Source organism: Pseudomonas sp. RA_15y_Pfl2_54 (genome assembly GCF_963971015.1).
In the GTDB taxonomy this organism is placed as follows: domain Bacteria; phylum Pseudomonadota; class Gammaproteobacteria; order Pseudomonadales; family Pseudomonadaceae; genus Aquipseudomonas; species Aquipseudomonas baetica_A.
The window spans coordinates 55,029-103,082 of sequence record NZ_CAXAPN010000026.1; the positions used below are offsets into that span (position 1 = coordinate 55,029).

A 48,054-nucleotide genomic window follows, 5' to 3' on the forward strand; every position below is an offset into this window, starting at 1 on the left:
GCGTAATAATTCAGCGTCGTGCCCGATGGCCCCGTCAGCACATCGACAAACGACTCAGCCGAACGGGTATAAACCGTCGTGCCACCCTGCTGGCGCGATTCCAGATACGCGGCGGCATCCACGCCGAAAACCGCTTCATCCTGCCAGCCGAATTGCACGCACTGAGCCACTACTTTCTCCGCCTTGTCCGAAGTCAAAACCTTGTAAGGGGTTTTGGTGCGAGCATCGTTCATCGCGGAGCCCGCGCAACCGGCCAGCAGCGTCGCCGCCAGCGCTACCATCAGAATTCGCATTGCGTTCGCTCATTCAGAAAAAAGCGGACTGTATCATCGCAGCAGCAGAAATCGTTCTGCTTTACTGCATTTATAGCGCGACATGCGCTGTCAGCTACGGCAACCTAAGGTCATCAGCCTCACAAAGGAAAACACATGGCGCCTACCGACCAGCGACATGAACATGCCCTGAAACTATTTCTCGACGCGCGGCCTGATTTGCGCGAAACCCTCGACCACCTCAATCCATTGCTGGCCCAGGCCAAAGGCGAAACCCAAGCGCAGTTTCGCGAAGAACGTCTGCACGAAGCCTATGAAGAGGAGGCAGAAAGCCTTGGCTTGTTCGCTTGGGAACTGACCTTGAAACTGACCGCCGATTCGCCTGAGGAGTATCAGGCGCAGCGTCTGGAAGTGCATCGTGAAGTCGCGGAGATGGCCGGCATGGAATGGCTGGAATACTGCGATCTGTATGGCATAGAACCCTAACCGCCGCTCAAGGACACTTTCGCCGATGCTGCCATCCGCCTCGACTCACCGCGCCAGCCCCGGCCATCTGCACAAGCAAAAATGGCGCGGGCGTGTGGGCCTGGCGCTGGTTGCCAGCCTGTCGGTACTGGCCGGGATGACCGACGCTATCGGCTTCATGGCCAGCGGCGACTTCGTTTCGTTCATGAGCGGCAACACCACCCGACTGGCGGTGGCGATCAGTGATGGCGATATCGGGCTGACCGTGCGCCTGGTGATTCTTGTCGTGACGTTCATTGTCGGTAACGCCTTGGGCGTACTCGTCGCGCGTCTCGGCGGGCGCCGGGCGCTGCCGCTGCTGCTCTGCATCGCCACCCTGCTCTGCGCGTCGGCGGCCTGGCCGTTTGACACGCAACTGCCGGCGCTGCTCGCAGCGATCATTGCGATGGGCATGCTCAACGCGTCCGTCGAAGAAGTGAACGGCCTACCGGTTGGGCTCACCTATGTCACCGGCGCGTTATCGCGGTTTGGACGCGGTCTGGGCCGATGGTTGCTCGGCGAGCGGCGCAGTGGCTGGCGCGTGCAACTCGTGCCGTGGAGCGGGATGTTTGTCGGCGCAATTGTGGGCGCGGTGCTGGAACATCATTTAGGACTCAAGGCAATGTTCGTCAGCGGTGTGCTGGCCGCGATGATCGGGCTGCTCTCTCTGAAAATCCCCAGGCGCTGGCAATTGGGTTACATGCCGCGCTGACGACTCAGCGTTTTTTGCCTGACACTTCGCTATCGCCAGCAGGCAACATCGATTTAGCCGCCTCGCCGATAAAGCTTTATCATGGCCGCAGTTTTGCTGATCGAGTCCGTCATGAAGTTCGCCATTGCGCTGTTTTCCGCCGCCCATGCGCCCTCCTCGCGCCGTGCCCTGCTGTTTGCGCAGGCCGCACTGGCCGCCGGGCATGAGATTGTCCGGCTGTTTTTCTATCAGGACGGCGTCTACAACGCCTGCGACGCGCTGGTCACCCCGCAGGACGAACTGGACGTGCCCAAGCAGTGGCGCGCTTTCATCAGCGAGCAACAACTGGACGGCGTGGTGTGCATCGCCGCGGCCCTGCGCCGAGGGGTGCTGAACGACGACGAAGCCAAGCGCTATCAACGCGACGCCGTCTCCGTCAGTGCGCCGTGGGAACTGTCCGGCCTCGGCCAGTTGCATGACGCGGTGCAAGACGCTGACCGCCTGATCTGTTTCGGAGGTGCGTGAGATGGCCAAATCCTTGTTGATCGTCAGCCGCCAATCACCGTGGTCCGGCCCCGGCGCCCGCGAAGCGCTGGATATCGTGCTGGCGGGCGGTGCTTTCGATCTGCCGATCGGCCTGTTGTTTCTCGATGACGGCGTGCTGCAATTGGCCGCTGGACAAAACGCCAAGGCGCTGCAACAGAAAGACCTGAGCGCCAACCTGCAAGCGTTGCCGATGTTTGGCGTCGAAGAGCTGTTCTACTGCGCCGACAGCGCCAGTTCCCGTGGCCTCGCCGATCTATCGCTGGACGAAGCACAACCGCTCGCTGCCGAGCAAATCACCGCCCTTATTGACCGTTACGACCAGGTGATCACCCTCTGATGTCGACTTTGCATGTGTTGTCTCACTCACCATTCGGCGACGATCGCCTGACCAGTTGCCTGCGCGTGATCGGCAGCGCCGATGCATTGCTGTTGTCAGGGGACGCGGTGTACGCACTACAACCGAACACCGCGCCATTCACTGCACTGCAAAACCGTCAAATCAAGCTTTTCGTCTTGGCCGAAGACGCACAGGCCCGTGCTGTGCAGGTTCCGGACTGGGCGCAAGCGATCGATTATCCGGCCTTCGTCGAACTGTCGATCCAGCACGACAAGGTCAACAGTTGGCTATGAATTCCATGACCCTCGGCGATCGCGCCATCGATCTGGACAAAGACGGCTTTCTGGTTGATCTGAGCGATTGGTCTCACGATGTCGCCGCCGCCCTCGCCGCCGCCGAAGGCATCGAGTTGACGCCTGAACACTGGGAAATCCTCGAACTGCTGCGCAGCTTCTATGCCGAATTCCAGCTCTCGCCGGCCACTCGACCGCTGATCAAATACACCGCGTTAAAACTCGGACCGGACAAAGGCAACAGCCTGTACCTGAACCGATTGTTCAAAGGCACCCCCGCCAAACTCGCCGCGAAACTGGCGGGCCTGCCCAAACCGACGAATTGCTTATGACCGACTTTCCAGCGCTCACTCTCGAAACACCCGCCGAACATCCGTTCGCTCAATTTGTGCGAATTCTGGGCAAGGGTAAGCGCGGCGCCCGCGATCTGACCCGTGAGGAAGCCCGCGAAGCCATGGGCATGGTGCTCGACGACAAGGTCGAAGACACCCAGCTCGGCGCGTTTCTGATGTTGCTGCGGCACAAGGAAGAAAGCGCCGAAGAAATGGCCGGTTTCACCGAGGCCCTGCGTGAGCGATTGCAGGCGCCGGCGCTGAATGTCGACCTGGACTGGCCGACCTACGCGGGCAAGAAACGTCATCTGCCGTGGTATCTGCTGGCGGCCAAGTGCCTGGCGCAGAACGGCATACGCATCTTCATGCACGGCGGCGGCGCGCACACCGCCGGACGCCTGTACAGCGAGCAAGTGCTGGGCGAACTGAATATCCCGCTGTGCCGCAACTGGCAACAGGTCGCCGTCGCACTGGACAACGGCGGGCTGGCGTTCATGCCGCTGGTGGACTGGGCGGCGCCACTGCAACAGATGATCGACCTGCGCAACACGTTGGGGCTGCGCTCACCGATCCACTCGCTGGCGCGGATTCTCAATCCGCTGGGCGCACGTTGTGGGCTGCAAAGCATTTTCCACCCGGGCTATCAGGCGGTGCACCGCGATGCCAGTGGTTTACTCGGTGACACGGCGATTGTGGTCAAGGGTGATGGCGGCGAAATCGAGATCAACCCGGATGCCACCAGTCACCTGTACGGCACCACAGGCGGCGAGAGCTGGGACGAGGAATGGCCGCAAATGTCGGCGCAACGTCATGTCAAACCAGCCTCGCTGGACGTCGATCATTTGAAAGCCGTGTGGCGCGGCGACGTCGTCGACAGCTATCCGCAGATGGCGTTGATCTCGACCATGGCGCTCGCCCTGCGCGGTCTCGGCCAGAGCCGTGAGCAGGCGTTCGAAACCGCCGAGCAATACTGGACTGCGCGGGATAAATCGATTTAACCGATCATTTGCGCCTGATCTTTGCGCTTTTTGTTCGAACTCATGGGAATAGACTCGACGCCAACGATTATTGGTTTCAGGAGCCTTGGACATGGGTTTATTAGTGGATGGCCTTTGGCAGGACAAGTGGTACGAAAGCACCAAGGACGGCGCGTTCCAGCGCGAACAGGCGCAGCGCCGGCACTGGGTCACCCCTGACGGCAAGCCCGGCCCTAGCGGTGAAGGTGGTTTTGCCGCCGAAGCCGGGCGCTATCACCTCTACGTTTCCCTCGCCTGTCCATGGGCGCATCGCACGCTGATTCTGCGCAAACTCAAAGGCCTGGAAAGTCTGATCGACGTCTCGGTAGTCAGTTGGTTGATGCTGGAGAACGGCTGGACCTTCGACACGTCGCTAGGCTCGACCGGTGACAAGCTCGATCACTTCGATTTCATGCACCAGCGCTACACCGCTGACACCGCCGACTACACCGGTCGCGTCACGGTGCCGGTGTTGTGGGACAAGAAACTCAAGCGCATCGTCAGTAACGAGTCAGCGGAGATCATCCGCATGTTCAACAGCGCCTTCGATGGTTTGACCGCCAACGACCTGGACTTCTACCCAGCGCCACTGCGCGGTGAAATCGATGCGCTGAATGAACGGATCTATCCCGCCGTGAACAACGGCGTATATCGCGCCGGGTTTGCCACGTCGCAACAAGCTTATGAAGAAGCGTTCGATGAGGTGTTTGCAGAACTGGATCATCTGGAACGCGTGCTCGGTGCCAATCGCTATCTATCCGGCGAGTACCTGACGGAAGCAGATATCCGTTTGTTCACCACGTTGATTCGCTTTGATGCGGTCTATCACGGGCACTTCAAGTGCAACCTGCGGCGGATTGCCGACTACCCGAACCTGTCGAACTGGCTACGTGAGCTGTATCAGTGGCCGGGGATTGCCGAGACGGTGGATTTTCAGCACATCAAACATCACTACTACGGCAGTCACAAGACCATCAATCCGACGGGGGTTGTGCCGAAGGGGCCAGAGCAGGACTTCACTGAGGCCCATGATCGGGCGCGGTTGGGCGGGAAAGGGGTGTGGCAGAGGGGTTAGTTGATTCGGTGTTTTTGAGGGCCTCTTCGCGAGCAAACTCGCTCCCACACTAGATCTGTGTCGTTCACAAATCCAATGCGGGAGCGAGCTTGCTCGCGAATGAGACGACGCGATCTTCAGACCTGCGCCTGAGCGCCCTCAAACCACGCCAGTTTCTCGCGCAGTTGCACCACTTCACCGACGATCACCAATGTCGGTGCATGCACTTCATGCTCTGCCACCATTCGCGGCAAGTCAGCCAGCGTGCCGGTGAAGACGCGCTGATTGACCGTGGTGCCCTGCTGAATCAGCGCTGCCGGGGTGTCCGCCGAGCGACCGTGCTTGATCAACTGCTCGCAAATCACCGGCAACCCCACCAGGCCCATGTAGAACACCAACGTCTGCGCCGGGGCGACGAGGTCGGCCCACGGCAGATCGGTGGATCCGTCCTTCAAATGCCCGGTGACAAAGCGCACTGACTGCGCGTAATCACGATGGGTCAGTGGAATCCCGGCGTACGCCGCACAACCGCTGGCTGCCGTGATACCGGGTACGACCTGGAATGGAATGCCGTGCGCGGCCAGCTCCTCGATCTCTTCGCCGCCACGGCCGAAGATAAACGGATCACCGCCCTTCAATCGCACGACTCGCTTGCCGGCCTTGGCCAGATCGACCAATTGCTGGTTGATCTGATCCTGCGGCACGGCGTGGTCGGCGCGACGCTTACCGACGTAAACCCGCTCGGCATCGCGACGGCACAGATCAAGAATGGCCGGTGCGACCAAACGGTCATACAGCACGACGTCAGCCTGTTGCATCAGACGCAGCGCACGGAAGGTCAGCAGATCGGGATCACCCGGCCCTGCTCCCACCAGATATACCTCACCCGTGGTGACGTCGGCCTCGCCATCGATCTTCGCTTGCAGCAGCCGCTCGGCCTCGGCGCCCTGCCCGGCCAGTTGCCGGTCGGCAATCGGCCCCTGAAACACGTCTTCCCAGAACCCGCGACGCTGCTGCACATCCGGAAAAAGGCTTTTGACCTGATTACGGAAACGCGCGGCGAGACCGGCCAGTTGTCCGTAGGTCGACGGAATCCAGGTTTCGATCTTGGCGCGGATCAACCGGGCCAACACCGGCGCATCGCCGCCGCTGGAGATCGCAACGATCAGCGGCGAGCGATCGACGATCGCCGGGAAGATCACGCTGCACAAGGCCGGGGCGTCGACCACGTTGACCGGCACGCAACGCCGATGGGCATCGGTGGAGACTTGTGCGTTGAGCGCTTCGTCATCCGTGGCGGCAATGATCAGCACGCAACCGTCCAGATCCGCTTCCGCGTAACCGCGAACCCGGCATTCGCCACCGCTGGCCACGACCAGCTCACGCAGCTGTGTTTCGATTTCAGGTGCAACCACCCGCAGCTGCGCACCGGCATCGGCCAGCAGGCGGGATTTGCGCAAGGCAATTTCCCCCCCGCCGACGACCAACACACGACTGCCGCGCAGGTTGTGAAACAGCGGCAGATATTTCATTTAGCCGATGACCTCAAGGCCACCCATGTAAGGCTTCAGCACGTCCGGCACGCGGATCGAACCGTCGGCCTGCTGATAGTTTTCCAGCACGGCAACCAGCGTGCGGCCAACAGCCAGACCGGAACCGTTGAGGGTGTGTACCAGTTCAGGCTTGCCGGTTTCCGGATTGCGGAACCGCGCTTGCATACGACGGGCCTGGAAATCGCCGCAGTTTGAGCACGACGAGATTTCGCGGTACTTGTCCTGGCTCGGAATCCACACTTCCAGGTCGTAAGTCTTGACGGCGCTGAAGCCCATGTCGCCGGTGCACAACGCCAGGGTGCGATACGGCAGGCCGAGCAATTGCAGGACTTTTTCGGCGTTGGCGGTCAGGCCTTCCAGCGCTTGCATCGAGGTCGACGGCTCAACGATCTGGACCATTTCAACCTTGTCGAACTGGTGCTGACGGATCATGCCGCGGGTGTCACGGCCCGACGCACCGGCTTCGCTACGGAAGCAGGGTGTATGGGCGACGAACTTGATCGGCAACAGTTTCGAATCGACGATTTCGCCGGCGACGATGTTGGTCAGCGACACTTCCGCCGTCGGGATCAGGTACAGATCGGCTTCGCCTTCGCGAGCGATCTTGAACAGGTCTTCTTCGAACTTCGGCAATTGACCGGTACCTTGCAGCGCCGGAGCCTGAACCAGATAAGGCGTGTAAGCCTCTTCATAGCCGTGCTCGTTGACGTGCAGGTTGATCATGAACTGCGCCAGTGCGCGGTGCAGACGGGCGATCGGGCCACGCAGCAGGGCAAAACGTGCGCCGGACAGTTTGGCGGCGGTTTCAAAGTCCAGCCAGCCGAACTTTTCGCCCAAGGCGACGTGGTCCTGAACCGGGAAATCGAACGCGGTCGGAGTGCCCCAGCGGCGCACTTCAACGTTGTCATCTTCGTCTTTGCCGACCGGCACGGATTCGTGCGGCAGGTTCGGGATACCGAGCAGGATCGAGTCCAGTTCGGTCTGAATTGCGTCCAGCTCGACTTTGCCGGCGCTCAGTTCGCCCGCCATGCGCTCGACGTCCGCCATCAGCGGTGCGATGTCTTCGCCACGCTGTTTGGCCTGACCGATGGATTTGGAACGCGCGTTACGCTCAGCCTGCAATGCTTCGGTGCGGGTCTGGACGGTCTTGCGCTGTTCTTCCAGCGCTTCGATGCGCGCGGTATCCAGGGCAAAGCCACGGGAAGCCAGGCGGTCCGCTACGTCCTGAAGGTTGCTACGTAACAGTTTGGAATCGAGCATGTCGGTTTCTCGTTATCAAAGTTTGGTCAAAGACAGGCCAGCCCACGTTGCGAGCAGCCCGCCGAATACGCTGAGCGCCGCATAGCCCAGGGCCAGCGGCACTTGCCCGCTTTCCAGCAGGCGCACCGTATCCAGTGAAAAGGATGAAAAAGTCGTCAGCCCACCCAGGAAGCCAACGATCAACCCGGCACGCAACTCAATCGGCACGTCCGGGCGGATCAAAAACAGGCCGTACAACACGCCAATCAGCAGACAGCCCACGATATTAACGGCCAGCGTCGCGGTATAGAAGTGCCGCGGCCAATTGGCATTGATCCAATTGCCGGTAACAAAGCGCAACAATGTACCGGCGGCCCCGCCGATGGAGACCGCAACTATCAATGGAATCACTATTTTCTCCGCTGTCTTGGGCTTAAACGGTCGAGTTGGGCAAGGTGATTGAGCTTCTCGCCGATCTTCAATTCCAGGCCACGCGGCACCGGCTGATAGAAGGGGATCGGCTCGAGTTCTTCCGGGAAATAGTCTTCGCCGGCCGCATAGGCGTCCGGCTCGTCATGGGCATAACGGTATTCGTCGCCGTAGCCCAGTTGTTTCATCAGCTTGGTCGGTGCGTTGCGCAGATGCAGCGGCACCTCCAGCGAGCCGTTTTCAGCGGCCGCGCGCAAAGCGGTTTTGAAGCCCATGTACACCGCATTGCTTTTCGGTGCGCAGGCCAGATACGTAATGGCCTGAGCCACCGCCAACTCGCCTTCCGGACTGCCGAGGCGTTCTTGCACTTCCCACGCCGCCAGGCAAAGGCTGAGGGCACGCGGGTCGGCATTGCCGATATCTTCGCTGGCCATGCGCACCACGCGCCGGGCCAGGTACAGCGGGTCGCAACCGCCGTCGATCATCCGTGCAAACCAGTACAGCGCGCCATCCGGATTGGAACCACGCACTGATTTGTGCAGCGCGGATATCTGGTCATAGAACGCCTCACCGCCCTTGTCGAAGCGACGACGGGTGTCACCGAGCAGACTTTGCAGGAGTTCGATGCCGATCTCGCTGTCGTCTTCGGCCAGATCCGAAGCGTTCTCCAGGAGATTAAGCAGCCGCCGCCCATCGCCATCGGCGGCGGACAACAGCATCTGGAAGCCTTCATCGCTCAACGTCAGGTTGCGCTTGCCCAAGCCACGCTCTTCGCTGAGCGCGCGGTGTACAAGCTTGCGCAGCGCCGCCTCGTCGAGGCTTTTCAGCACGTAGACGCGAGCCCGCGACAACAAGGCGTTGTTCAGTTCGAACGAAGGGTTTTCGGTGGTGGCGCCGATGAAAATCAGCGTGCCGTCTTCAACGTACGGCAGAAATGCATCCTGCTGGGACTTGTTGAAGCGGTGCACTTCATCGACGAACAAAATCGTGCGCTTGCCGTACTGGCCGGCCTGCTGCTTGGCGATTTCAACAGCCTGACGGATCTCTTTGACCCCGGCGAGAACTGCCGAGACTGTTTCGAAGTGCGCGTCCGAGACTTCGGCGAGCAACCGCGCCAGCGTGGTCTTGCCCACGCCCGGCGGCCCCCAGAAGATCATCGAATGCAGGGCACCCTGCTCCAGCGCCTCACGCAGAGGCTTGCCGCGAGCGAGCACGTGCTCCTGACCGACATACTCATCCAGATTGGTCGCACGTAAACGCGCGGCCAGCGGCTGGGCAATCGGTGCACTGCGAAACAGATCCATCACGTACCGTTGAAACCTCTAGTAGATCTTGAGACCGATGATTGCTCCTGTGGGAGCTTATTCCTGAATGACGTCGGCACCTTTCGGGATGTCGAACTTGAACTTGGACGCCGGCACCGCTTCGTTGGCCTTCACCCCGGTAAACAGGATGTTGGTGCGCTGACCAACGCTGTCGATCAGTTGCATGTCATTGAGCAGACCGTTGCGGAACGACAGACGCAGGCTGTCGAACAGGGTGTCCTTGGTTTTCGGCTTGAGGGTGAAGTCGATCACGCCACCCGCCTCTTTCGCCGAGATGTCGAAGCTCTGGCTGATTTTCGACACGTCACCCGACAGCAGCAGCGCTGGCGTCTGGGTCAGACGTTCGTCGAGCTTCTTGATGGTGGCCTGTTCCAGATCCGGGTCCCACAGGGTGACTTTCTTGCCGTCGGAGACCATGGTCTGCTCGGCCGGCGCATTGGTGTGCCAGTAAAACAGGCCCGGGCGCTGCAGGGTCATGTCACCGGTGGTTTCCTGCAACTGAGTGCCGCTGCCGTCGAGGGTCAGTTGCGAGAAGTTAGCAGTCAGGGTCTTGGAGGTTTCCAGCAATTGGGTCAGACGAGCCACGTCCTTGTCATCGGCGTGGGCCGTGAGTGTGGTCAAAGCCAGTACTGGCAACAGCATGCGGATAAGACGCATGGGAGTCCTCTTGAATACTCGTTGGGAGGGGACGGCGCATCATTGCACCGTCCTTTTGTTAGTCATCAGGGGCGCTGAATCAGTCGCGTACCGGGCCCGGAGCCAGGACTTCACGCGACCCATTGGTGTTCATTGAAGTGACGACACCGGCCATTTCCATAGCCTCGATCATTCGCGCGGCGCGGTTGTAGCCGATTTTCAGCTTGCGCTGCACCGCGGAAATCGATGCGCGGCGGCTTTCGAGGACGAACTGAACCGCTTCGTCATATAGCGCATCGGCTTCCGGATCATCGCCGTCGCCACCACCGCTGCTGCCCTCAAAGCCGCTGCCCGCCTCTTCGACACCGTTGAGGATGTCGTCGTTGTACTCCGGTGCGCCGCGCAGTTTCCACGCTTCAACCACGCGGTGTACTTCATCGTCGGAAACGAACGCGCCGTGAACCCGAATAGGCAGGCTGGTGCCCGGTGGCATGTAGAGCATGTCACCGTGGCCAAGCAGTTGTTCGGCGCCGCCCTGGTCGATGATGGTCCGCGAGTCGATCTTGCTCGACACCTGGAACGCCATACGCGTCGGAATGTTGGCCTTGATCAGACCGGTGATCACGTCCACCGAAGGCCGCTGGGTCGCAAGGATCAAGTGAATACCCGCGGCACGCGCCTTCTGCGCGATCCGGGCAATCAACTCCTCAACCTTCTTGCCGACGATCATCATCATGTCGGCGAATTCATCGACGACCACGACGATGGTCGGCAGCTTGCTCAGCAGCGGCGCTTCGTCATGAATGCTTTCACGCTTGTACAGCGGATCGCTCAACGGCTCTCCGGCATCCTGCGCTTCCTTGACCTTGGCGTTGAAGCCGGACAGGTTACGCACGCCCATCTTCGCCATCAGCTTGTAGCGACGCTCCATCTCCGCGACGCTCCAGCGCAGGGCATTGGCGGCGTCCTTCATGTCGGTGACCACCGGGCAGAGCAAATGCGGAATGCCTTCGTAGATCGACAGCTCAAGCATTTTCGGGTCGATCATGATCAGTTTGGCGTCTTCCGGGCCGGACTTGAACAGGATCGACAGAATCATCGCGTTCACACCCACCGACTTACCGGAACCGGTGGTACCGGCTACCAGCAAGTGCGGCATCTTCGCCAGATCGGTAATGACCGGTTTGCCGCCGATATCGTGACCCAACGCCAACGTGACCGGCGATTTGAAGTTGTCGTACTCAGGCGTCGACAGCACTTCGGAGAAGCGCACGATCTGCCGGTCTTCGTTCGGGATCTCGATACCGACCGTGGTCTTGCCCGGAATGACTTCGACCACACGCACACTGGTCACGGCCAGGGAGCGCGCAAGGTCTTTCGCCAGGTTGGCGATGCGGCTGACCTTGACGCCGGCGGCGGGCTGAATTTCATAACGGGTAATCACCGGGCCCGGGTGAATCGAATCCACGGACACCTCGACACCGAACTCCTTGAGTTTGATCTCCAGAAGGTGGCCGACCGCAGCCAGGGACTCCGGCGAGTAATTGAGTTGTTTCTTTTCCGCCGGGTCGAGGATCGAGATTGGCGGCAAAGTGCCTTCCACGGCGCTGTCAACGAACAACGGCGCCTGCTTCTCTTTCTGCACACGCTTGCTTGGCTCCGGCGCCTTGACCGGGGCTGGCGCGATGACCGGCGGCACCTGTTTCTCGCGCTCGGACATGTGTTTGCTCAGGGCCTGCTCGCGTTCGATCAAGCGCTCTTTGACCTTGGCCTGCTCACGTTTGTCGGTGACAGTCGGAGCAACGACATCATGGACTCGGTCATCGACTTCACGCAGTTGTGCAACCAGTTGCTTGCGTTCGGTGCGCGCCGACCACCAGCGGTTGAGCGCGCCCTGAAACAGCTCGAACAGGTCGAGGGTGATCTTGCCAGTGATGTCCATCACCTTGAACCACGACAAGTCGGTGAAGACGGTCAGGCCGAACAGAAACAGCGCGATGAACAGCAGCGTGCTGCCCTGGATATTCAGCGCATTCTTCGCCAGATCGCCGAGACTCTCGCCCAAGGCACCGCCGGCACCGGCCGGCAGACCGGTCGCGGCGTGAAAATGGATGTGTGCCAGCGCAGCGCCGGACAACACCAGAAACACCAGACCGATCAGCCGCCAGGAGAACAGCCAGCCGCTCCACTGCCACTGCTCGTGGCGCTGACGGAAGATCTGATAGGCCTTGATCGCCAGTAGCAAGGGGAAGATATAGGCAAAATAACCGAGCACCATGAACAGGATATCGGCGCTGTAAGAGCCCGCCGGGCCGCCGAAATTCTGTACGTCGTCGATCTTGCTGTTGTGGCTCCAGCCCGGATCGTCCTTGCCGTAGGTCAGCAAGGCCATCATCAGGAACAGGCACAAAGCGCCGATGGCGATCAATGCACCTTCCTTGAGCCGGTAGTGCAATTGCTGGCGCCAGAGCGGAACGACTGTTTTTGGTGCTTCGGTGGATTTCTTCAAAACGCTTCTTTTCCTGCGCCCAAGGCGCGTCCATCTATTGAATGACGATAAAAAACTGCCCAATCCAGGCAGGTGAAAAGTTGACGGGCACAACTGAGACTACTTTTAACATTGCACTGATGCTTTCATAAACACAGCCATAAGCATCGCACGCAGCGAATATTCTGTAACAGCCCGGCATTGTACGGGTTTGTGCGTCTGATGCCATGCTTCAACGCCCAGGTTTGAGCATAGCCAAGCGTACAGAACCTGCGATTCAATTTGAGCATGCATTGTCTTTTGTGACAAAGGCTTATGAGGTGTATTTGATGAACATAGCGAAGCATTGCCACCCACACCTCGCAACCTGTCACTGACTGCCCGTCAAGCCTGTTGCATGCCCGACCACGCCGCTCGCTTACGACCGCATCAAGCTTGCCAAGTTGCAACACTGCAAACGTCAGGCAGGATCGGCACGACATTCGCGCCATTTAGCGGCACACTTTAGCGCGGGCTAACAGCCCACATCACCCTCCCCTTCTGCAAGCCTGGATGCCATGCTGACTTGGTTACAACGTAATTCCCTGACTTTTCCGCCGCTGGAAAAGGCCATGCGCGACCCCAATGGACTGCTCGCCGCGGGCGGCGATCTGTCCGCCGATCGCCTGATTCAGGCTTATCGTCATGGCTGCTTCCCATGGTTTTCCGAGGGCCAGCCTATTCTTTGGTGGTCACCAGACCCTCGCACCGTGCTATTTCCCGACGAACTGCATGTCTCGCGCAGCCTCGGCAAATTACTGCGCAAAGCACGCTACCAGGTCACCTTCGATCAGGACTTTGAGGCGGTGATCCACGCCTGCGCCGCCCCACGGGACTATGCCGATGGCACCTGGATCACCGAAGCCATGCAGGAGGCCTACATTGAATTGCATCGGCGCGGCTTCGCTCATTCAGTGGAAGTCCGGGATCAGGGCAAACTGGTCGGCGGCCTGTATGGCTTGGCGATGGGACAGCTGTTTTTTGGTGAATCGATGTTCAGCCGCGCGGATAACGCCTCCAAATATGGCTTTGCCACCTTGGTGCAGCACCTGAAGGACTCGGGTTTTGTGCTGATCGACTGCCAGATGCCGACCGATCATCTGCACAGCCTTGGCGCCCGGGCGATTCCCCGCCACGAATTCGCGGAATATCTGGCTCGGCATCTGGATCAGCCCAATGATGCGACCTGGGTTTGCTGAGCGACTTTTGCGCGCGTGGCTTACACTTAATTCACCAGCTTACCCCGAGGGTTGATCATGACCGAGTTGGCGCGTTTGAAGTTCTATGCCACTCAGCCCCACTCTTGCAGTTATCTGCCCGAGGAGCAGGCCACGACCCTGTTTCTCGATCCGAGCCAGCCCATGGATGTGCATGTTTACGCAGATCTGTCGGAAATGGGCTTTCGTCGCAGCGGCGATCATCTGTATCGCCCCCATTGCCAGAATTGCAATGCGTGCGTGCCTGCACGCATTCCGGTGGCGCTGTTCACCCCCAATCGTCAGCAAAAGCGCATTTTCAAGCGCAACGCCGATTTGCAGGTTCATCCGGCCAAACCCAAATTCAGCGAAGAATATTTCGACCTGTACCAGCGCTACATCGAACAGCGTCACGCTGACGGCGACATGTATCCGCCGAGCCGCGATCAATTCTCCACGTTTCTGGTTCGCGACCTGCCCTTCTCGCGCTTTTACGAATTTCGTCTCGACGGACGGTTGCTGGCGGTGGCAGTGACCGATTTGCTACCAAACGGCTTGTCAGCGGTGTACACCTTCTACGAGCCCGCCGAAGAGCGCCGCAGCCTGGGCCGCTTCGCCATCCTGTGGCAAATTGCCGAAAGCCAACGCATGGGGCTTGAGGCGGTTTACCTGGGTTACTGGATCAAGAACTGCAAAAAGATGAACTACAAGACCCAGTATCGCCCCATCGAACTGCTGATTAATCAGCGCTGGGTGATCCTGAACTAAACCCAAACCCTAAACCCCTTGGCGTAAACGCCATTTTTCGGGCACAATGCACGCCGCTTTTGCCTGGCGCAGTTGCACCGGGCCATTCATTGGATACCGAGGGCTTTACTGCATGTCGAAAGAAGACAGCTTCGAAATGGAAGGCACTGTCGTCGACACCCTGCCCAACACCATGTTTCGTGTGGAGTTGGAAAATGGGCACGTCGTAACCGCGCATATTTCCGGCAAGATGCGCAAGAACTACATTCGTATTCTTACCGGTGACAAAGTGCGCGTCGAGCTGACGCCCTATGACTTGAGCAAAGGGCGCATCACTTACCGCGCTCGCTAATCAAGTCAATACAGAACGCCCGGTTTATGCCGGGCGTTTTTGTGTCTGCACTTTAATGGTTTTGTGTGTATATCCGCTGCTGCGGATCCCTTTTTCAAACGCCGGAGTGCCGGCCCAGCAAAAAAACACCAAAAGGCTTTGCCCCTGACGCACGGCACTTCGCTGAGACTCAGTGCTCCCTCGCTACGGTTGAGCAACAGATCAAAAGCCAAAGCCAAAGCAGATCAAAAGATCGCAGCCTTCGGCAGCTCCTACATGGGGACTGGGTGTGTTCAGTGAAAATTCGGTGGCTGGTAAGCCGTCTTCGCCAGCAAGCTCGCCCCCACAGCTGGATTGGGCGCGATTAGTCAGAGATGGTCGGCTCGCAGGCCGCCATCGCTGGCAAGCCAGCGCCCACAAAAAACCAACAGCAAACAGCGCCCGCTTTTCACTGCTCAACAGGATGAGCGTTAGCTCGGCTGCAGTTTTTGATCTGCAAGGCGACGTCGGAAGGCTGAGTGGAGGGATTGATCCGGGGGTGGGAGCGCAGCGACCGTTTGGCGAAGCCAAACACAGCGAGAGGAGGTGCAGCGAAGCAAACCGTAGGCGCTGCGCCCGGATCGATCCCGGAGCGAAGGAACCCCGAGCCCCAGCGAGCGGGCCGAACGTAGGAGCAAGCGTTTTTTGCTTACTTTTTTTGGCGTTTGAAAAAAAGTGAGTCGCCGTAAGGGCGAAACCGTAATAAGCCATCACCGCAGCAACGGATATTCACCCAAAACCCAAAAACCCCACCCCCCCCCCAAAAAACAAAAAAGGCGCCCGAAGGCGCCTTCCCAATCAACACCAAGCCGTCAGGCCATCTCAGCCGTGGTTTCGAAGTCAAACGTCATTTCACCGTCCTTGATGTCGATGTGAACCACACCGCCATGCTCGGCCAGCTCGCCAAACAGAATCTCCTCCGCCAGCGGACGCTTGATCTTGTCCTGGATCAGACGCGCCATCGGACGAGCGCCCATGGCAGAGTCGTAACCACCCGCCGCCAGCCAACTGCGCGCCGCATCGGTAACTTCCAGCAGCACACGCTTGTCTTCCAACTGCGCCTGAAGCTCGGTAAGGAACTTGTCCACCACACTTTTGATGACCTCATGACTGAGGCGACCAAACTGGATAATGGTGTCCAGACGGTTGCGGAATTCCGGCGTGAAGCTCTTCTTGATCACTTCCATCGCATCGGACGAGTGGTCCTGATGGGTGAAACCAATCGAAGCACGAGCTGCCGTTTCGGCACCAGCGTTGGTGGTCATGATCACGATCACGTTGCGGAAGTCCGCTTTGCGCCCGTTGTTGTCAGTGAGCGTACCGTGGTCCATCACCTGCAGCAGCAGGTTGAAGACTTCCGGGTGCGCCTTCTCGATTTCATCGAGCAGCAATACGCAGTGCGGCTGCTTGGTGATCGCCTCGGTCAACAGACCGCCCTGATCGAAGCCGACATAACCTGGAGGGGCACCGATCAGACGCGATACGGTGTGACGTTCCATGTATTCGGACATGTCGAAGCGAACCAGTTCGATCCCCAACGCCTTGGCCAGTTGCCGCGCGGCTTCGGTTTTACCGACACCGGTAGGCCCTGCGAAAAGGAACGACCCCACCGGTTTATCAGGCGACTTGAGGCCGGCACGGGACAGCTTGATCGCAGTGGACAGCGAGTCGATCGCCGCATCCTGACCAAACACCGTCAGCTTGAGGTCACGCTCCAGGTTACGCAGCAGTTCCTTATCGGAACTGGTGACGTGCTTCGGCGGAATACGCGCGATTTTCGCCACGATATCTTCAACCTGCGGCACTTCGATACGCTTGACGCGCTTCTCGACCGGTTGCAAACGCTGGTAGGCACCCGCCTCATCGATCACGTCGATGGCCTTGTCCGGCATGTGTCGATCATTGATGTAACGCGACGCCAGTTCAGCGGCGGCACGCAACGACTCATCGCTGTACTCGATGTTGTGGTGCGCCTCGAAACGACCCTTCAGGCCGCGCAGGATACCGATGGTGTCTTCCACCGACGGCTCGACGACATCGACCTTCTGGAAGCGCCGCGCCAAAGCACGATCCTTCTCGAAGATGCCGCGAAACTCCTGAAACGTGGTCGAGCCGATGCAGCGAATATCGCCAGACGACAGCAGTGGCTTGAGCAGATTCGAAGCGTCCATGACACCACCGGATGCAGCGCCAGCACCAATGATGGTGTGAATCTCGTCGATGAACAGGATCGCCTGAGGACGCTTTTTCAGCTCATTGAGCAACGCCTTGAAGCGCTTCTCGAAATCACCGCGATATTTGGTGCCCGCGAGCAGAGCACCGAGATCGAGCGAGTAAACAACGCTGCTGGCCAACAGATCAGGGACCTGGTTGTCGACAATGCGTTTGGCCAGGCCTTCGGCAATCGCGGTTTTACCCACGCCAGCCTCGCCGACCAACAGCGGATTATTTTTGCGCCGCCGCGCCAGGATCTGCGCGACACGCTCGACTTCCGACTCACGGCCGACCAGCGGATCAATCCGCCCCTGACGCGCGAGTTCGTTGAGGTTGCTGGCATAAGCATCCAGAGGATTGCCTGAAGAAGAAGACTCACCGCCCTCGTCGTCCTGCATGTCTTGCTCACCTTCAGAGTGATCGCCATGCCCCGGCACTTTGGAAATGCCGTGAGCGATGTAGTTGACGACATCGATGCGCGCAACGCTCTGCTGTTTCAGCAGAAACACGGCCTGACTCTCTTGCTCACTGAAGATTGCAACCAGCACATTGGCGCCAGTCACTTCGCGTTTGCCCGAGCTCTGTACGTGAAAAACAGCACGCTGCAGTACACGCTGGAAGCCCAGGGTTGGCTGGGTTTCGCGATCTTCGTCATGAACGGGGATCAATGGCGTGGTGGAGTCGATGAACTCCTGCAGGTCATGCTTGAGTTTGTCGAGGTTTGCGCCGCAGGCACGCAAAACGGTGGCGGCAGCCTCATTGTCCAATAAGGCCAACAGGAGGTGTTCGACGGTCATGAACTCATGACGCTTCGAACGAGCCTCCTTGAAGGCAAGATTGAGGGTGACTTCGAGCTCGCGGTTTAACATAGCTTCACCTCATACCCAAGTGGTCGGCGATTAACCGTCCTTCTCGATTTCACAGAGTAGCGGATGCTGGCTTTCCCTGGCGTACTGGTTGACCTGCATGGCCTTTGTCTCGGCGATGTCGCGGGTAAACACTCCACATACTGCCCGCCCTTCTGTGTGGACGGCCAGCATGACCTTGGTCGCCAGCTCGCGATTCAGGTTAAAAAACACCTCGAGCACTTCGACGACGAAATCCATCGGTGTGTAGTCATCGTTGAACAAAACCACCTTGTACATCGGCGGCGCCTGTAACGCAGGCTTTGCTTCCTGAACAGCAACGCCTGCCGAATCGTCGTCGTGCTCCTCTGGAAGATCCTTTTGGAGAAGCGGGCGATCCTGATTGAATGTTAGTCGAATCTGGCTGATTGCATGCATGGAAAGAAAGGTTCGTCAGTTGTGCAAATACAGTGGTGGGGGCGGCTGTACACGTTTTCAACTCCGACTGCCCGGTCACCTTGACTATCGGGAAAACGGTGTTACAACCAATAGAGCCCACAGTGGGTAAAAAAGATCCGCGGAGTCAATCCTTTTAACGGATTAGATTGCGGATGTCCTGGATGATACTCCAGCGTTGGAGTCTGTTGCAGAGGGATTTGAGCATGGCTGTCGGCAAGGTGAAATGGTTCAACAATGCCAAGGGGTTCGGGTTCATCAATACCGACACCCGTGAAGGTCGAGACGAGGCTGGCAAAGATATTGATTTCTTTGCGCACTACTCCGCCATTGAAATGGACGGGTATAAAACCCTCAAGGCTGGGCAGGCCGTAAGCTTCGTGATCGCTCAGGGGCCCAAAGGCCTGCACGCGGTCAATATTACAGCGGTCGTAGCCACAGAAGAAAAAGAAACAGTCCCGGACACCTTTAGAGAACAAAAAGTTACCAGTTGACGCGTCAAAACCTTCAGCCATAAAAAACCGCCCCTCTATTATCCGAGAGGGGCGGTTATTTGCATGCTTGCAGTTCTTACATATGCGAGATCAGCGCATCACCGAAGCCCGAAGACGACACCAGTTTGGCCCCATCCATCAGACGCTCGAAGTCATAAGTCACGGTCTTGGCACTGATGGCGCCGTTGGTGCCCTTGATGATCAGATCCGCCGCTTCGGTCCAGCCCATGTGACGCAGCATCATTTCCGCCGAAAGAATCAGAGAACCCGGGTTGACCTGATCCTTGCCGGCGTACTTCGGCGCAGTACCGTGGGTGGCTTCGAACATCGCTACGGTGTCGGACAGGTTAGCGCCCGGCGCGATACCGATACCGCCCACTTCCGCCGCCAGAGCGTCGGAGAGGTAGTCGCCATTGAGGTTTAGGGTGGCGATCACATCGTATTCGGCCGGGCGCAGCAGGATCTGCTGGAGCATGGCGTCGGCGATGGCATCCTTGACGATGACGTTCTTGCCGGTTTTCGGGTTCTTGAACTGCATCCACGGACCGCCGTCGAGCAGGGTCGCGCCGAACTCTTCGGCGGCCACTTCGTAGGCCCATTCCTTGAAGGCACCTTCGGTGAACTTCATGATGTTGCCTTTGTGCACGATAGTCAGCGAATCGCGGTCGTTATCGACCACATACTGCAGCGCCTTGCGCGCCAGGCGCTTGGTGCCCTCGAGGGAAACCGGCTTGACGCCGATACCGCAGTTTTCGTCGAAACGGATCTTGGTGACGCCCATTTCTTCTTTAAGGAATTTGATGACCTTGGTGGCTTCCGGCGAACCGGCCTTCCACTCGATGCCAGCGTAGATATCCTCGGAGTTCTCGCGAAAGATAGTCATGTCGACGTCGCCAGGCTTTTTCACCGGGCTTGGCACACCTTCGAACCAGCGCACCGGACGCAGGCAGACGTACAAATCGAGTTGCTGACGCAGAGCCACGTTCAGCGAGCGGATGCCGCCACCGACCGGGGTGGTCAGCGGGCCTTTGATGGAAACCACGTAATCCTTGACTGCGTCGAGCGTTTCCTGAGGCAGCCAGGTGTCCTGATCGTAAACCTGAGTGGCTTTTTCCCCGGCGAAGACTTCCATCCAGGAAATCTTGCGTTTGCCGCCGTATGCCTTTTGAACTGCAGCATCGACAACCTTGATCATCACCGGACTGATGTCAACACCAATGCCGTCACCTTCGATGAAGGGGATGATCGGGTTATCTGGAACATTGAGAGAATGGTCTGCATTGACGGTGATTTTGTCGCCGACGGCTGGAACCTGAATCTTCTTGTAACCCATGCTGAACTCCATTGTTTGGATTGAACATCTGGCTTGGTTCGAGCGTAACCCAGTTAAATCAACACGCAAACCCTCTGTTCAAGGCGCAGGCACATCTCGTTTCGTACAACCCTGAAAGCAAAGGGAAAAGCGCCAAACTCAAGCATTGCGCAAGACTCTACGCCCCACCCTGCCCTGCGACCTTTAGACCAATGGACGAGAATCGTTGCATATGAACCATCGGCAGATTGCCAGCTACCTATGTATAATGCCGCCCGCTGACCAAAGGGTCACGACGGCTGGCCTCTCTAGCACGAGACTTTCCGCCTGTTTGGTTGAACTGTTACCGCAGTCCGACTGCTTGACGCTCAACGATGCACCCAACATCACCGCGAAGAATCTCGACATTCGGTTCATGGATGACTTTGAACGAACGCGCTTACCCGGCGCCCCTCGAGTTTCTGCGCACGCTTTAGCAAAGAAGAGAGAGTTAATCCGAATATGCCCACCCGCTCGAAGATCATCTATACCTTCACCGACGAAGCTCCAGCCCTCGCCACCTATTCCCTGCTGCCGATCATCGAGGCTTACACCGCCTCGGCCGATATCGCCGTGGAAACCCGCGATATCTCTCTTGCAGCACGCATTCTGGCCAGCTTCCCCGAGCAACTGGGCGACAAAGCCGTAGCCGATCACCTCGCCGAACTGGGCGACCTGGCCGTTACGCCTGAAGCCAATATCATCAAGCTGCCGAACATCAGCGCTTCGGTTCCACAACTGCAAGCCGCGATCAAAGAGCTGCAAGCTCAGGGTTACAACCTGCCGGACTACCCGGAAACCGTAACCAGCGATGCCGACAAAGACGCCAAGGCGCGTTACGACAAAGTCAAAGGCAGCGCCGTGAACCCGGTTCTGCGTGAAGGCAACTCCGACCGCCGCGCTCCGCTGTCGGTCAAGAACTACGCTCGCAAGCACCCGCACAAAATGGGCGCATGGGCCAAAGACTCCAAGTCCCACGTTGCTCACATGAGCACCGGCGATTTCTACGGCAGCGAAAAAGCCGCCCTGATCGACGCCGCTGACGCTGTGAAAATCGAGCTGATCGCCAAAGACGGCACCACGACCGTCCTGAAAGAAAAAACCACCGTTCAGGCTGGCGAGATCCTCGACTGCGCCGTGTTGAGCAAAAACGCCCTGCGCGCGTTCATCGCCGCAGAAATCGAAAGCGCCAAGGCACAAGGCGTGCTGCTGTCGGTTCACCTCAAAGCGACCATGATGAAGGTCTCCGACCCGATCATGTTCGGCCAGATCGTTGCCGAGTTCTATAAAGACGCGCTGACCAAGCACGCTGACGTGCTGGCCCAGATCGGCTTCAACCTGAACAACGGCATCGGCGATCTGTACGCTCGTATCAAGGCCCTGCCTAGCGATCAGCAAGCGCAGATCGAAGCCGACATGGCAGCGGTCTACGCCGCTCGTCCATCGCTGGCGATGGTCAACTCCGACAAAGGCATCACCAACCTGCACGTGCCGAGCGACGTTATCGTCGACGCCTCGATGCCAGCGATGATCCGTGACTCCGGCAAGATGTGGGGCACCGACGGCCAGTTGCACGACACCAAGGCTGTGATCCCGGATCGCTGCTACGCGACCATCTACCAGGCTGTGATCGAAGACTGCAAAGCCAATGGCGCCTTCGACCCGACCACCATGGGCAGCGTGCCAAACGTCGGCCTGATGGCGAAGAAAGCCGAAGAGTACGGCTCGCATGACAAGACCTTCCAGATCAAGGCTGACGGCGTGGTTCGCGTGACCGACAGCAAAGGCACCCTGCTGATGGAACAGGCTGTTGAAGCTGGCGACATCTTCCGTATGTGCCAGACCAAAGACGCGCCGATCCAGGACTGGGTCAAACTGGCCGTCAACCGCGCTCGCGCCAGCAGCACTCCAGCCATTTTCTGGCTCGATCCGATGCGCGCTCACGACGGCGTAGTGATCGAGAAAGTTCAGGCTTACCTGAAGGATCACGACACTGCCGGTCTGGACATCCAGATCATGGCGCCGGTCGACGCGATGAAGTACACCCTGCAGCGCACCCGCGAAGGCAAGGACACCATTTCGGTGACCGGCAACGTACTGCGCGACTACCTGACCGATCTGTTCCCGATCATGGAACTGGGCACCAGTGCCAAGATGCTGTCGATCGTGCCGCTGATGAACGGCGGTGGCCTGTTCGAAACCGGCGCCGGCGGTTCGGCACCGAAGCACGTGCAGCAACTGGTTGAAGAGAACTTCCTGCGCTGGGATTCGCTGGGCGAATTCCTGGCTCTGGCGGCATCCCTCGAGCATTTGGGTGTGAACTACAACAACCCGAAAGCGCTGGTTCTGTCCAAGACTCTGGATCAGGCCACTGGCCAGTTCCTCGACAACAACAAGTCGCCATCGCGCAAAGTCGGCAACATCGACAACCGCGGCAGCCACTTCTATCTGGCGATGTACTGGGCTCAGGCCCTGGCTGCCCAGACCGAAGACGCTGCACTGCAAGCGCAGTTCGCGCCCCTGGCTAAAACCCTGACCGAGAACGAAGCAACCATCGTTGCCGAGCTCAACGCCGTGCAGGGCAAGCCAGTGGACATCGGCGGTTACTACCACGCCAATGCCGAGCTGATCAGCAAGGCCATGCGCCCAAGCGCAACCTTCAACGCGGCGGTTGCTGCGCTGGTTTAAGGTTGTAATGCTGTAAAGAAGCCCCGGCCCAGTGCCGGGGTTTCTTTTTGTGGCGCTGGCCCATTTATCCTTGAGACACGACCCCATGTGGGAGCGGGCTTGCTCGCGAATGCATTGGATCAGTCAATAAAGATGTTGAATGACAAACCGTATTTGCGAGCAAGCCTGCTCCCACAGGGGATCAGGTTTCAACCAATAGATTGAGGAAGATTTATGGAATGGCTCCCCCACATCACCGTCGCCACCATCGTCGAGAACAACGGCCGCTTCCTGATGGTCGAAGAGCACAAGGCCGGGCGCAACGTACTCAATCAGCCTGCCGGCCATCTCGACCCGAACGAAACCCTGATCGAAGCTGCCATTCGCGAAACCCTTGAGGAAACTGGCTGGGACGTCGAACCCACCGGCGTCATCGGCATTTACCTGTACACCGCACCGAGCAACGGTGTCACCTACCAACGCGTGTGCTTCAGCGCCAAAGCCGTGAAGCACCACCCGGATTGCCCGCTCGACGACGGCATCGTCGGCGCCAAGTGGCTGACCCGCGACGAATTAATCGCCCAGCGCGATAACTGGCGCAGCGAGCTGATCATCCGCTGCATCGATGATTATCTGGCCGGCCATCACTTCGGCCTCGAACTGATCCGCCCTTCTCTTTAGCCTTGAGGCCGTGAGCCTGATAGAATCGCGTCCTTTTTCAAGACACTCATTGAATCCCTATGCGTGATCCAGCCCCTTCTGACACATCCAAGAAGCGCGTCATTGTCGGCATGTCCGGCGGCGTGGACTCTTCCGTTTCCGCTCTCCTGCTGATCGAGCAGGGCTTTGAAGTGGAAGGCCTGTTCATGAAGAACTGGGAAGAAGACGACGGAACGGAATATTGCACCGCCATGGACGACCTGGCGGACGCTCAGGCCGTGTGCGACAAGATCGGCATCAAACTGCACACTGCCAACTTCGCCGCCGAGTACTGGGACAACGTGTTCGAGCACTTCCTGGCCGAATACAAGGCCGGTCGCACGCCGAACCCGGACATCCTGTGCAACCGCGAGATCAAGTTCAAGGCGTTCCTGGACTACGCCATGATGCTCGGCGCCGACCTGATTGCCACCGGCCACTACGTGCGCCGCCGTGACATCGATGGCCGCACCGAACTGCTCAAGGGCCTCGATCCGAACAAGGATCAAAGCTACTTCCTGCACGCCGTCGGCGGCGAACAGATCGCCAAGACCCTGTTCCCGGTCGGCGAGCTGGAAAAACCGGCAGTCCGCGCCATTGCCGAAAAATACGAGCTGGCGACCGCCAAGAAGAAGGATTCCACCGGGATCTGCTTCATCGGCGAGCGTCGTTTCAGCGACTTTCTCAAGCAATACCTGCCGGCACAACCGGGCGAGATCAAAACCACCGAAGGCGAAGTCATCGGCCGTCACCACGGCTTGATGTACCACACCATCGGCCAGCGCCAGGGCCTGGGCATTGGCGGTTTGAAAGATGCGGGCGATGAGCCGTGGTACGTGCTGCGCAAGGATCTGGACAACAACGAGCTGATCGTCGGCCAAGGCAACAACCACCCATGGCTGTTCTCCAGCGCCCTGCACGCCTCGGAAATCTATTGGGTCAACCCGATCGATCTGAGCCAGCCGCTGCGCCTGACCGCCAAAGTGCGTTACCGCCAAAGCGACCAGGCCTGCACCCTGGAAAAAACCGCCAGCGGTTACCGCGCAGTGTTCGACGAGCCGCAACGCGCGGTGACGCCAGGCCAGTCCGTGGTGTTCTATGACGGTGAAATCTGCCTCGGCGGCGGCGTGATCGAAGTCGCCGAGCCGTGGAGCGGCCAGGCATGAACCCGACTCAGGAGCAACTGACGGCGCTGGGCGGCGTGTTTCTCGCAGCCGTGCTGGTCGACCGGATCGCCAAGACCGGCCAGACCAACGAGGCCGGCCTGAGCTGCATGCTCGGCAGCCTGCTGGTGCGCGACCCGAAAGACACGCTGGACGTGTACGGCGGCGACGATATCAATCTGCGTGAAGGCTACCGCGCACTGATCGGCGCGCTTGAACGCGACCCGAGCACCTTGCAGCGCGAGCCATTGCGCTATGCCCTGTCGATGCTCGGTCTTGAGCGGCAACTGGCCAAGCGTGACGACATGCTCGACACCATCGGCAAGCGCCTGCCGCAGATCCAGTCGCAAGTTGAGCACTTCGGCCCGGCCCACGAAAACGTGGTTGCCGCGTGCGGCGCGCTGTACCAAGACACCCTGAGCACCCTGCGCCAGCGGATTCAGGTGCATGGCGACATGCGCAACCTGCAACAGCCGAGCAATGCCTCGAAAATCCGCGCCCTGCTCTTGGCCGGTATCCGTTCAGCACGCCTGTGGCGCCAGCTCGGCGGGCATCGCTGGCAGTTGGTGATCAGCCGGCGCAAGCTGCTCAAAGAGCTGTATCCGTTGATGCGCAGCGAGTAAATCGTCGCGCAATAAAAGCTTTGTAGTCTGTAACGCGTAATACGCCGGTCAGTTGGCGACGGACCGGCGGATTTTTTCATGTATGATACGCGCCCCATTTCGTTGCCCGACTGTCCGAGAACACCCCATGCAGCTCTCTTCGCTCACTGCGGTTTCCCCTGTAGACGGCCGCTACGCCGGCAAAACCCAGGCCCTGCGCCCGATTTTCAGCGAGTACGGCCTGATCCGTGCCCGCGTCCTGGTTGAAGTACGCTGGCTCCAGCGCCTGGCCGCCCACGCCGGCATCCCGGAAGTGCCAGCCTTCTCCACCGAGGCCAACGCCGTTCTCAATGAACTGGCTGAAAACTTCTCGCTGGAGCACGCCGAACGCGTCAAAGAGATCGAGCGCACCACCAACCACGACGTCAAGGCGATCGAATACCTGCTCAAGGAGCAGGCGGCCAAGTTGCCGGAGCTGGCCAAAGTCAGCGAGTTCATCCACTTTGCCTGCACCAGCGAAGACATCAACAACCTGTCCCACGCGCTGATGCTGCGCGAAGGCCGTGACGACGTGATGCTGCCGCTGATGCGCCAAACCGCCAACGCCATCCGCGAACTGGCCATCCGTTTCGCTGACGTGCCGATGCTGTCGCGTACCCACGGTCAACCGGCTTCGCCGACCACGCTGGGTAAAGAACTGGCAAACGTGGTTTACCGTCTCGAGCGTCAGATCACTCAAGTCGCTGCGGTGCCACTGCTGGGCAAGATCAACGGCGCTGTCGGCAACTACAACGCCCACCTGTCGGCCTACCCGCAGATCGACTGGGAAGCCAACGCCCGCGCCTTCATCGAAGACGAGCTGGGCCTGGGTTTCAACCCGTACACCACGCAGATCGAACCGCACGACTACATCGCCGAACTGTTCGACGCCATTGCGCGCTTCAACACCATCCTGATCGACTTCGACCGTGACATCTGGGGCTACATTTCCCTGGGTTATTTCAAACAGCGCACCATCGCTGGCGAAATCGGTTCGTCGACCATGCCGCACAAGGTCAACCCGATCGACTTCGAAAACTCCGAAGGCAATCTGGGTATCGCCAACGCGCTGTTCCAGCACTTGGCGAGCAAACTGCCAATCTCTCGCTGGCAGCGAGACCTGACCGACTCCACCGTACTGCGCAATCTCGGCGTCGGCTTCGCTCACAGCGTGATCGCTTACGAAGCCAGCCTCAAAGGCATCAGCAAGCTTGAGCTCAACGAGCAGAAGATTGCTGCCGACCTCGACGCTTGCTGGGAAGTATTGGCTGAGCCGATCCAGACCGTGATGCGCCGCTACAACATCGAAAACCCGTACGAAAAGCTGAAAGAACTGACCCGCGGCAAGGGCATCAGCCCTGAAGCACTGCAGACTTTCATCGACGGTCTGGACATGCCAGCCGAAGCGAAAGCCGAGCTCAAGCAACTGACCCCGGCCAACTACATCGGTAACGCTGTAGCGCAAGCCAAACGCATCTGATCGACCGCTTGACCCGTTTGAGACGCCCGGCCGCGCCGGGCGTTTTTATTCCCGTCTGAAAAGTGCTTTTTTTCAATAGGTTACATATGAATTCCGATATTCCTCTTCAACTTCTGGGCGGTCTCACGGCGCGCGAATTCCTGCGCGACTACTGGCAGAAAAAGCCACTGCTGATCCGTCAGGCGATTCCTGATTTCGAAAGCCCGATCGACGCCGACGAACTGGCCGGCCTGGCCCTTGAAGAAGAAGTCGAGTCGCGCCTGGTAATCGAGCACGGCGAGCGCCCATGGGAACTGCGTCGCGGCCCGTTCGCTGAAGACGAATTCAGCAAGCTGCCGGAAAAAGAGTGGACCCTGCTGGTCCAAGCGGTCGACCAGTTCGTGCCAGAAGTCAGCGAACTGCTGGAAAACTTCCGCTTCCTGCCGAGCTGGCGCGTCGACGACGTGATGATCAGCTTCGCCGCGCCGGGTGGCAGCGTCGGTCCGCACTTCGATAACTACGACGTGTTCCTGCTGCAGGGTCACGGCAAGCGCAACTGGAAAATCGGCCAGATGTGCGACTCCGAGAGCCCGCTGCTGCAACACGCGGATCTGCGCATCCTCGCCGAATTCCACGAAACCGAAGAGTGGGTTCTGGAACCGGGCGACATGCTCTACCTGCCGCCGCGCCTGGCCCACTGCGGCGTGGCCGTGGATAACTGCATGACCTACTCGGTCGGCTTCCGCGCCCCAAGCGCCTCTGAAGTACTGACCCACTTCACCGACTTCCTCAGCCAGTTCCTGACCGATGAAGAGCGCTACACCGATGCCGACGCGCAGCCGGCCAGCGACCCGCACCAGATTCAACACGATGCACTGGATCGCCTGAAAGCCCTGCTCGCCGAACACATGAGCGACGAACGCCTGTTGCTGACCTGGTTCGGCCAGTACATGACCGAGCCACGCTACCCGGAACTGGTGGCCGGCCCGGAAGATGTCGAAGAAGAAGACTTCCTCAGCGCTCTGCAAGATGGCGCCGTGCTGGTCCGCAACCCAAGCGCGCGTCTGGCCTGGTCGGAAGTCGATGACGATCTGCTGCTGTTCGCCAGTGGCCAGAGCCGATATCTGCCAGGCAAGCTGCGCGAACTGCTGAAACTGATCTGCGCCGCCGACGCCTTGCACACCGACAACCTCGGCGAGTGGCTGAGCGATGAAGACGGTCGCGGCCTGCTGTGTGAACTGGTCAAGCAAGGCAGCCTGGGGTTTGCCGATGAATAAAATTCGCGTACGTGTCGCAGACTGGCAGAAGGACATCGCCGAGATCCGGCGCATTCGTGAAACGGTGTTTATCGCCGAACAATCGGTACCACCTGAACTTGAGTGGGACGCGGATGACGCGACCGCCGTGCATTTTCTGGCATTCGAAGGCGACTTTCCGATCGGCACTGCGCGCCTGCTGCCCGATGGGCACATTGGTCGCGTGTCGGTACTCAAAGACTGGCGCGGCATGAAGGTCGGTGACGCCCTGATGCAAGCGGTCATCGCTGAAGCTGAAGAGCGCGGCCTGAAGCAGCAGATGCTCAGCGCACAGGTGCAGGCCACGGCGTTCTACGAGCGTCTTGGCTTCAACCTGGTCAGCGAGGAGTTCCTGGAAGCAGGGATTCCGCATGTCGATATGGTTCGCCACTCGGCGTGATACCGCAGCGCGGCTTTCGCGAGCAAGCCGCCCCACCGGGAATCTCCAGCGAACACAGCTTTTGTGCCCAGCAGAGATCGACTGTGTGCCGGCTTGCTCGTGAAGAGGCCCTTGAGCGCATCTCAAAACGCCCCGCCATCCACCGATGACGGGGCGTTTTGCTGTCTACGATTCAACTTGCCCCACCCCAGGCCGACAAACTGGCAATATCAAGCCTTTCAAAAGCGGAGATAACGGACATGTCCCTACGCACCCTGCTCACCACCCTGCTGCTCGGTTGCAGCTTATCGGTGATGGCGGCCACTGAAATCGTGCCCCTCAAGTACCGCACCAGCGCCGACATGCTGCCGATGGCGCAAGACTTCATGAGCAAAGACGGTCAGGTCAGCGCCTATGGCAATCAACTGATCATCAAGGCCGAGCCGGACAAGATCCAGGAACTCAAGGCACTGATCACCCAACTCGATACCGCCCCCAAACGCCTGCTGATCACTGTCGATACCAACGAAAACAACCAGCAGAACACCGGCGACCAACAGACCCGGATCATCAACTACAGCACCGCCAGCCGTGATGGCGGCATTCAGCAGATTCAGGCCAGCGAAGGTGCACCGGCACTGATCCAGGTCGGCCAGAGCGTGCCGATCACCAGCAGCCAGAGCAACTCGTACGGCGACTACAGCAGCCAGACGCAATATCGCAACGTCACACAGGGCTTTTATGTCACCGCCAGCGTCACCGGCGACATCGTTCATCTGTCAATCAGCACCAATCGTGACCGCATGAGCCAGGAACGTCCCGATGTAGTGAACGTACAAAGTACCGACACAACGGTCAGCGGTCGCCTTGGCGAATGGATCACCCTCGCCGGGATAAACCGTGAAACCCAGTCCGACAAACAGAGCCAGAGCCGCAGCTACGCGACTCAAGGCCGGGATGACATGACTTTACGGGTGAAAGTCGACGCTTTGGACTAAAGCACCGAAAATTGACTGATTAGTCGTATTAGACGAAAGATGTAGTGCTTTAAAAAAAGCACTACAAAACGTTTGACGAGGCAAAAAAGCGAAGGCATGATGGCCTCGCTCCCGCTAATCAGAGGCCCTGGCAAGGGCCTTCGAAACGATGTTCGCACCCACCCCGCGAACCGCTTCGTGTCTGTACCGCCCACAAGGTGTGTTTGACGAGGTTGCCGACTGGAACGAAGTTGTCCCGAGGGACGGAAGCGTAATTGGGTAACCCGGCATCACACTGCAGTTCGTATAAAGGCCCACGACGCCCGAATGCGCCCGCCAGTTGCGCCTTTACCTGCTCACTTCCCCTCGAGCCCATCGTTCATCCCGTCGCCTACCCCGCCGAATCCGACTTGAGCACCTAAGCTTCTGGTCAGCGAGCGCAGGAATTTTCCACCGCAGAACAACTTTTCATAAAGACGCGACGAGGTTTATCTCCATGGCACTGACACGCGAACAGCAAATTGCAGCCCTTGAAAAAGACTGGGCTGAAAACCCGCGCTGGAAAGGCGTGACACGCACTTACTCCGCTGCTGACGTCGTCCGTCTGCGTGGCTCGGTTCAACCTGAGCACACCTTTGCGAAAATGGGCGCCGAGAAGCTGTGGAACCTGGTCACCCAGGGTGCCAAGCCGTCCTTCCGCCCAGAGAAAGACTTCGTCAACTGCATGGGCGCCCTGACCGGCGGCCAGGCTGTTCAGCAGGTCAAAGCCGGCATCCAGGCGATCTACCTGTCGGGCTGGCAGGTGGCTGCGGACAACAACTCCGCCGAATCGATGTACCCGGATCAGTCGCTGTACCCGGTGGACTCGGTGCCAACCGTGGTCAAGCGCATCAACAACTCGTTCCGACGTGCTGACCAGATCCAGTGGAAAGCCGGCAAGAACCCGGGCGACGATGGCTACATCGACTACTTCGCGCCAATCGTGGCGGACGCTGAAGCCGGTTTCGGCGGCGTTCTGAACGCATACGAGCTGATGAAGAGCATGATCGAAGCAGGCGCCGCCGGCGTTCACTTCGAAGACCAACTGGCTTCCGTGAAAAAATGCGGTCACATGGGCGGCAAAGTACTGGTTCCTACCCAGGAAGCCGTGCAGAAGCTGACCGCTGCGCGTCTGGCTGCCGACGTTGCCGGTACGCCGACCATCATTCTGGCCCGTACCGACGCTAACGCTGCTGACCTGCTGACCTCCGATTGCGACCCGTACGACCAGCCGTTCGTGACTGGCGAGCGCACTCAGGAAGGCTTCTACAAGGTCCGTGCCGGTCTGGACCAGGCAATTGCCCGCGGCCTGGCTTACGCGCCGTACGCCGACCTGATCTGGTGCGAAACCGCCAAGCCGGATCTGGAAGAAGCCCGTCGTTTCGCTGAAGCGATCAAAAAGGAATACCCGGACCAACTGCTGTCGTACAACTGCTCGCCTTCCTTCAACTGGAAGAAAAACCTGGACGACGCGACCATCGCCAAGTTCCAGCGCGAACTGTCCGCCATGGGCTACAAGCACCAGTTCATCACCCTGGCCGGCATTCACAACATGTGGCACAGCATGTTCAACCTGGCGCACGACTACGCCCGCAACGACATGACTGCCTACGTGAAGCTGCAAGAGCAGGAATTCGCTGATGCTGCCAAGGGTTACACCTTCGTCGCCCACCAACAAGAAGTGGGCACCGGCTACTTCGACGACATGACCACCGTGATTCAGGGTGGCTCGTCTTCGGTAACCGCGCTGACCGGTTCGACCGAAGAAGAGCAGTTTCACTGATCTGCTTCACCTGAGCAAACGGCCGTTGCGGGCCGGATAGAAAGCTAACCGCAACGCCGCACATCTGACGCCCCGACTGGTTTGGGGCGTTTTTTTTTGCCCGCAAACATCTCAAAGGCTCCCACAGGTTTTGTGTAGGACCTTTCTGAAAAAACATTGATCCAGAGCGCTATGGACGTCAGAAAAATCGTTTAAAACGGGCGATACCGCTACTTGCAGTAACGGGCATATAAGACAACTTCCTGATTACTGCCCCGCTAAACAGTTTAAAAATCACTCCAAACGATATCAATTATCATTTCGAAGTAACTATGTTCGTTACATTTCCCACAAAACATAATTCGCAGAAACCCGGCTAATGCCCGCTATGCTTGGGCTACGGGGCATTCGAGGTGCGCTATGTCCTTATTCCAATAAATAATTTCGCTATAGGAATTTTACTTGCAGGGTGTTTAGCCATAAAATCAGCGCGATTGATTGCTGCGACATATCGTCACTGCTTTATTTCTTTATCAAGCTCAGAGACCTTTGCTCTCTGTTAAGGATTACCAGCATGCCCGAAGCGACAGGACTCATGGCCCACAACTGGGGCTTTGCCATTTTCCTTCTGGGTGTAGTCGGCCTGTGTGCCTTCATGCTCGGTGTCTCCAGCCTCCTCGGGTCAAAAGCCTGGGGCCGCAGCAAAAATGAACCGTTCGAGTCCGGCATGCTACCTACCGGTGGCGCCCGCTTGCGGCTCTCAGCCAAATTCTATCTGGTCGCGATGCTGTTCGTGATCTTCGATATCGAAGCCCTCTTTCTCTTTGCATGGTCTGTGTCCGTCCGCGAAAGCGGCTGGACCGGATTCGTCGAAGCTCTCGTTTTCATAGCAATTCTGTTGGCAGGTCTTGTCTACCTGTTCCGAGTGGGCGCCCTTGACTGGGCTCCGGAAGCTCGTCGCAAGAGGCAAGCGAAGCTGAAACAATGAGGCTTTGGCAATGCAATACAATCTCACCAGGATCGACCCCGATGCTCCTAACGAGCAGTATCCGATTGGCGAACGGGAAACCGTTTCCGATCCGTTAGAGGATCAAGTTCACAAAAACATTTTCATGGGCAAGCTGGAAGACGTGCTGAGTGGCGCGGTCAACTGGGGACGCAAGAACTCCCTGTGGCCGTACAACTTTGGCTTGTCGTGCTGCTACGTGGAAATGACCACCGCCTTCACGGCGCCCCACGACATCGCGCGCTTTGGCGCCGAAGTGATTCGGGCATCGCCGCGTCAAGCCGACTTCATGGTTATCGCCGGAACCTGCTTCATCAAGATGGCGCCGATCATCCAGCGTCTCTACGAGCAGATGCTCGAGCCGAAGTGGGTGATTTCCATGGGTTCGTGCGCCAACTCCGGCGGCATGTACGACATCTACTCTGTGGTTCAAGGGGTGGACAAGTTCCTGCCCGTGGACGTCTACGTACCTGGCTGCCCTCCTCGTCCGGAAGCATTTCTGCAAGGCTTGATGCTCTTGCAGGAATCGATTGGCAAGGAGCGTCGTCCGCTTTCCTGGGTCGTTGGCGATCAAGGCGTATATCGCGCCGACATGCCTTCGCAGAAGGATGCGCGCCGCGAACAGCGAATCGCAGTCACCAACCTGCGCAGCCCTGACGAAGTCTGATCCAGATCTGTTCTGACAAAGAAACGAGAAGCTGGCTTCATTCTTTACGTTGACCGAAAGCGAAAAAATAACCATGACTACAGGCAGCGCTCTGTACATCCCGCCTTACAAGGCAGACGACCAGGATGTGGTCGTTGAATTGAACAACCGTTTTGGCGCCGAAGCGTTCACCGCTCAGTCGACCCGCACCGGTATGCCGGTGCTGTGGGTGGCGCGCGCCAAACTCGTCGAAGTCCTGACTTTCCTGCGCAACCTGCCCAAGCCGTACGTCATGCTCTATGACCTGCACGGCGTGGACGAGCGTCTGCGCACCAAGCGTCAAGGGCTGCCTTCGGACGCCGAATTCACCGTGTTCTATCACCTCATGTCGCTTGAGCGTAATAGTGACGTGATGATCAAGGTCGCCTTGTCCGAAAGCGACCTGAGCTTGCCGACCGTCACCAGCATCTGGCCAAACGCCAACTGGTACGAGCGCGAAGTCTGGGACATGTACGGCATCGACTTCAAAGGCCACCCGCACCTGTCGCGCATCATGATGCCGCCGACCTGGGAAGGTCACCCGCTGCGCAAGGACTTCCCGGCGCGCGCCACCGAATTCGATCCGTACAGCCTGAACCTGGCCAAACAACAGCTTGAGGAAGAAGCCGCGCGCTTCCGCCCTGAAGACTGGGGCATGAAGCGTTCCGGGCCGAACGAGGACTACATGTTCCTCAACCTGGGGCCGAACCACCCTTCGGCTCACGGTGCGTTCCGCATCATCCTGCAACTGGACGGTGAAGAGATCGTCGACTGCGTGCCGGACATCGGTTACCACCACCGTGGCGCCGAGAAGATGGCCGAGCGTCAGTCCTGGCACAGCTTCATTCCTTACACCGACCGTATCGACTACCTCGGCGGTGTGATGAACAACCTGCCGTACGTGCTCTCGGTCGAGAAGCTGGCCGGCATCAAGGTGCCAGAGAAGGTCGACGTCATCCGCATCATGATGGCCGAGTTCTTCCGGATCACCAGCCACCTGCTGTTCCTGGGTACTTACATCCAGGACGTTGGTGCGATGACCCCGGTGTTCTTCACCTTCACCGACCGCCAGAAGGCTTACACGGTGATTGAAGCCATTACCGGTTTCCGTCTGCACCCGGCCTGGTACCGCATCGGCGGCGTCGCACACGACCTGCCACGCGGCTGGGAAAAACTGGTGAAAGATTTCGTTGAATGGCTGCCAAAACGCCTCGACGAATACACCAAGGCGGCACTGCAGAACAGCATCCTCAAAGGTCGTACCATCGGCGTTGCCCAGTACAACACCAAAGAAGCCCTGGAATGGGGCGTCACCGGTGCGGGCCTGCGTTCGACCGGTTGCGACTTCGACCTGCGTAAAGCGCGTCCATACTCCGGCTACGAAAACTTCGAGTTCGAAGTGCCGCTGGCGGCCAATGGCGATGCCTATGATCGCTGCATGGTCCGCGTCGAAGAGATGCGCCAAAGCATCAAGATCATCGACCAGTGCATGCGCAACATGCCGGAAGGCCCGTACAAGGCGGATCACCCGCTGACCACGCCGCCGCCCAAAGAACGCACGCTGCAGCACATCGAAACCCTGATCACGCACTTCCTGCAAGTTTCGTGGGGCCCGGTCATGCCGGCCAACGAATCCTTCCAGATGATCGAAGCGACCAAGGGCATCAACAGTTATTACCTGACGAGCGACGGCGGCACCATGAGCTACCGTACCCGGATCCGCACTCCGAGTTTCCCGCATCTGCAACAGATCCCTTCGGTGATCAAAGGCAGCATGGTCGCGGACATGATTGCGTACCTGGGTAGTATCGACTTCGTTATGGCCGACGTGGACCGCTAAGCATGAACAGCACGCTTATCCAGACAGACCGTTTCACCCTCAGTGAAACCGAGCGCTCGGCCATCGAGCACGAGCTGCATCACTACGAAGACCCGCGCGCGGCGTCGATCGAAGCCTTGAAGATCGTTCAGAAAGAACGCGGCTGGGTGCCAGATGGCGCCTTGTACGCGATCGGCGAGATCCTCGGCATTCCGGCCAGCGACGTTGAAGGTGTGGCGACGTTCTACAGCCAGATTTTCCGTCAGCCGGTCGGCCGTCACATCATTCGCGTCTGCGACAGCATGGTCTGCTACATCGGCGGCCACGAGTCGGTGGTCAGCGAAATCCAGAACAATCTGGGCATCGGCCTGGGTCAGACCACCACCGACGGTCGTTTCACCCTGCTGCCTGTCTGCTGCCTCGGCAACTGCGACAAGGCACCGGCGCTGATGATCGACGACGACACCTTTGGTGATGTGCAGCCTGCTGGCGTTGCCAAACTGCTCGAGGGCTACGTATGACCCTGACATCTTTCGGCCCGGCCAACCGCATCAAGCGTTCGGCCGAGACTCACCCGCTGACCTGGCGTCTGCGTGACGACGGCGAAGCGGTATGGCTCGACGAATACCAGGCCAAGAACGGTTACGCCGCTGCGCGCAAAGCCTTCGCCGACATGGCTCAGGACGACATCGTCCAGACCGTGAAAGACGCAGGCCTCAAAGGTCGCGGCGGTGCAGGCTTCCCCACTGGCGTGAAGTGGGGCCTGATGCCCAAAGACGAATCCATCAACATCCGCTACCTGCTGTGCAACGCGGATGAAATGGAGCCCAACACCTGGAAAGACCGCATGCTGATGGAGCAACTGCCCCATCTGCTGATCGAAGGCATGCTGATCAGTGCTCGCGCACTGAAAACCTACCGTGGCTACATCTTCCTGCGTGGCGAATACACCACCGCCGCCAAGCACCTCAACCGTGCCGTGGAAGAAGCCAAGGCAGCAGGCCTGCTGGGCAAGAACATTCTGGGCAGCGGTTTTGATTTCGAACTGTTCGTCCACACCGGCGCCGGGCGTTACATCTGCGGTGAAGAAACCGCACTGATCAACTCCCTCGAAGGCCGCCGTGCCAACCCGCGCTCCAAGCCGCCCTTCCCTGCCGCCGTGGGCGTGTGGGGCAAGCCGACGTGCGTGAACAACGTTGAAACCCTGTGCAACGTGCCGGGGATCATTGCCGACGGCGTTGACTGGTACAAATCGTTGGCCCGCGAAGGCAGTGAAGACATGGGCACCAAGCTCATGGGCTTCTCCGGCAAGGTGAAGAATCCTGGCCTGTGGGAACTGCCGTTCGGCGTGACCGGTCGCGAGCTGTTCGAAGACTACGCCGGCGGCATGCGCGACGGCTTCAAGCTCAAGGCCTGGCAGCCAGGTGGCGCCGGTACCGGTTTCCTCCTGCCTGAACACCTCGACGCCCAAATGTACGCCGGCGGCATCGCCAAAGTGGGCACCCGTATGGGTACCGGCCTGGCCATGGCGGTGGACGACAGCGTCAACATGGTCTCGCTGCTGCGCAACATGGAGCAGTTCTTCGCTCGCGAGTCGTGCGGTTTCTGCACCCCGTGCCGCGATGGCTTGCCATGGAGCGTCAAGCTCTTGATGGCCATCGAAGAAGGCCGCGGTCAGCCAGGCGACATCGAGACCCTGCTGGGGCTGGTCAACTTCCTCGGCCCGGGCAAGACCTTCTGTGCTCACGCACCGGGTGCCGTGGAGCCGTTGGGCAGTGCCATCAAATACTTCCGTCCAGAGTTCGAAGCCGGTATCGCGCCAGTCAGCGCCGCCGTCCCGCCTCTGGCAAGGCCGATCGTAATCGGCGCGTAAACGCTTAAAAAGGCGAAGGGTCCGTGCCCTTCGCCTTTCGTCCGATGACGCCTTTCGGGGCTGACTGGATTCGGACGGACAACAAGATTCCATTAGCCACGCCCGCTGACACCGGGCCAACGAAGACCTTTGAACCATGGCCACTATCCACGTAGACGGCAAAGCGCTCGAAGTCGACGGGGCAGACAACCTGTTACAGGCATGTCTGTCGCTGGGCCTCGACATCCCTTATTTCTGCTGGCACCCGGCGCTTGGTAGCGTCGGGGCCTGCCGCCAGTGTGCGGTCAAGCAGTACACCGACGAGAACGACACCCGTGGTCGCATCGTCATGTCCTGCATGACACCTGCCACCGATAACACCTGGATCTCCATCGACGATGAAGAATCCAAGGCGTTCCGCGCCAGTGTTGTCGAATGGCTGATGACCAACCACCCGCACGACTGCCCGGTGTGCGAAGAAGGCGGTCATTGCCACCTGCAAGACATGACCGTGATGACCGGCCACAACGAGCGCCGTTATCGCTTCACCAAACGCACCCACCAGAACCAGCAACTGGGCCCGTTCATTTCCCACGAAATGAACCGCTGCATCGCTTGCTACCGCTGCGTGCGTTTCTACAAGGACTACGCCGGCGGCACCGACCTCGGGGTGTTCGGCGCCCACGACAACGTGTACTTCGGTCGCGTTGAAGACGGCACCCTCGAAAGCGAGTTCTCCGGCAACCTCACCGAGGTCTGCCCGACCGGTGTGTTCACCGACAAGACTCACTCCGAGCGCTACAACCGTAAATGGGACATGCAGTTCGCGCCGAGCATCTGCCATGGCTGCTCGAGCGGTTGCAACATCTCTCCGGGCGAGCGTTACGGCGAACTGCGTCGCATCGAAAACCGTTTCAACGGTTCGGTGAACCAGTACTTCCTGTGCGACCGTGGCCGTTTCGGTTATGGCTACGTCAACCGCACCGACCGTCCACGTCAGCCGCTGCTGGCCGACGGCACGAAACTGGGCCTGGATCAGGCGCTGGACAAGGCTGCCGATCTGCTGCGCGGGCGCAACATCGTCGGTATCGGTTCGCCGCGTGCCAGCCTCGAAAGCAACTACGCGCTGCGTGAACTGGTTGGCGCCGAGCACTTCTACTCCGGTATCGAAGCGTCCGAACTGGAGCGCATCCGTCTGGTTCTGCAAGTGCTCAAAGACAGCCCGTTGCCCGTGCCGAACATGCGCGACATCGAAGACCACGACGCCGTATTCGTCCTCGGTGAAGACCTGACCCAGACCGCCGCCCGTATGGCCCTGGCCCTGCGTCAGTCGGTCAAAGGCAAGGCTGAAGACATGGCCGAAGCCATGCGCGTCCAGCCATGGCTCGACGCCGCTGTGAAAAACATCGGTCAGCACGCGCTGAACCCGCTGTTCATCGCCAGCCTGGCTGAAACCAAGCTCGACGACATCGCCGAAGAGTGCGTTCACGCCGCTCCCGACGATCTGGCGCGCATCGGTTTCGCCGTGGCTCACGCTCTGGATGCCAGCGCCCCTGCCGTTGAAGGTCTGGACGCTGAAGCTCTGGAACTGGCCAAGCGCATTGCCGACGCCCTGATCAAAGCCAAGCGTCCGCTGATCATCGCCGGTACTTCGCTGGGCTCCAAAGCCCTGATCGAAGCGGCGGCAAACATCGCCAAGGCTCTGAAGCTGCGCGAGAAGAACGGCTCGATCAGCCTGATCGTGTCGGAAGCCAACAGCCTCGGTCTGGCCATGCTCGGTGGCGAATCGGTGGATGCTGCGCTGCAAGCCGTGATCGACGGCCAGGCTGACGCCATCGTCGTGCTGGAAAACGACCTGTACACCCGCACCTCGAAAGCCAAGGTCGATGCCGCACTGAACGCTGCGAAAGTGGTGATCGTTGCCGACCATCAGAAGACTGCCACCAGCGACCGCGCGCATCTGGTTCTGCCGGCGGCCAGCTTCGCTGAAGGCGACGGTACGCTGGTCAGCCAGGAAGGTCGCGCCCAGCGCTTCTTCCAGGTTTTCGACCCGCAATACATGGACGCAAGCATTCTGGTTCACGAAGGCTGGCGCTGGCTGCACGCCCTGCGCGCGACCCTGCTGAACCAGCCGATCGACTGGACGCAACTGGACCACGTCACCGCGGCCGTGGCGTCGAGCACCGAGCAACTGGCACGTATCGTCGACGCTGCACCGTCTGCTGCGTTTCGCATCAAGGGTCTGAAACTGGCGCGTGAGCCGCTGCGTTATTCCGGTCGCACCGCGATGCGCGCCGACATCAGCGTTCACGAACCGCGTACTCCGCAAGACAAAGACACCGCGTTCGCCTTCTCCATGGAAGGTTACTCGGGCTCCGTCGAACCGCGTCAGCAGGTGCCATTCGCCTGGTCGCCGGGCTGGAACTCGCCGCAGGCCTGGAACAAGTTCCAGGACGAAGTCGGTGGTCACATCCGCGCTGGCGACCCGGGTACCCGCCTGATCGAAAGCACCGGTGATTCGCTGAACTGGTTCGCTGCCGCTCCACGTGCGTTCAACCCGGCGCCGGGCACCTGGCAAGCCGTGCCGTTCTTCCACCTGTTCGGCAGCGAAGAGAACTCTTCGAAAGCCGCTCCGGTACAAGAGCGCATTCCGGCGCCATACGTTGCACTGGCCAAGTCCGAAGCCGATCGTCTGGGCGTCAACGACGGTGCCCTGCTGAGCCTGAACGTGGCCGGCCAGACCCTGCGTCTGCCATTGCGTATCAATGAAGAACTGGGCGCAGGTCTGGTGGCATTGCCTGCGGGCATCGCTGGCATTCCACCGGCATTCGCCGGCGTATCCGTCGACGGTCTGCAGGAGGCAGCGCAATGACCTGGTTCACCCCTGAAGTGATCGATGTGATCCTCTCGGTCGTCAAAGCCATCGTGATTCTGCTGGCCGTTGTGGTCGCGGGTGCGTTGCTCAGCTTTGTCGAACGTCGCCTGCTGGGCTGGTGGCAGGACCGTTACGGTCCGAACCGCGTTGGCCCGTTTGGTATGTTCCAGATCGCCGCCGACATGCTCAAGATGTTCTTCAAGGAAGACTGGACCCCGCCGTTTGCCGACAAAGTGATCTTCACTTTGGCGCCGGTGGTGGCCATGTCCGCCCTGCTGATCGCGTTTGCGATCATCCCGATCACCCCGACCTGGGGCGTGGCGGATCTGAACATCGGCCTGCTGTTCTTCTTCGCCATGGCCGGTCTGTCGGTCTACGCGGTGCTGTTCGCCGGCTGGTCGAGCAACAACAAGTTCGCCCTGCTCGGCAGCTTGCGTGCCTCGGCGCAGACCGTGTCCTACGAAGTGTTCATGGGCCTGGCCCTGATGGGCATCGTGGTTCAGGTCGGCTCGTTCAACATGCGCGACATCGTCGAGTACCAGGCGCAGAACCTGTGGTTCATCATTCCGCAGTTCTTCGGCTTCTGTACCTTCTTCATTGCTGGCGTCGCCGTGACTCACCGTCACCCATTCGACCAGCCGGAAGCGGAACAGGAACTGGCCGACGGTTACCACATTGAATACGCCGGTATGAAATGGGGCATGTTTTTCGTCGGTGAATACATCGGCATCATCCTGATCTCGGCGCTGCTGGTCACCCTGTTCTTCGGTGGCTGGCACGGTCCGTTCGGCATCCTGCCGCAACTGGCGTTCGTCTGGTTCGCACTGAAGACCGCGTTCTTCATCATGCTGTTCATCCTGCTGCGCGCTTCCATTCCGCGTCCGCGTTATGACCAGGTGATGGATTTCAGCTGGAAATTCTGCCTGCCACTGACCCTGATCAATTTGCTGATAACCGCTGCGGTTGTGTTGTGGAACACACCTGCGGTTGCGGTTCAGTGAGGATTTGACCCATGTTCAAATATATTGGCGACATCGTTAAGGGTACTGGTACCCAGTTGCGCAGCCTGGTCATGGTCTTCGGCCATGGCTTTCGCAAGCGTGACACCCTGCAATATCCGGAAGAGCAGGTCTACCTGCCGCCACGCTACCGTGGCCGCATCGTCCTGACCCGTGACCCCGATGGCGAAGAGCGTTGCGTTGCCTGCAACCTCTGCGCCGTGGCTTGCCCGGTGGGTTGCATCTCGCTGCAGAAAGCGGAAACCGAAGACGGTCGCTGGTACCCGGACTTCTTCCGTATCAACTTCTCGCGCTGCATTTTCTGCGGTCTCTGCGAGGAAGCCTGCCCGACCACCGCGATCCAGCTGACGCCGGATTTCGAGATGGCCGAGTTCAAACGTCAGGACCTGGTGTACGAGAAAGAAGATCTTTTGATCTCTGGCCCCGGCAAAAACCCTGATTACAACTTCTATCGTGTTGCAGGTATGGCAATCGCTGGCAAGCCCAAAGGCAGCGCGCAGAACGAAGCCGAACCGATCAACGTGAAGAGCTTGCTGCCTTAAGGAAGAACGATGGAATTCGCTTTCTATTTCGCATCGGGTATCGCGGTTGTGTCCACGCTACGCGTGATCACCAACACCAACCCTGTGCACGCCCTGCTCTACCTGATTATCTCGTTGATCGCCGTGGCCATGACCTTCTTCGCACTCGGCGCCCCGTTCGCCGGCGTGCTGGAAGTGATCGCCTACGCCGGCGCCATCATGGTGCTGTTCGTGTTCGTGGTGATGATGCTGAACCTGGGCCCGGCCTCGGTTCAGCAGGAACGTACCTGGCTCAAGCCCGGCATCTGGGCAGGGCCGGTGATTCTCGCAGCCTTGCTGCTGGCCGAACTGCTGTATGTGCTGTTCGCTCACCAGAGCGGTCAGGCCATCGGCCACACCACCGTCGATGCAAAAGCCGTGGGCGTCAGCCTGTTCGGCCCGTATCTGCTGGTGGTCGAACTCGCCTCGATGCTGCTGCTCGCCGCAGCCGTCACGGCGTTCCATTTGGGCCGTAACGAGGCGAAGGAGTAAGACATGCCTGCTATCCCTCTCGAACATGGATTAGCCGTCGCCGGCATCCTGTTCTGCCTTGGTCTGGTCGGCCTGATGGTCCGCCGCAACATTTTGTTCGTGTTGATGAGTCTGGAAGTAATGATGAACGCCTCGGCACTGGCGTTCATTGTTGCAGGCGCCCGTTGGGGCCAGCCGGATGGACAGATCATGTTCATCCTGGTGATCAGCCTTGCAGCCGCCGAGGCCAGTATTGGTCTGGCGATCCTGCTGCAACTGTATCGCCGCTTCCACACGCTCGATATCGACGCTGCCAGTGAGATGCGCGGATGAATCTTATCTTTCTGACTTTCGTATTCCCTCTGATCGGTTTCCTGCTGCTGTCGTTCTCCCGTGGACGCTGGTCGGAAAACCTCTCGGCGCTGATCGGCGTGGGTTCCATTGGCTTGTCGGCGATTGTCGCCGCCTACGTCATCTGGCAATTCAACGTCGCGCCACCCGAAGGCGGTCACTACACGCTGGTACTGTGGAAGTGGATGGCGGTCGAAGGCTTCAAGCCTGACTTCGCCCTCTACGTCGATGGCCTGTCGATCACCATGCTCGGCGTGGTTGTCGGTGTAGGTTTCCTGATCCACCTGTTCGCGTCCTGGTACATGCGCGGCGAAGCGGGTTACTCGCGCTTCTTCTCGTACACCAACCTGTTTATCGCCAGCATGCTGTTCCTGGTACTGGGCGATAACCTGTTGTTCCTGTACTTCGGCTGGGAAGGCGTGGGCCTGTGCTCGTACCTGTTGATCGGTTTCTACTACAGCAACCGCAACAACGGGAACGCCGCACTCAAGGCCTTCATCGTGACCCGCATCGGCGACGTGTTCATGGCCATCGGCCTGTTCATCCTGTTCCAGCAAGTGGGCACGTTGAACATCCAGGAACTGCTGGTGCTGGCACCGCAGAAATTCCAGGTCGGCGATTTCTGGATCACGTTGGCGACCCTGATGCTGCTGGGCGGTGCGGTCGGTAAATCGGCACAACTGCCACTGCAAACCTGGCTCGCGGACGCGATGGCTGGCCCGACGCCGGTTTCGGCACTGATCCACGCTGCCACCATGGTAACCGCCGGTGTCTACCTGATCGCCCGTACCCACGGTCTGTTCACCCTGGCGCCGGACATCCTGCACCTGGTTGGCATCGTGGGCGGTGTGACGCTGGTGCTGGCAGGTTTCGCAGCACTGGTGCAAACCGACATCAAACGTATCCTCGCCTACTCGACCATGAGCCAGATCGGCTACATGTTCCTGGCGTTGGGCGTCGGTGCATGGGATGGCGCGATTTTCCACCTGATGACCCACGCCTTCTTCAAGGCCCTGCTGTTCCTGGCTTCCGGTGCGGTGATCGTTGCCTGCCACCACGAGCAGAACATCTTCAAGATGGGCGGTCTGTGGAAGAAACTGCCACTGGCCTACGCCAGCTTCATCGTCGGCGGCGCGGCGTTGTCCGCCCTGCCACTGTTGACCGCAGGCTTCTACTCCAAGGACGAAATCCTCTGGGAAGCGTTCGCCAGCGGCAATCACGGCTTGCTCTATGCCGGCCTGGTCGGTGCGTTCATGACCTCGCTGTACACCTTCCGCCTGATCTTCATCACGTTCCACGGTGAAGCCAAGACCGAAGCTCACGCCGGTCACGGCATCGCTCACTGGCTGCCACTGTCGGTGCTGATCGTATTGTCGACATTCGTCGGCGCCATGATCGTGCCACCGCTGCACGGCGTACTGCCGCAAAGCGTTGGTCATGCGGGTGGCGAAGCCAAGCACAGCCTGGAAATCGCGTCGGGCGCCATCGCCCTGGCCGGTATCCTGCTGGCGGCCCTGCTGTTCCTCGGCAAGCGTCGCTTCGTGACGGCAATCGCCAACAGCGGCATCGGCCGTTTCCTTTCGGCCTGGTGGTTCGCTGCCTGGGGCTTCGACTGGATCTACGACAAACTGTTCGTCAAGCCTTACCTTGCGATCAGCCACGTACTGCGCAAAGACCCGCTCGACCAGACCATCGGTCTGATCCCGCGTATGGCCAAGGGCGGTCACACTGCCCTGAGTCGCACCGAGACCGGTCAACTGCGTTGGTATGCGGCTTCCATGGCTGCTGGTGCCGTGCTGGTAATCGGCGCCATCGTGCTGGTAGCGGTCTGATATGAACCTTGCGAATTTGCGAAAGGAAACGAGCCCGTCATGATTCTGCCTTGGCTAATCCTGATCCCCTTCATCGGCGGCCTGCTGTGCTGGATGGGTGAGCGCTTCGGCGCTACCCTGCCCCGCTGGATTGCGCTGTTGACCATGACCCTGGAACTCGCCCTCGGCCTCTGGCTGTGGGCCCACGGTGACTATTCATTTGCTCCGGCGCCTGGCGCCGATCCGACCTGGGCGCTTGAGTTCAAGCACGTCTGGATCCAGCGCTTCGGCATCAACGTGCACCTGGCCCTCGACGGCCTGTCGCTGTTGATGATCCTGCTGACCGGCCTGCTGGGTATCCTCTCGGTACTCTGCTCGTGGAAAGAGATTCAACGTCACGTTGGCTTCTTCCACTTGAACCTGATGTGGATCCTGGGCGGCGTTGTCGGCGTGTTCCTCGCCCTCGACCTGTTCATGTTCTTCTTCTTCTGGGAAATGATGCTGGTGCCGATGTACTTCCTCATCGCGCTCTGGGGTCACAGTTCTTCGGACGGCAAGAAAACCCGGATCTACGCCGCCACCAAGTTCTTCATCTTCACTCAGGCGTCCGGCCTGATCATGCTGGTGGCGATCCTTGGTCTGGTGCTGGTCAACTTCAACAACACCGGCGTGATTACCTTCAACTACGCCGACCTGTTGAAAACCAAGATGTCGATGACCACCGAGTACATCCTGATGCTCGGCTTCTTCATCGCCTTCGCGGTCAAGCTGCCGGTCGTACCGTTCCACTCGTGGTTGCCTGATGCCCACGCCCAGGCGCCGACTGCCGGTTCCGTCGACCTCGCCGGTATCTTGCTGAAAACCGCGGCCTACGGTCTGCTGCGTTTCGCCCTGCCGCTGTTCCCGAATGCCTCGGCCGAGTTCGCGCCGATCGCCATGACCCTTGGTCTGATCGGGATCTTCTACGGTGCGTTCCTGGCATTCGCGCAAACCGACATCAAGCGTCTGATCGCCTTCTCGTCCGTTTCCCACATGGGCTTCGTGTTGATCGGCATCTACTCCGGCAGCCAACTGGCGCTGCAAGGCGCTGTGATCCAGATGCTCGCGCACGGTGTGTCGGCGGCGGCACTGTTTATCCTCAGCGGTCAGTTGTACGAGCGTCTGCACACTCGTGACATGCGTGAGATGGGCGGTGTGTGGTCGCGTATCGCTTATCTGCCAGCGATCAGCCTGTTCTTCGCAGCCGCTTCGTTGGGTCTGCCGGGTACCGGTAACTTCGTCGGCGAGTTCCTGATCCTGATCGGTACGTTCGCCAGCGCTCCATGGATCACTGCGATTGCCACGTCCGGTCTGGTGTTCGGCTCGGTCTATTCGCTGATCATGATCCACCGTGCTTATTTCGGTCCGTCCAAATCGGATTCGATCCTGCACGGCATGGACGCTCGCGAACTGATCATGGTGCTGGGCCTTGCGGTACTGCTGATTTACCTCGGCGTCTACCCGCAACCGTTCCTCGACACTTCTGCCGCCACGATGCATGGCGTACAGCAGTGGCTCGGCACCGCCTTCACTCAACTCGCTTCGGCCCGGTAAGAGCGCTATGGAATTTACGATTCAACACTTTATTGCGCTTGCGCCACTGTTGATCACCAGCCTCACCATTATCGTGGTGATGCTGGCAATCGCCTGGCGCCGCAACCACTCGCAGACCTTCCTGATCTCGGTGGCTGGTCTGAACCTGGCCTTGCTGTCGATCCTGCCAGCCCTGAAAGTCGCGCCTCTGGCCGTAACGCCATTGCTGCAAATCGACTCGTTCGCTTGCCTGTACATGGCGCTGATCCTGGTCGCCACCCTCGCTTGCGTCACCCTCGCCCACGCCTACCTGGGCGATGGCGGTTCGGGTTACCCGGGCAACCGTGAAGAACTGTACCTGCTGATCCTGATGGCCGCCGCCGGTGGTCTGGTTCTGGTCAGCGCGCAGCACCTGGCCGGTTTGTTCATCGGTCTGGAACTGCTGTCGGTGCCGGTCTACGGTCTGGTGGCTTACGCCTTCTTCAACAAGCGTTCGCTGGAAGCCGGCATCAAATACATGGTGCTGTCGGCCGCCGGTTCCGCGTTCCTGTTGTTTGGTATGGCGCTGCTGTACGCAGACTCCGGTTCGCTGAGCTTCGTCGGTATCGGTCAAGCGCTGGCCGCGACCGGCCTGCCAAGCTCGCTGGCGCAACTGGGCCTGGGCATGATGCTGATCGGTCTGGCGTTCAAGCTGTCGCTGGTACCGTTCCACCTGTGGACGCCGGACGTGTATGAAGGTGCTCCAGCACCGGTGGCTGCGTTCCTTGCGACCGCTTCAAAAGTGGCCGTGTTTGCGGTGATGGTGCGTCTGTTCCAGATCTCCCCTGCCGCGAGCAGTGGTGTACTGAGCGACGTGCTGACCGTCATCGCGATTGCCTCGATCCTGTTCGGTAACCTGCTGGCCTTGACCCAGAGCAACCTCAAGCGTCTGCTCGGTTACTCGTCCATCGCGCACTTCGGCTACCTGCTGATTGCACTGGTGGCGAGCAAGGGTCTGGCAGTGGAAGCCATCGGCGTCTACCTGGTCACCTACGTGATCACCAGCCTCGGCGCGTTCGGCGTGATCACTCTGATGTCCTCGCCGTACAACGGCCGCGACGCCGATGCACTGTATGAGTACCGCGGCCTGTTCTGGCGCCGTCCGTACCTGACCGCCGTACTGACCGTGATGATGCTGTCCCTGGCCGGTATCCCGCTGACCGCAGGCTTCATCGGCAAGTTCTACATTATCGCTACCGGTGTCGAGTCGCACCAATGGTGGCTGGTAGGTTCGCTGGTACTGGGCAGCGCCATCGGCGTGTTCTACTACCTGCGCGTGATGGTCACCCTGTACCTGATCGAGCCGAACCTGCGCCGCCACGATGCGCAATTGCACTGGGAACAGAAGGCAGGCGGCGTGATGCTGCTGGCCATCGCCCTGGTTGCGTTCTTCCTCGGCGTTTACCCGCAACCATTGCTGACACTGGTGCAGCAGGCGGGTCTGGCTGGCTGATTGTTCGGCTGGCTAGACATGAAAACGGCACCTTCGCAGACTGTGTGAAAACCTAGCAATCTGCGCAGCGCTCAATGAAAATGCTCCGTATCGAAAGATACGGAGCATTTTTCGTTATGGCCTACATCCAAGGAGTGTCCCGCAGCCAGACCAGCGTGTTCCCGGCCTCGCTGGAGGAACTGATCCCCGAGGATCACCTCGTTCGTGTGATCGACCTCTACGTCGCCAAGCTGGATCTGGTGCAACTGGGCTTTGACAAAGCGTTGCCCAAAGGCACCGGGCGCCCCTCTTATGATCCTGCCGATCAGCTAAAACTCTATCTCTACGGCTATTTCCAACGGCTTCGCTCCTCACGCCGACTTGAGGTCGAGTGTCAGCGCAACGTCGAAGTGATGTGGCTGATCAACCGGCTCAAACCCGATTTCAAGACCATCGCCGACTTTCGCAAAAACAACAAACTCGCCTTTGTGGCGACGTGCCGTGCCTTCGTTCGGTTTTGCCGCATGGCGGGTCTGATCGCAGGCGACTTGGTGGCCATCGATGGCAGCAAGTTTCAGGCTGTCGCTTCCTCGCGGCGCCACACGAACCTCAAGCAGCTCAAGCGTCAGGAAGAGAAGCTGGATAAGCGCATCGCTCAGTATCTGGCCGAGCTGGATGAGGCTGACAAGACCGAGATGGGAGAGGTGGTTGATCGCGGCGCGATCAAAACAGCACTGGCGCAGCTTGAAGTTCGGCAGCAGGACAATCAGAGCTGCCAAGCGCTGATGAACTCGATGGGCCTGGAGCAGTTCAACACCCACGAAAGCGATGCTCGTATGATGCGCACGCCCAAAGGGCCGCGGGTGGCCTACAACGTACAAACCGCCGTGGATGCCGCACATTGCCTGATTTTGCACCATGAAGTGACCCAGGACGGCGACGACCGAAAACAACTGGAGCCAATGGCCAAGGCCGCCAAAGAACAGCTGGAACAAGAAGCCCTGAGCGTGACGGCCGATGCCGGCTACTCAAACGGCCAGCAGTTTCAGGCCTG

45 protein-coding genes (1 of these 45 cut by a window edge) are annotated in these 48,054 nt (G+C 59.2%); 35 read left to right on the plus strand and 10 right to left on the minus strand.

Annotated elements, in window-relative coordinates:
* On the minus strand, nucleotides 1–293 hold the 5' portion of the coding sequence (locus AACY50_RS18985) for a hypothetical protein (RefSeq protein WP_339434093.1). The gene continues 58 nt to the left of window position 1, outside the view; only the first 293 of its 351 coding nucleotides appear in the window; it begins with the start codon at nucleotides 291–293; its stop codon lies beyond the left edge, outside the window.
* A gap of 135 nt (nucleotides 294–428) precedes the next feature.
* Between AACY50_RS18985 and AACY50_RS18990 the strand changes: the two genes are divergently transcribed.
* The 8 genes from AACY50_RS18990 (at nucleotide 429) to AACY50_RS19025 (ending at nucleotide 5,066) form a co-directional block, all read left to right on the plus strand.
* Nucleotides 429–758: a DUF6388 family protein gene (locus AACY50_RS18990; RefSeq protein ID WP_221730362.1), complete on the plus strand. Its 330-nt coding sequence runs from the start codon at nucleotides 429–431 to the stop codon at nucleotides 756–758.
* Nucleotides 759–783: 25 nt separating this feature from the next.
* Nucleotides 784–1,488 (plus strand): YoaK family protein, encoded by a 705-nt coding sequence (locus AACY50_RS18995; protein ID WP_339434092.1) that lies wholly within the window; start codon nucleotides 784–786, stop codon nucleotides 1,486–1,488.
* A gap of 111 nt (nucleotides 1,489–1,599) precedes the next feature.
* Entirely contained in the window at nucleotides 1,600–1,992 is a 393-nt protein-coding gene (gene tusD, locus AACY50_RS19000; protein ID WP_339539008.1) for a sulfurtransferase complex subunit TusD, read from the plus strand.
* A 1-nt stretch (nucleotide 1,993) separates the two neighbouring features.
* The gene (tusC, locus tag AACY50_RS19005; protein WP_339434090.1) at nucleotides 1,994–2,350 is read left to right on the plus strand and encodes a sulfurtransferase complex subunit TusC; all 357 of its coding nucleotides are present in this window, start codon (nucleotides 1,994–1,996) and stop codon (nucleotides 2,348–2,350) included.
* Complete coding sequence (tusB, locus tag AACY50_RS19010; protein ID WP_339434089.1) at nucleotides 2,350–2,643, plus strand: sulfurtransferase complex subunit TusB; 294 nt, start codon at nucleotides 2,350–2,352, stop codon at nucleotides 2,641–2,643. Before tusC ends, tusB begins: the two co-directional genes overlap by 1 nt.
* The gene (locus AACY50_RS19015; protein ID WP_339434088.1) at nucleotides 2,640–2,975 is read left to right on the plus strand and encodes a TusE/DsrC/DsvC family sulfur relay protein; all 336 of its coding nucleotides are present in this window, start codon (nucleotides 2,640–2,642) and stop codon (nucleotides 2,973–2,975) included. Before tusB ends, AACY50_RS19015 begins: the two co-directional genes overlap by 4 nt.
* On the plus strand, nucleotides 2,972–3,973 hold the full coding sequence (locus AACY50_RS19020; protein ID WP_339434087.1) for a glycosyl transferase family protein: 1,002 nt from the start codon (nucleotides 2,972–2,974) through the stop codon (nucleotides 3,971–3,973). The genes AACY50_RS19015 and AACY50_RS19020 overlap by 4 nt, the downstream gene beginning before the upstream one ends.
* Before the next feature lie 91 nt (nucleotides 3,974–4,064).
* Complete coding sequence (locus AACY50_RS19025; RefSeq protein ID WP_339434086.1) at nucleotides 4,065–5,066, plus strand: glutathione S-transferase family protein; 1,002 nt, start codon at nucleotides 4,065–4,067, stop codon at nucleotides 5,064–5,066.
* 116 nt (nucleotides 5,067–5,182) lie between these two features.
* On the opposite strand, the gene cysG is transcribed toward AACY50_RS19025, so the two are convergent.
* From cysG to AACY50_RS19055, 6 genes are all read right to left on the minus strand, one after another.
* On the minus strand, nucleotides 5,183–6,577 hold the full coding sequence (gene cysG / locus AACY50_RS19030) for a siroheme synthase CysG (protein WP_339434085.1): 1,395 nt from the start codon (nucleotides 6,575–6,577) through the stop codon (nucleotides 5,183–5,185).
* Nucleotides 6,578–7,858, minus strand: coding sequence for a serine--tRNA ligase (gene serS, locus AACY50_RS19035; RefSeq protein ID WP_221730371.1), 1,281 nt, complete (start codon nucleotides 7,856–7,858; stop codon nucleotides 6,578–6,580).
* Between the two features lie 15 nt (nucleotides 7,859–7,873).
* Complete coding sequence (gene crcB, locus AACY50_RS19040; protein ID WP_339434084.1) at nucleotides 7,874–8,248, minus strand: fluoride efflux transporter CrcB; 375 nt, start codon at nucleotides 8,246–8,248, stop codon at nucleotides 7,874–7,876.
* A complete protein-coding gene (locus AACY50_RS19045; RefSeq protein ID WP_339434083.1) occupies nucleotides 8,248–9,570 on the minus strand; it encodes a replication-associated recombination protein A in 1,323 nt (440 codons plus the stop codon). The genes crcB and AACY50_RS19045 overlap by 1 nt, the downstream gene beginning before the upstream one ends.
* A gap of 57 nt (nucleotides 9,571–9,627) precedes the next feature.
* Complete coding sequence (gene lolA / locus AACY50_RS19050) at nucleotides 9,628–10,248, minus strand: outer membrane lipoprotein chaperone LolA (RefSeq protein ID WP_339434082.1); 621 nt, start codon at nucleotides 10,246–10,248, stop codon at nucleotides 9,628–9,630.
* Nucleotides 10,249–10,327: 79 nt separating this feature from the next.
* A complete protein-coding gene (locus AACY50_RS19055; protein ID WP_339434081.1) occupies nucleotides 10,328–12,736 on the minus strand; it encodes a DNA translocase FtsK in 2,409 nt (802 codons plus the stop codon).
* A 536-nt stretch (nucleotides 12,737–13,272) separates the two neighbouring features.
* On the opposite strand from AACY50_RS19055, the gene aat reads away from it, so the two are divergent.
* The 3 genes from aat (at nucleotide 13,273) to infA (ending at nucleotide 15,049) form a co-directional block, all read left to right on the plus strand.
* On the plus strand, nucleotides 13,273–13,953 hold the full coding sequence (aat, locus tag AACY50_RS19060; RefSeq protein WP_339434080.1) for a leucyl/phenylalanyl-tRNA--protein transferase: 681 nt from the start codon (nucleotides 13,273–13,275) through the stop codon (nucleotides 13,951–13,953).
* Between the two features lie 57 nt (nucleotides 13,954–14,010).
* Nucleotides 14,011–14,718 carry an arginyltransferase gene (locus AACY50_RS19065; protein ID WP_339434079.1) on the plus strand — a complete coding sequence of 236 codons (708 nt, stop codon included), beginning with the start codon at nucleotides 14,011–14,013 and terminating at the stop codon, nucleotides 14,716–14,718.
* A 112-nt stretch (nucleotides 14,719–14,830) separates the two neighbouring features.
* The gene (gene infA, locus AACY50_RS19070) at nucleotides 14,831–15,049 is read left to right on the plus strand and encodes a translation initiation factor IF-1 (protein WP_002553999.1); all 219 of its coding nucleotides are present in this window, start codon (nucleotides 14,831–14,833) and stop codon (nucleotides 15,047–15,049) included.
* A gap of 830 nt (nucleotides 15,050–15,879) precedes the next feature.
* Here infA and clpA read toward each other — a convergent pair.
* Complete coding sequence (gene clpA / locus AACY50_RS19075; protein WP_339434112.1) at nucleotides 15,880–18,150, minus strand: ATP-dependent Clp protease ATP-binding subunit ClpA; 2,271 nt, start codon at nucleotides 18,148–18,150, stop codon at nucleotides 15,880–15,882.
* Nucleotides 18,151–18,180: 30 nt separating this feature from the next.
* Nucleotides 18,181–18,564 carry an ATP-dependent Clp protease adapter ClpS gene (gene clpS / locus AACY50_RS19080; protein WP_016987405.1) on the minus strand — a complete coding sequence of 128 codons (384 nt, stop codon included), beginning with the start codon at nucleotides 18,562–18,564 and terminating at the stop codon, nucleotides 18,181–18,183.
* 224 nt (nucleotides 18,565–18,788) lie between these two features.
* Between clpS and AACY50_RS19085 the strand changes: the two genes are divergently transcribed.
* Nucleotides 18,789–19,076, plus strand: coding sequence for a cold shock domain-containing protein (locus AACY50_RS19085; RefSeq protein ID WP_339539009.1), 288 nt, complete (start codon nucleotides 18,789–18,791; stop codon nucleotides 19,074–19,076).
* A 76-nt stretch (nucleotides 19,077–19,152) separates the two neighbouring features.
* Here the strand turns inward: AACY50_RS19085 and icd are convergent, their stop codons facing one another.
* The gene (gene icd / locus AACY50_RS19090; protein WP_221730380.1) at nucleotides 19,153–20,409 is read right to left on the minus strand and encodes an NADP-dependent isocitrate dehydrogenase; all 1,257 of its coding nucleotides are present in this window, start codon (nucleotides 20,407–20,409) and stop codon (nucleotides 19,153–19,155) included.
* 480 nt (nucleotides 20,410–20,889) lie between these two features.
* On the opposite strand from icd, the gene AACY50_RS19095 reads away from it, so the two are divergent.
* The 23 genes from AACY50_RS19095 to AACY50_RS19205 all read left to right on the plus strand — a co-directional run.
* Nucleotides 20,890–23,115, plus strand: a complete 2,226-nt coding sequence (locus tag AACY50_RS19095; protein ID WP_339434114.1) for an NADP-dependent isocitrate dehydrogenase — start codon at nucleotides 20,890–20,892, stop codon at nucleotides 23,113–23,115.
* 213 nt (nucleotides 23,116–23,328) lie between these two features.
* Entirely contained in the window at nucleotides 23,329–23,775 is a 447-nt protein-coding gene (locus AACY50_RS19100; protein ID WP_339434115.1) for an NUDIX hydrolase, read from the plus strand.
* Between the two features lie 59 nt (nucleotides 23,776–23,834).
* On the plus strand, nucleotides 23,835–24,959 hold the full coding sequence (mnmA, locus tag AACY50_RS19105; protein WP_339464580.1) for a tRNA 2-thiouridine(34) synthase MnmA: 1,125 nt from the start codon (nucleotides 23,835–23,837) through the stop codon (nucleotides 24,957–24,959).
* Complete coding sequence (gene hflD / locus AACY50_RS19110) at nucleotides 24,956–25,579, plus strand: high frequency lysogenization protein HflD (protein ID WP_221730384.1); 624 nt, start codon at nucleotides 24,956–24,958, stop codon at nucleotides 25,577–25,579. The genes mnmA and hflD overlap by 4 nt, the downstream gene beginning before the upstream one ends.
* Before the next feature lie 127 nt (nucleotides 25,580–25,706).
* Nucleotides 25,707–27,077, plus strand: coding sequence for an adenylosuccinate lyase (purB, locus tag AACY50_RS19115; RefSeq protein ID WP_339434117.1), 1,371 nt, complete (start codon nucleotides 25,707–25,709; stop codon nucleotides 27,075–27,077).
* Between the two features lie 86 nt (nucleotides 27,078–27,163).
* Nucleotides 27,164–28,333, plus strand: a complete 1,170-nt coding sequence (locus tag AACY50_RS19120; protein ID WP_339434118.1) for a ribosomal protein uL16 3-hydroxylase — start codon at nucleotides 27,164–27,166, stop codon at nucleotides 28,331–28,333.
* Complete coding sequence (locus AACY50_RS19125; RefSeq protein ID WP_007920197.1) at nucleotides 28,326–28,751, plus strand: GNAT family N-acetyltransferase; 426 nt, start codon at nucleotides 28,326–28,328, stop codon at nucleotides 28,749–28,751. Before AACY50_RS19120 ends, AACY50_RS19125 begins: the two co-directional genes overlap by 8 nt.
* A 239-nt stretch (nucleotides 28,752–28,990) precedes the next feature.
* Nucleotides 28,991–29,728 carry a secretin N-terminal domain-containing protein gene (locus tag AACY50_RS19130; RefSeq protein ID WP_339434119.1) on the plus strand — a complete coding sequence of 246 codons (738 nt, stop codon included), beginning with the start codon at nucleotides 28,991–28,993 and terminating at the stop codon, nucleotides 29,726–29,728.
* 475 nt (nucleotides 29,729–30,203) lie between these two features.
* A complete protein-coding gene (aceA, locus tag AACY50_RS19135) occupies nucleotides 30,204–31,529 on the plus strand; it encodes an isocitrate lyase (protein WP_016775277.1) in 1,326 nt (441 codons plus the stop codon).
* A 553-nt stretch (nucleotides 31,530–32,082) separates the two neighbouring features.
* On the plus strand, nucleotides 32,083–32,496 hold the full coding sequence (locus AACY50_RS19140; protein WP_003223812.1) for an NADH-quinone oxidoreductase subunit A: 414 nt from the start codon (nucleotides 32,083–32,085) through the stop codon (nucleotides 32,494–32,496).
* Between the two features lie 10 nt (nucleotides 32,497–32,506).
* On the plus strand, nucleotides 32,507–33,181 hold the full coding sequence (locus tag AACY50_RS19145) for a NuoB/complex I 20 kDa subunit family protein (RefSeq protein WP_221730388.1): 675 nt from the start codon (nucleotides 32,507–32,509) through the stop codon (nucleotides 33,179–33,181).
* 73 nt (nucleotides 33,182–33,254) lie between these two features.
* A complete protein-coding gene (gene nuoC / locus AACY50_RS19150) occupies nucleotides 33,255–35,039 on the plus strand; it encodes an NADH-quinone oxidoreductase subunit C/D (RefSeq protein WP_339434120.1) in 1,785 nt (594 codons plus the stop codon).
* A gap of 2 nt (nucleotides 35,040–35,041) precedes the next feature.
* The gene (nuoE, locus tag AACY50_RS19155) at nucleotides 35,042–35,539 is read left to right on the plus strand and encodes an NADH-quinone oxidoreductase subunit NuoE (protein ID WP_007920186.1); all 498 of its coding nucleotides are present in this window, start codon (nucleotides 35,042–35,044) and stop codon (nucleotides 35,537–35,539) included.
* Nucleotides 35,536–36,891: an NADH-quinone oxidoreductase subunit NuoF gene (gene nuoF / locus AACY50_RS19160; RefSeq protein WP_339539010.1), complete on the plus strand. Its 1,356-nt coding sequence runs from the start codon at nucleotides 35,536–35,538 to the stop codon at nucleotides 36,889–36,891. Before nuoE ends, nuoF begins: the two co-directional genes overlap by 4 nt.
* A gap of 136 nt (nucleotides 36,892–37,027) precedes the next feature.
* Nucleotides 37,028–39,742 (plus strand): NADH-quinone oxidoreductase subunit NuoG, encoded by a 2,715-nt coding sequence (gene nuoG, locus AACY50_RS19165; protein WP_339539011.1) that lies wholly within the window; start codon nucleotides 37,028–37,030, stop codon nucleotides 39,740–39,742.
* The gene (nuoH, locus tag AACY50_RS19170) at nucleotides 39,739–40,746 is read left to right on the plus strand and encodes an NADH-quinone oxidoreductase subunit NuoH (protein WP_339434122.1); all 1,008 of its coding nucleotides are present in this window, start codon (nucleotides 39,739–39,741) and stop codon (nucleotides 40,744–40,746) included. The genes nuoG and nuoH overlap by 4 nt, the downstream gene beginning before the upstream one ends.
* Before the next feature lie 11 nt (nucleotides 40,747–40,757).
* Nucleotides 40,758–41,306, plus strand: a complete 549-nt coding sequence (gene nuoI / locus AACY50_RS19175) for an NADH-quinone oxidoreductase subunit NuoI (RefSeq protein WP_221610035.1) — start codon at nucleotides 40,758–40,760, stop codon at nucleotides 41,304–41,306.
* Nucleotides 41,307–41,315: 9 nt separating this feature from the next.
* Nucleotides 41,316–41,816, plus strand: a complete 501-nt coding sequence (gene nuoJ, locus AACY50_RS19180) for an NADH-quinone oxidoreductase subunit J (RefSeq protein WP_339434123.1) — start codon at nucleotides 41,316–41,318, stop codon at nucleotides 41,814–41,816.
* Nucleotides 41,817–41,819: 3 nt separating this feature from the next.
* On the plus strand, nucleotides 41,820–42,128 hold the full coding sequence (gene nuoK, locus AACY50_RS19185) for an NADH-quinone oxidoreductase subunit NuoK (RefSeq protein WP_003223790.1): 309 nt from the start codon (nucleotides 41,820–41,822) through the stop codon (nucleotides 42,126–42,128).
* Nucleotides 42,125–43,978 (plus strand): NADH-quinone oxidoreductase subunit L, encoded by a 1,854-nt coding sequence (gene nuoL, locus AACY50_RS19190; protein WP_339434124.1) that lies wholly within the window; start codon nucleotides 42,125–42,127, stop codon nucleotides 43,976–43,978. Before nuoK ends, nuoL begins: the two co-directional genes overlap by 4 nt.
* 39 nt (nucleotides 43,979–44,017) lie before the next feature.
* Nucleotides 44,018–45,550, plus strand: a complete 1,533-nt coding sequence (nuoM, locus tag AACY50_RS19195; protein WP_339539012.1) for an NADH-quinone oxidoreductase subunit M — start codon at nucleotides 44,018–44,020, stop codon at nucleotides 45,548–45,550.
* Nucleotides 45,551–45,557: 7 nt separating this feature from the next.
* On the plus strand, nucleotides 45,558–47,021 hold the full coding sequence (gene nuoN, locus AACY50_RS19200; protein ID WP_008082842.1) for an NADH-quinone oxidoreductase subunit NuoN: 1,464 nt from the start codon (nucleotides 45,558–45,560) through the stop codon (nucleotides 47,019–47,021).
* Nucleotides 47,022–47,137: 116 nt separating this feature from the next.
* On the plus strand, nucleotides 47,138–48,054 hold a 917-nt coding region (locus tag AACY50_RS19205; protein ID WP_339539013.1), incomplete at its 3' end, for a transposase.

What these genes read in the sequence shown, in the direction of transcription:
- AACY50_RS18990 (WP_221730362.1), top strand. Translation starts at nt 429, where the DNA reads ATGGCGCCTACCGACCAGCGACATGAACATGCCCTGAAACTATTTCTC.
- AACY50_RS18995 (WP_339434092.1), top strand. Translation starts at nt 784, where the DNA reads ATGCTGCCATCCGCCTCGACTCACCGCGCCAGCCCCGGCCATCTGCAC.
- tusD (WP_339539008.1), top strand. Translation starts at nt 1,600, where the DNA reads ATGAAGTTCGCCATTGCGCTGTTTTCCGCCGCCCATGCGCCCTCCTCG.
- tusC (WP_339434090.1), top strand. Translation starts at nt 1,994, where the DNA reads ATGGCCAAATCCTTGTTGATCGTCAGCCGCCAATCACCGTGGTCCGGC.
- tusB (WP_339434089.1), top strand. Translation starts at nt 2,350, where the DNA reads ATGTCGACTTTGCATGTGTTGTCTCACTCACCATTCGGCGACGATCGC.
- AACY50_RS19015 (WP_339434088.1), top strand. Translation starts at nt 2,640, where the DNA reads ATGAATTCCATGACCCTCGGCGATCGCGCCATCGATCTGGACAAAGAC.
- AACY50_RS19020 (WP_339434087.1), top strand. Translation starts at nt 2,972, where the DNA reads ATGACCGACTTTCCAGCGCTCACTCTCGAAACACCCGCCGAACATCCG.
- AACY50_RS19025 (WP_339434086.1), top strand. Translation starts at nt 4,065, where the DNA reads ATGGGTTTATTAGTGGATGGCCTTTGGCAGGACAAGTGGTACGAAAGC.
- cysG (WP_339434085.1), bottom strand. Translation starts at nt 6,577, where the DNA reads ATGAAATATCTGCCGCTGTTTCACAACCTGCGCGGCAGTCGTGTGTTG.
- serS (WP_221730371.1), bottom strand. Translation starts at nt 7,858, where the DNA reads ATGCTCGATTCCAAACTGTTACGTAGCAACCTTCAGGACGTAGCGGAC.
- AACY50_RS19045 (WP_339434083.1), bottom strand. Translation starts at nt 9,570, where the DNA reads ATGGATCTGTTTCGCAGTGCACCGATTGCCCAGCCGCTGGCCGCGCGT.
- lolA (WP_339434082.1), bottom strand. Translation starts at nt 10,248, where the DNA reads ATGCGTCTTATCCGCATGCTGTTGCCAGTACTGGCTTTGACCACACTC.
- aat (WP_339434080.1), top strand. Translation starts at nt 13,273, where the DNA reads ATGCTGACTTGGTTACAACGTAATTCCCTGACTTTTCCGCCGCTGGAA.
- AACY50_RS19065 (WP_339434079.1), top strand. Translation starts at nt 14,011, where the DNA reads ATGACCGAGTTGGCGCGTTTGAAGTTCTATGCCACTCAGCCCCACTCT.
- infA (WP_002553999.1), top strand. Translation starts at nt 14,831, where the DNA reads ATGTCGAAAGAAGACAGCTTCGAAATGGAAGGCACTGTCGTCGACACC.
- clpA (WP_339434112.1), bottom strand. Translation starts at nt 18,150, where the DNA reads ATGTTAAACCGCGAGCTCGAAGTCACCCTCAATCTTGCCTTCAAGGAG.
- clpS (WP_016987405.1), bottom strand. Translation starts at nt 18,564, where the DNA reads ATGCATGCAATCAGCCAGATTCGACTAACATTCAATCAGGATCGCCCG.
- AACY50_RS19085 (WP_339539009.1), top strand. Translation starts at nt 18,789, where the DNA reads ATGGCTGTCGGCAAGGTGAAATGGTTCAACAATGCCAAGGGGTTCGGG.
- icd (WP_221730380.1), bottom strand. Translation starts at nt 20,409, where the DNA reads ATGGGTTACAAGAAGATTCAGGTTCCAGCCGTCGGCGACAAAATCACC.
- AACY50_RS19095 (WP_339434114.1), top strand. Translation starts at nt 20,890, where the DNA reads ATGCCCACCCGCTCGAAGATCATCTATACCTTCACCGACGAAGCTCCA.
- AACY50_RS19100 (WP_339434115.1), top strand. Translation starts at nt 23,329, where the DNA reads ATGGAATGGCTCCCCCACATCACCGTCGCCACCATCGTCGAGAACAAC.
- mnmA (WP_339464580.1), top strand. Translation starts at nt 23,835, where the DNA reads ATGCGTGATCCAGCCCCTTCTGACACATCCAAGAAGCGCGTCATTGTC.
- hflD (WP_221730384.1), top strand. Translation starts at nt 24,956, where the DNA reads ATGAACCCGACTCAGGAGCAACTGACGGCGCTGGGCGGCGTGTTTCTC.
- purB (WP_339434117.1), top strand. Translation starts at nt 25,707, where the DNA reads ATGCAGCTCTCTTCGCTCACTGCGGTTTCCCCTGTAGACGGCCGCTAC.
- AACY50_RS19120 (WP_339434118.1), top strand. Translation starts at nt 27,164, where the DNA reads ATGAATTCCGATATTCCTCTTCAACTTCTGGGCGGTCTCACGGCGCGC.
- AACY50_RS19125 (WP_007920197.1), top strand. Translation starts at nt 28,326, where the DNA reads ATGAATAAAATTCGCGTACGTGTCGCAGACTGGCAGAAGGACATCGCC.
- AACY50_RS19130 (WP_339434119.1), top strand. Translation starts at nt 28,991, where the DNA reads ATGTCCCTACGCACCCTGCTCACCACCCTGCTGCTCGGTTGCAGCTTA.
- aceA (WP_016775277.1), top strand. Translation starts at nt 30,204, where the DNA reads ATGGCACTGACACGCGAACAGCAAATTGCAGCCCTTGAAAAAGACTGG.
- AACY50_RS19140 (WP_003223812.1), top strand. Translation starts at nt 32,083, where the DNA reads ATGCCCGAAGCGACAGGACTCATGGCCCACAACTGGGGCTTTGCCATT.
- AACY50_RS19145 (WP_221730388.1), top strand. Translation starts at nt 32,507, where the DNA reads ATGCAATACAATCTCACCAGGATCGACCCCGATGCTCCTAACGAGCAG.
- nuoC (WP_339434120.1), top strand. Translation starts at nt 33,255, where the DNA reads ATGACTACAGGCAGCGCTCTGTACATCCCGCCTTACAAGGCAGACGAC.
- nuoE (WP_007920186.1), top strand. Translation starts at nt 35,042, where the DNA reads ATGAACAGCACGCTTATCCAGACAGACCGTTTCACCCTCAGTGAAACC.
- nuoF (WP_339539010.1), top strand. Translation starts at nt 35,536, where the DNA reads ATGACCCTGACATCTTTCGGCCCGGCCAACCGCATCAAGCGTTCGGCC.
- nuoG (WP_339539011.1), top strand. Translation starts at nt 37,028, where the DNA reads ATGGCCACTATCCACGTAGACGGCAAAGCGCTCGAAGTCGACGGGGCA.
- nuoH (WP_339434122.1), top strand. Translation starts at nt 39,739, where the DNA reads ATGACCTGGTTCACCCCTGAAGTGATCGATGTGATCCTCTCGGTCGTC.
- nuoI (WP_221610035.1), top strand. Translation starts at nt 40,758, where the DNA reads ATGTTCAAATATATTGGCGACATCGTTAAGGGTACTGGTACCCAGTTG.
- nuoJ (WP_339434123.1), top strand. Translation starts at nt 41,316, where the DNA reads ATGGAATTCGCTTTCTATTTCGCATCGGGTATCGCGGTTGTGTCCACG.
- nuoK (WP_003223790.1), top strand. Translation starts at nt 41,820, where the DNA reads ATGCCTGCTATCCCTCTCGAACATGGATTAGCCGTCGCCGGCATCCTG.
- nuoL (WP_339434124.1), top strand. Translation starts at nt 42,125, where the DNA reads ATGAATCTTATCTTTCTGACTTTCGTATTCCCTCTGATCGGTTTCCTG.
- nuoM (WP_339539012.1), top strand. Translation starts at nt 44,018, where the DNA reads ATGATTCTGCCTTGGCTAATCCTGATCCCCTTCATCGGCGGCCTGCTG.
- nuoN (WP_008082842.1), top strand. Translation starts at nt 45,558, where the DNA reads ATGGAATTTACGATTCAACACTTTATTGCGCTTGCGCCACTGTTGATC.